General features: G+C 35.6%; 51 protein-coding genes and 1 riboswitch (1 of these 52 running past the window's edge). Of the genes, 8 read left to right on the top strand and 43 right to left on the bottom strand.

Features of this window, described 5'->3' with window-relative positions; all coding sequences use genetic code 11:
* On the top strand, positions 1-83 hold the final stretch of the coding sequence (locus HZF24_RS11680) for a response regulator transcription factor (protein WP_281372291.1). It extends 583 nt beyond the left edge of the window; 83 of the gene's 666 nt are visible here — the last part of the coding sequence; its start codon lies beyond the left edge, outside the window; the stop codon is at positions 81-83.
* Here HZF24_RS11680 and HZF24_RS11675 read toward each other — a convergent pair.
* The 9 genes from HZF24_RS11675 to HZF24_RS11635 form a co-directional block, all read right to left on the bottom strand.
* Positions 64-2,067: a sensor histidine kinase gene (locus tag HZF24_RS11675; RefSeq protein WP_322790739.1), complete on the bottom strand. Its 2,004-nt coding sequence runs from the start codon at positions 2,065-2,067 to the stop codon at positions 64-66. The two genes, HZF24_RS11680 and HZF24_RS11675, sit on opposite strands and share 20 nt — an antisense overlap.
* A 335-nt stretch (positions 2,068-2,402) precedes the next feature.
* Entirely contained in the window at positions 2,403-3,455 is a 1,053-nt protein-coding gene (locus tag HZF24_RS11670) for a GerMN domain-containing protein (protein ID WP_179238501.1), read from the bottom strand.
* 105 nt (positions 3,456-3,560) lie between these two features.
* Positions 3,561-4,508 carry a carbamate kinase gene (gene arcC / locus HZF24_RS11665; protein ID WP_179238500.1) on the bottom strand — a complete coding sequence of 316 codons (948 nt, stop codon included), beginning with the start codon at positions 4,506-4,508 and terminating at the stop codon, positions 3,561-3,563.
* 26 nt (positions 4,509-4,534) lie between these two features.
* Positions 4,535-5,533, bottom strand: coding sequence for an ornithine carbamoyltransferase (argF, locus tag HZF24_RS11660; RefSeq protein ID WP_179238499.1), 999 nt, complete (start codon positions 5,531-5,533; stop codon positions 4,535-4,537).
* Positions 5,534-5,720: 187 nt separating this feature from the next.
* Positions 5,721-6,707: an ABC transporter ATP-binding protein gene (locus tag HZF24_RS11655; protein WP_398442020.1), complete on the bottom strand. Its 987-nt coding sequence runs from the start codon at positions 6,705-6,707 to the stop codon at positions 5,721-5,723.
* A complete protein-coding gene (locus HZF24_RS11650; RefSeq protein ID WP_179238497.1) occupies positions 6,694-7,704 on the bottom strand; it encodes an ABC transporter ATP-binding protein in 1,011 nt (336 codons plus the stop codon). Before HZF24_RS11650 ends, HZF24_RS11655 begins: the two co-directional genes overlap by 14 nt.
* 26 nt (positions 7,705-7,730) lie before the next feature.
* Positions 7,731-8,630 carry an ABC transporter permease gene (locus HZF24_RS11645; protein WP_246346104.1) on the bottom strand — a complete coding sequence of 300 codons (900 nt, stop codon included), beginning with the start codon at positions 8,628-8,630 and terminating at the stop codon, positions 7,731-7,733.
* Between the two features lie 4 nt (positions 8,631-8,634).
* The gene (locus HZF24_RS11640) at positions 8,635-9,576 is read right to left on the bottom strand and encodes an ABC transporter permease (RefSeq protein WP_179238496.1); all 942 of its coding nucleotides are present in this window, start codon (positions 9,574-9,576) and stop codon (positions 8,635-8,637) included.
* Between the two features lie 119 nt (positions 9,577-9,695).
* Positions 9,696-11,264 (bottom strand): ABC transporter substrate-binding protein, encoded by a 1,569-nt coding sequence (locus tag HZF24_RS11635; RefSeq protein WP_179238495.1) that lies wholly within the window; start codon positions 11,262-11,264, stop codon positions 9,696-9,698.
* 298 nt (positions 11,265-11,562) lie between these two features.
* Between HZF24_RS11635 and HZF24_RS11630 the strand changes: the two genes are divergently transcribed.
* The 3 genes from HZF24_RS11630 (at position 11,563) to HZF24_RS11620 (ending at position 15,048) form a co-directional block, all read left to right on the top strand.
* Positions 11,563-12,939: a sigma-54 interaction domain-containing protein gene (locus HZF24_RS11630; protein ID WP_179238494.1), complete on the top strand. Its 1,377-nt coding sequence runs from the start codon at positions 11,563-11,565 to the stop codon at positions 12,937-12,939.
* A gap of 164 nt (positions 12,940-13,103) precedes the next feature.
* On the top strand, positions 13,104-14,060 hold the full coding sequence (locus HZF24_RS11625) for a dimethylarginine dimethylaminohydrolase family protein (protein WP_179238493.1): 957 nt from the start codon (positions 13,104-13,106) through the stop codon (positions 14,058-14,060).
* Positions 14,061-14,097: 37 nt separating this feature from the next.
* Entirely contained in the window at positions 14,098-15,048 is a 951-nt protein-coding gene (locus tag HZF24_RS11620; protein WP_179238492.1) for a dimethylarginine dimethylaminohydrolase family protein, read from the top strand.
* 38 nt (positions 15,049-15,086) lie between these two features.
* Here HZF24_RS11620 and pgeF read toward each other — a convergent pair whose 3' ends face one another.
* Complete coding sequence (gene pgeF / locus HZF24_RS11615) at positions 15,087-15,914, bottom strand: peptidoglycan editing factor PgeF (RefSeq protein ID WP_179238491.1); 828 nt, start codon at positions 15,912-15,914, stop codon at positions 15,087-15,089.
* A gap of 251 nt (positions 15,915-16,165) precedes the next feature.
* Here pgeF and pdxR point away from each other — a divergent pair, with 251 nt between their 5' ends.
* The gene (gene pdxR / locus HZF24_RS11610; RefSeq protein WP_179238490.1) at positions 16,166-17,539 is read left to right on the top strand and encodes a MocR-like pyridoxine biosynthesis transcription factor PdxR; all 1,374 of its coding nucleotides are present in this window, start codon (positions 16,166-16,168) and stop codon (positions 17,537-17,539) included.
* A 28-nt stretch (positions 17,540-17,567) separates the two neighbouring features.
* Here pdxR and HZF24_RS11605 read toward each other — a convergent pair whose 3' ends face one another.
* From HZF24_RS11605 to HZF24_RS11480, 26 genes are all read right to left on the bottom strand, one after another.
* Positions 17,568-20,264 (bottom strand): cation-translocating P-type ATPase, encoded by a 2,697-nt coding sequence (locus HZF24_RS11605; RefSeq protein WP_179238489.1) that lies wholly within the window; start codon positions 20,262-20,264, stop codon positions 17,568-17,570.
* 198 nt (positions 20,265-20,462) lie between these two features.
* Positions 20,463-21,881, bottom strand: a complete 1,419-nt coding sequence (locus HZF24_RS11600) for an NAD(P)/FAD-dependent oxidoreductase (RefSeq protein ID WP_179238488.1) — start codon at positions 21,879-21,881, stop codon at positions 20,463-20,465.
* Between the two features lie 49 nt (positions 21,882-21,930).
* Complete coding sequence (locus HZF24_RS11595; protein WP_179238487.1) at positions 21,931-23,124, bottom strand: efflux RND transporter periplasmic adaptor subunit; 1,194 nt, start codon at positions 23,122-23,124, stop codon at positions 21,931-21,933.
* Positions 23,125-23,144: 20 nt separating this feature from the next.
* Entirely contained in the window at positions 23,145-25,487 is a 2,343-nt protein-coding gene (locus tag HZF24_RS11590) for an ABC transporter permease (protein ID WP_179238486.1), read from the bottom strand.
* Positions 25,487-26,194: an ABC transporter ATP-binding protein gene (locus tag HZF24_RS11585; protein WP_281372289.1), complete on the bottom strand. Its 708-nt coding sequence runs from the start codon at positions 26,192-26,194 to the stop codon at positions 25,487-25,489. The genes HZF24_RS11590 and HZF24_RS11585 overlap by 1 nt, the downstream gene beginning before the upstream one ends.
* 11 nt (positions 26,195-26,205) lie before the next feature.
* Positions 26,206-26,817 carry a TetR/AcrR family transcriptional regulator gene (locus HZF24_RS11580; protein WP_179238485.1) on the bottom strand — a complete coding sequence of 204 codons (612 nt, stop codon included), beginning with the start codon at positions 26,815-26,817 and terminating at the stop codon, positions 26,206-26,208.
* A gap of 298 nt (positions 26,818-27,115) precedes the next feature.
* Positions 27,116-28,615, bottom strand: a complete 1,500-nt coding sequence (locus HZF24_RS11575; protein WP_179238484.1) for a 4Fe-4S dicluster domain-containing protein — start codon at positions 28,613-28,615, stop codon at positions 27,116-27,118.
* Positions 28,616-28,639: 24 nt separating this feature from the next.
* Complete coding sequence (locus tag HZF24_RS11570) at positions 28,640-28,909, bottom strand: NAD(P)H-dependent oxidoreductase subunit E (protein WP_179238483.1); 270 nt, start codon at positions 28,907-28,909, stop codon at positions 28,640-28,642.
* Positions 28,910-29,200: 291 nt separating this feature from the next.
* Positions 29,201-30,223, bottom strand: coding sequence for a sugar kinase (locus HZF24_RS11565; protein ID WP_179238482.1), 1,023 nt, complete (start codon positions 30,221-30,223; stop codon positions 29,201-29,203).
* 12 nt (positions 30,224-30,235) lie between these two features.
* Positions 30,236-31,204 carry a bifunctional 4-hydroxy-2-oxoglutarate aldolase/2-dehydro-3-deoxy-phosphogluconate aldolase gene (locus tag HZF24_RS11560; protein WP_179238481.1) on the bottom strand — a complete coding sequence of 323 codons (969 nt, stop codon included), beginning with the start codon at positions 31,202-31,204 and terminating at the stop codon, positions 30,236-30,238.
* Positions 31,205-31,223: 19 nt separating this feature from the next.
* Positions 31,224-31,982, bottom strand: coding sequence for an HpcH/HpaI aldolase family protein (locus tag HZF24_RS11555; protein WP_179238480.1), 759 nt, complete (start codon positions 31,980-31,982; stop codon positions 31,224-31,226).
* A gap of 13 nt (positions 31,983-31,995) precedes the next feature.
* On the bottom strand, positions 31,996-32,847 hold the full coding sequence (locus HZF24_RS11550; RefSeq protein WP_179238479.1) for a HesA/MoeB/ThiF family protein: 852 nt from the start codon (positions 32,845-32,847) through the stop codon (positions 31,996-31,998).
* Positions 32,838-33,107, bottom strand: coding sequence for a ubiquitin family protein (locus HZF24_RS11545; protein WP_179238478.1), 270 nt, complete (start codon positions 33,105-33,107; stop codon positions 32,838-32,840). Before HZF24_RS11545 ends, HZF24_RS11550 begins: the two co-directional genes overlap by 10 nt.
* 14 nt (positions 33,108-33,121) lie before the next feature.
* Positions 33,122-33,532 (bottom strand): 4Fe-4S dicluster domain-containing protein, encoded by a 411-nt coding sequence (locus HZF24_RS11540; RefSeq protein WP_179238477.1) that lies wholly within the window; start codon positions 33,530-33,532, stop codon positions 33,122-33,124.
* Position 33,533: 1 nt separating this feature from the next.
* Positions 33,534-35,462, bottom strand: a complete 1,929-nt coding sequence (locus tag HZF24_RS11535) for an aldehyde ferredoxin oxidoreductase family protein (protein WP_179238476.1) — start codon at positions 35,460-35,462, stop codon at positions 33,534-33,536.
* 76 nt (positions 35,463-35,538) lie between these two features.
* Positions 35,539-36,504 (bottom strand): sugar ABC transporter substrate-binding protein, encoded by a 966-nt coding sequence (locus tag HZF24_RS11530; protein WP_179238475.1) that lies wholly within the window; start codon positions 36,502-36,504, stop codon positions 35,539-35,541.
* 63 nt (positions 36,505-36,567) lie between these two features.
* On the bottom strand, positions 36,568-37,299 hold the full coding sequence (locus HZF24_RS11525) for a flavodoxin family protein (protein ID WP_179238474.1): 732 nt from the start codon (positions 37,297-37,299) through the stop codon (positions 36,568-36,570).
* Between the two features lie 41 nt (positions 37,300-37,340).
* Complete coding sequence (locus HZF24_RS11520; protein WP_179238473.1) at positions 37,341-38,318, bottom strand: ABC transporter permease; 978 nt, start codon at positions 38,316-38,318, stop codon at positions 37,341-37,343.
* A gap of 1 nt (position 38,319) precedes the next feature.
* Positions 38,320-39,828, bottom strand: coding sequence for a sugar ABC transporter ATP-binding protein (locus tag HZF24_RS19370; protein ID WP_179238472.1), 1,509 nt, complete (start codon positions 39,826-39,828; stop codon positions 38,320-38,322).
* Between the two features lie 32 nt (positions 39,829-39,860).
* The gene (locus HZF24_RS11510; RefSeq protein ID WP_179238471.1) at positions 39,861-40,982 is read right to left on the bottom strand and encodes a DUF917 domain-containing protein; all 1,122 of its coding nucleotides are present in this window, start codon (positions 40,980-40,982) and stop codon (positions 39,861-39,863) included.
* A gap of 41 nt (positions 40,983-41,023) precedes the next feature.
* Positions 41,024-42,187, bottom strand: coding sequence for a pyridoxal phosphate-dependent aminotransferase (locus tag HZF24_RS11505; protein ID WP_179238470.1), 1,164 nt, complete (start codon positions 42,185-42,187; stop codon positions 41,024-41,026).
* 18 nt (positions 42,188-42,205) lie between these two features.
* The gene (locus tag HZF24_RS11500; protein ID WP_179238469.1) at positions 42,206-42,829 is read right to left on the bottom strand and encodes a flavin reductase family protein; all 624 of its coding nucleotides are present in this window, start codon (positions 42,827-42,829) and stop codon (positions 42,206-42,208) included.
* Between the two features lie 38 nt (positions 42,830-42,867).
* Complete coding sequence (locus HZF24_RS11495; RefSeq protein WP_179238468.1) at positions 42,868-43,668, bottom strand: IclR family transcriptional regulator; 801 nt, start codon at positions 43,666-43,668, stop codon at positions 42,868-42,870.
* 265 nt (positions 43,669-43,933) lie between these two features.
* Positions 43,934-44,563: a hypothetical protein gene (locus HZF24_RS11490; RefSeq protein ID WP_179238467.1), complete on the bottom strand. Its 630-nt coding sequence runs from the start codon at positions 44,561-44,563 to the stop codon at positions 43,934-43,936.
* Positions 44,564-44,580: 17 nt separating this feature from the next.
* Entirely contained in the window at positions 44,581-45,519 is a 939-nt protein-coding gene (locus HZF24_RS11485; protein ID WP_179238466.1) for a sugar ABC transporter substrate-binding protein, read from the bottom strand.
* Positions 45,520-46,101: 582 nt separating this feature from the next.
* Complete coding sequence (locus HZF24_RS11480) at positions 46,102-47,340, bottom strand: glycerate kinase type-2 family protein (RefSeq protein WP_179238465.1); 1,239 nt, start codon at positions 47,338-47,340, stop codon at positions 46,102-46,104.
* Positions 47,341-47,576: 236 nt separating this feature from the next.
* A riboswitch (SAM riboswitch) is annotated at positions 47,577-47,677 on the top strand.
* Between the two features lie 64 nt (positions 47,678-47,741).
* Between HZF24_RS11480 and metF the strand changes: the two genes are divergently transcribed.
* Genes metF through HZF24_RS11465 form a run of 3 tightly spaced genes read left to right on the top strand, consistent with a single transcriptional unit; the run spans position 47,742 to position 51,676 of the window.
* Positions 47,742-48,638, top strand: a complete 897-nt coding sequence (gene metF / locus HZF24_RS11475) for a methylenetetrahydrofolate reductase [NAD(P)H] (protein WP_179238464.1) — start codon at positions 47,742-47,744, stop codon at positions 48,636-48,638.
* Positions 48,619-49,311 carry a vitamin B12 dependent-methionine synthase activation domain-containing protein gene (locus tag HZF24_RS11470; RefSeq protein WP_179238463.1) on the top strand — a complete coding sequence of 231 codons (693 nt, stop codon included), beginning with the start codon at positions 48,619-48,621 and terminating at the stop codon, positions 49,309-49,311. Before metF ends, HZF24_RS11470 begins: the two co-directional genes overlap by 20 nt.
* Positions 49,295-51,676, top strand: a complete 2,382-nt coding sequence (locus tag HZF24_RS11465; RefSeq protein WP_322790741.1) for a homocysteine S-methyltransferase family protein — start codon at positions 49,295-49,297, stop codon at positions 51,674-51,676. Before HZF24_RS11470 ends, HZF24_RS11465 begins: the two co-directional genes overlap by 17 nt.
* Here HZF24_RS11465 and HZF24_RS11460 read toward each other — a convergent pair.
* The 7 genes from HZF24_RS11460 to HZF24_RS19055 all read right to left on the bottom strand — a co-directional run bounded on the left by HZF24_RS11460 (position 51,673) and on the right by HZF24_RS19055 (position 57,588).
* Positions 51,673-52,614, bottom strand: coding sequence for a DMT family transporter (locus HZF24_RS11460; RefSeq protein ID WP_179238462.1), 942 nt, complete (start codon positions 52,612-52,614; stop codon positions 51,673-51,675). The two genes, HZF24_RS11465 and HZF24_RS11460, sit on opposite strands and share 4 nt — an antisense overlap.
* Before the next feature lie 191 nt (positions 52,615-52,805).
* The gene (locus tag HZF24_RS11455; RefSeq protein ID WP_179238461.1) at positions 52,806-54,248 is read right to left on the bottom strand and encodes a stalk domain-containing protein; all 1,443 of its coding nucleotides are present in this window, start codon (positions 54,246-54,248) and stop codon (positions 52,806-52,808) included.
* A gap of 138 nt (positions 54,249-54,386) precedes the next feature.
* On the bottom strand, positions 54,387-54,854 hold the full coding sequence (locus HZF24_RS11450) for a methylated-DNA--[protein]-cysteine S-methyltransferase (protein WP_179238460.1): 468 nt from the start codon (positions 54,852-54,854) through the stop codon (positions 54,387-54,389).
* Positions 54,851-55,528: a DNA-3-methyladenine glycosylase family protein gene (locus tag HZF24_RS11445; RefSeq protein ID WP_179238459.1), complete on the bottom strand. Its 678-nt coding sequence runs from the start codon at positions 55,526-55,528 to the stop codon at positions 54,851-54,853. Before HZF24_RS11445 ends, HZF24_RS11450 begins: the two co-directional genes overlap by 4 nt.
* Positions 55,529-55,658: 130 nt before the next feature.
* Positions 55,659-56,558 (bottom strand): MBL fold metallo-hydrolase, encoded by a 900-nt coding sequence (locus tag HZF24_RS11440; protein WP_179238458.1) that lies wholly within the window; start codon positions 56,556-56,558, stop codon positions 55,659-55,661.
* 376 nt (positions 56,559-56,934) lie between these two features.
* On the bottom strand, positions 56,935-57,297 hold the full coding sequence (locus tag HZF24_RS19060; RefSeq protein WP_246346103.1) for a group II intron maturase-specific domain-containing protein: 363 nt from the start codon (positions 57,295-57,297) through the stop codon (positions 56,935-56,937).
* Between the two features lie 135 nt (positions 57,298-57,432).
* The gene (locus HZF24_RS19055) at positions 57,433-57,588 is read right to left on the bottom strand and encodes a reverse transcriptase domain-containing protein (protein ID WP_322790740.1); all 156 of its coding nucleotides are present in this window, start codon (positions 57,586-57,588) and stop codon (positions 57,433-57,435) included.
* Between the last annotated feature and the right edge of the window lie 83 nt (positions 57,589-57,671).

Raw genomic sequence — 57,671 nt, 5'->3', positions numbered from 1 at the left:
AGCTGAAGCTGGATGAGGTTGGCTGGTTTGAGCTGTCAAGCTCCGGCAGAAATGAATATACTTTCAGCAAGATACGGTATTAGTTTCACATGCAGGCAGCGTAAAAAATACGGAGGTTCCTCTTCCCTTTTCACTTTCTATCCGGATTTCGCCGCAGTGCTGCTCCACAATATGCTTACATATATATAATCCAAGTCCGGTGCCGGTATCCTGTCCGCCGGATTTTTGTTTTTTGTTGTAGCGTTCAAATACGTGGGAAAGTTGCTCTTCTGCTATCCCTGCACCCGTATCCGAGACAGAAACAAGAATTTTGTCATTTTCATTCTTTGCGGATATGGTAATTACACCGTCTGAAGTGAAACGCACCGCATTGGAAATAAGATTGACCACAACCTGTGAAATCCTTGCGGGATCGGCATAGACGGCAGGCAGACCGCTTTCTATACGAATATCAAGACGGTTGCGATTTTTGTTGAGTATTGGATAATGGGTTTCAACGGCTGTATGTATAATTTCATCCACATAGCAGCGCACAGGCTCCATGACCATACGCCCTTCCTCCATACGTGTAACGTCCAGAATCTGTCCCACCATCAGGGAAAGCCTCTCCGCTTCGGATGAAATGAGGGTCATACGACGGGATACCTCGCCGCATTCAGGTACGTTTGAATTTTGGGCAAGCTGCCTTGTTGTCTGAGCATAGCCGGACATAACCGTCAGGGGTGTTTTCAGCTCATGAGAAACATTGCCCAAAAATTCCGTTTTCAGTCTGTTTAAGCTTTCTAATGCTATTTTTTCTGCTTCTAACTTCTGCTCAGCTTCCTTTGCCTCCGCCAGCACCCTGCTGTTCATCTGGAACAGGGATACTGCCTGTGCCACAACAAATATCAGCATTGCAATTTCAGAAATAGGCACATTTGGTCCATCACCGAAAATATCACTGTACATTAAAATGTCATACAAGGCAGAAATATAAAATACCGCTATTCCGTATATTGCAGTCATTTGTTCCTTTATGGGTTTACGCATTTTCAGAAACAGAACCGTAATTCCCGGAATAATACAGGCAACAAGGAGGAACTGATAATATTTCAGCACCGACGTATAAAATAAAGAATCTCCAAACAGTACACAGACTCCATAAATACATGAACCGATGATGGCTGTATATTGAACGACCTGAAGAAATTTGCCGGATGTATACTGTGTAAGATACAGTGTAAGGAAAATAGTCAACAGTACCACACTGAGGTATTCAAGCATGAATGACAGTCTGCCGGATATGGGAAAATAAATCCATGCCTGACTTTGCAGACATTCTCTCAATGCCATAACTATACAGGCAGCAGCAAAATACAGTGTTGCCCGGGTATGTGAAAGCATCAGATAAACTCCAAGCAGCAACACAGCCGCGCATAAAAACGCACCCATAATTGCTATTCCTTTTATACGACCGAAAAAAAACGGATCCGTTTCATTCTTGCTCAGGCTCAGCTCCGCAAGTGATGCCCCTCGCTTAGCATGGTAAAATTGTGCACTGTTAAGGAGAATATCTATTTCACCGTTTACTGCAGACCCATGAAATGTAATGTTGTTTTCCCAAACCTCCGTTTCCTGCTTTGTAGTACCGGCTTGTCCTGTCTGTGCCGCGAGCTTGCCGTTTGCATAAACTCTCATAGCATGGCGTCCGGAAAGCTTAAGGGTTATTGAATATACATCTTTATTTTCGGGAACCTTCAGAACAAATCTCTGTGACAGATAGTCCGCCCTGATTTCTTCAAAATATTCCGTGCTTTCGGAAATAGCAGTATCAAAGTTTTCCGGCGTCAGGTATATGTTGGGATAATAAGCGGCTCCGGGAGCCAATTTAATAACTGTTTGCTCCAAGCTGTCTATATCAGTCAAGTCATAAATGCCGCCTTGCTCTGTGACATTGATACTCTTTTGCGGTTCGTCCTTTAAAAAATCATAATTCACAAAGACTGTCAGTACTGCAACCGTTGAAAGTGCCGCTAATATAACAGACAGCAGCTTATGATTATAAATAAATTTTTTGATATGCGGCACCTCCCTTATATGTTTGATATGTTTAATCTCTTTAATTCATTTTCTTCTATTGTATTTCCTTATGGAAAAATAAGCAAGAAAAAAAGGGACATAGCGTCCCCATAGGCTATTGACAAACTTCGTTTGCGTCATCCAGAGCGATAGCGAAATTTGCCCTGCCACTATTTCTCAGAGTCTTTTTCTGAGAAATGGCGGTAAGTAATTCACAACGAATTCTCAATGTTTGCGACCAAAGGAAGCTAAAACATTGATGAATGAGACTGAGGATCTCAGAACTTCAAAATCTGAGATTCTTCACTGCGTTCAGGATGACAAAGAACTTAGGATGACAAGAACTAATATTGATTAAATGCTGGCATTACCCCATCATCGAAATGCAAGCCCGCTTCTTCAAACGAAACTCCTTCGATATTGAATTCTACATCGGAAATTCCATACTGCTCTAAACAAAGTACAACAATCGCATTCATATCTCTGTATTCTTCTTCCGACAAATTAACAGCCCCGACACCTAAGTTAACTACAGCCGTATCACTTACAATATCTACTCCTCGTAAATTGATTCCGACAGGAATATTATTGCTCAGAACTGTTTCTTCCGGTGCCCCGCTGAACAATTTTTCCAATACGTTTTTAACAGGATTATTGAGTGATGAAGCTGAGAATGTTATAGGAACATAGTGACCCATAACCTCTGTGTCAGGTGCCTTATAGTATACTGTAAAATTAACACCGTCCCTGGAGCCGTGCAAATTAATATTTCCTCTTTCGAATGCAGTATTAATAGCGTATCCCTTTGATAATGAAGCTAAAACTTGACCTTCAACCAACAATTCGACTTTATCTATAGTGGGGAATTCAGTTAGTGTATATGTAATTGCAGAAATCATATTTTCTTCCTGCTCATAGGAAGAAGTATTTAATATGTTCTTAGTAAAATCCACTCTGCAAAGACCATCCTTTATAGCCATCCCTCTGATTTCTGTTCCTTCAGGCAGCACACCGTGAAGTCCCGAGCCTGCCAGTTTTTTTTCAGTTTCACTTCCAGCTACCATACTTCTAAGGGTAGCTTTTGCAATTCCTTCTTCCCAGTCAATTTTTGTATTAACAGGAACTACAAATCCGTTTTCATCCTCAAAATAAGCCAAAATATCTGTCACTTTAGCTTGCTCCGGATCTACGGTAACGGTTTCTATAACAGGTTCTTCGACTATTTCTTCTCCGATTGTATCTTCCACTATTTCAAAGTCAGTTAAGTTTGCAAAATCAGTTGTATCCGGATTATTTTCCTGTTTCAGCCCTACCATCATATCTAAAGTGCCACATGCGGTAATACTTAAGCTTAAGCAAACAATCATAATCAGAGATATTATCCTCTTATATGCCAATTTTCATAACCTCCTCACAGCTTTATATATATTATTATATTTAGCATGTACGAAGGTTATGATAATAATTTAATTATAATTTAAATATAAAGTTTCCCGTACATTCTACTTACATTCAATAACTGTACCGTTTTTTCCTTCTAAAGCATCTGCAACCTTATACAAAGAAGTTATTATTGCTTTCCTTCCGGGAGAAGATTTTGCAAAATTTACAGAAGCAATTACTTTTGGGAGCATACTACCCGGTGCAAAATGGCCTTCTTCAATATATTTTTTTGCATCATCTACAGTCAGATAAGATAGATCTATTTGATTTGCTTTTTTAAAGTTTATTGATATTTTTTCTACCTCAGTAAGAATCAAAAGTATATCGGCACCTATATCTTCTGCTAACCTTTCAGCAACTAAATCCTTATCTATTACTGCCGCTACTCCTTTTAGTGAACCATTCTCGCTTTCTATTACAGGAATTCCACCACCGCCACACGCTATAGGAATAGTTGTATTCAGCAATGTTTTAATAGTATCTATTTCAACTATTTGTGTTGGCATTGGTGATGGCACTACCCTCCTATAACCTCTTCCGGCATCTTCTTTAACTGTATATCCTCTTTCATGAGCTAACTTCTTTGATTCTTCTTCTGTATAAAATGGTCCAATTGGTTTCATTGGATTTTGAAAGGCCTCATCATTTTTATCCACAATAACCTGCGTTATTATACTTACAACAGGCATTGTTATATTTCGTTTTGCCATGACTTGTTTTAAGCTCTGTTGTATATGGTATCCTATATAACCCTGGCTCATAGCCCCGCATACATCAAAAGGCATTACAGGCGTTACGTCTTTGGCAGCTTCAGATGCCAGCATTATTCTTCCTACTTGTGGTCCATTTCCATGTACTATAGCGATTTCATAACCTAAATATATGATTTCTGCTATAAATTCGCATGTTTTTTTTACTACTTCTAACTGAGACTCCGCAGTAGAAGGCATATTTTTATCTTCTAAAGCATTTCCGCCTAGTGCGATAACTAATCTTTTTGGTTTCATTGCACACTCCGTATATTATAGTTACTTTAGTATCCTATAGTTGACACTATAACAGCTTTGATAGAATGCATTCTATTTTCTGCTTCATCAAATACTATAGAATGTCTGCTTCTAAATACTTCATCAGTAACTTCTCTTATATCAAATCCCAAATCTTTTTGATCATTAGCCATTTTAGTTTCAAAATCGTGAAATGCCGGTAGACAATGCATAAATTTTACATCAGTATTCTCTGTTGCTTTCAGCATTTTCATTGTAACTTTAAAAGGTGTCATAATTCTTACCTTTTCCGGTATCTGTGATTCTTCTCCCATTGATGCCCATACATCTGTATAAATAACATCCGCTCCCTTTAGAGCTCCTGCATCATCAGTTATTTCTATGATGGCACCGGTATAGCTGGCAACCTCTTCGACTTTTTTAATCATTTCTGAATCTATTTCATTAAACAGTTCCTTTGGCCCATATGCAACATAGTGCATTCCCATTTTAGCACAGCCGTACATCCAAGCAAACGACATATTATTTCTTATATCACCCGTAAATACTAATTTCACTTTATTAAGCGGTTTTGCAACATGCTCTTCTATAGTCATCATATCAGCCAGTATTTGTGTGGGATGATCTACATCAGTCAGTCCATTCCATACAGGCACTCCAGAACATTTTGCTAGTTTTTCTACAACCTGCTGCTCATATCCCCTATATTCTATTCCATCATAAAATCTTCCCAGTACTTTTGCCGTATCCTCCAATGATTCTTTTTTGCCCATTTGCGAACTTCCTGAATCCAAGAATGTAACATGAGCTCCTTCCTCTAACGCTGCAACTTCAAATGCACATCTTGTTCTTGTTGATGTTTTTTCAAACAGCAATACAATATTTTTCCCTTTTAACAGGTAATTGCTGATACCAGCTCTTTTTTTTGCTTTTAAGTCATGAGCAAGATCCAAAATATACCTTATTTCTTCAGGTGTTAAATCCATTAGTGTTAAAAGACTTCTTCCTTTTAAGTTAACTGACATTTTACCTTCCTCCTAAAAAATATATATAATACCAAACATCTATAAAAATAATAAACAATTGAAATTAGCAATATGAAACCTCATAAAGAGATTCTAATTCTTAAAATACGATTATTTTCAATATCATAATTGCAAGTTTTCCGGTAACTTATAACGCCATAACAGACAATAAATAGTATTTTTTCATTTACTTTTCTACTTTATTTTTTTCTACCAAAAAACATGAAACAAAATGTTCATAGGAAACTTCCGTAAGATTTGGATCCTCCTGGATACACCTGTCAAAACAAAAATCACATCGTTTTGCAAACCTACATCCAGGCTTTACGTTAATAGGACTACTTACTTCTCCTTTAATAAGAGCAAATTCTTCATCCCTCTTTGAAATATCCGGCTCTGGTATTGCCTTTAGCAATGCCTTTGTATATGGATGCATCGGATTTTGGAACAATTCGTCCGAAGATGCCATTTCCACACATTTACCAAGATACATAACCATTATTTTAGTTGAAATATGCTTAACTACACTTAGGTTATGAGTAACAAACATATATGTAAGACCCAGCTCCTCCTCCAAATCCATCAAAAGATTCAGAATTTGAGCCTGAATTGAAACATCCAATGCAGAAACCGGCTCGTCGCATACAATAAATTTGGGATTTAACGATAATGCTCTGGCAATTCCTATACGCTGGCGGCGCCCGCCATCAAGTTCGTGAGCATATGAGCTTGAATATCTTCTTGCCAAACCTACTAAATCCATAAGCTCCGCTGCACGGTTATAAGTATCAATTTTATTTTTATATACCTTATGTATAAACATATATTCAGCTATTATATCTATAACCGATTTACGTGGATCAATGCTTGAATACGGATCCTGAAAAATTATCTGAAGATCTTTTCTCATCTCGCGCATTTTTCCCGCACTTATCTTAGTTATATCACTTCCATTATATAAAATTTGACCTGATGTTGGCTCAATCAGTCTAAGTATAGTTCTTCCAAGAGTACTTTTGCCACATCCGGACTCTCCTACCACCCCTACAGTTTCTCCGGGATATATTTTAAGATTAATACCATCTACAGCATGAAGCCTTGCACCGCCATTTAATTTAAACAGTTTTCTTAACCCTATGGTTTCTATTAACGGAGTTGATTTATTGTTTTTCACTTTTTCCCTCCTGCTTGTCCCTACGTAATTTGCCATCAAACAAATGGCATTTCAGGGAATGAGTTTCGTCAAATACGGTATTTGGATGTACTCTAATACATATGTCCATACAATATTTGCACCTTGGAGCAAAAATACAGCCTTCCGGCAGATTTGTTGGGTCAGGCATCAATCCTGGAATAGAGTTCAGCCTTTTTGTTCTGGAAGAAAGGTTGGGAATAGAGCCAAATAGACCTTCAGTATACGGATGATGATCCTCTCCAAGAAATATATCATGAACAGTACCCGCCTCAACAATTTCTCCTGCATACATAACTGCCACGTCGTCACATATTTTTGCCACAACTCCCAAGTCATGGGTTATCATTAGCATTGATGTTCCCAAACGATTTCTAAGTTCCTTAATCATCATCAACACCTGTGCCTGTATTGTAACATCAAGTGCGGTAGTTGGTTCATCAGCAATAAGAAGCTTAGGCTCGCATGCAAGTGCCATGGCTATTACAACCCTTTGCTTCATACCTCCAGAAAACTGGTGAGGATATTCAGTCTTTCTTGATGGAAGTATTCCTACCATTGTAAGTTTTTCATCAATGCGTTTTTCTATCTCCCCTTTACTCAGTCCTTCATTATGCATTATAATAGCCTCTGCAATCTGGTCCCCTACGGTCATAACCGGATTAAGACTTGTCATAGGGTCCTGAAAAACCATAGCAATCTGTCCCCCTCTTATTTCACGTATTTCATGCTCATTCATCTCAAGGAGGTTAGTGCCTTCAAATTTAACATTTCCACTTGTTACCTTTCCCGTATTTTCCGGCAGCAATTTCAATATTGACAAAGCAGTTGTAGTTTTGCCTGCTCCGGTTTCTCCTACCAAACCTAGAGTTTTTCCCTTCCCTATTTTAAGGTTGATACCATTAACAGCCTTAACAGTTTCTAGGTCCGTTTTATAAATAACCGACAAATCATCTATATCTAAAATCAATTCGTTCATAATCATATCCTTTCTACTTAAGTAAGCTAAGATTTTAAATGTGGGTCAAGTGCATCTCTCAGTCCGTCACCTATGAGGTTCACGGAACACGCAGTCAAAACGATTGCCATAGCCGGGAAAAACAGCAAGTGAGGAGAAGTACGCATAAACTCCCTTGCCTCTGAAAGCATCAATCCCCATTCAGGAGCCGGAGGTGGCATCCCCAAACCTAAAAAACTTAATGTAGACTCGTACAATATAATCTTAGAAACGTTAAGTGTAGTATTTACGATTATAACTCCCATAGCATTAGGCAGAATGTGAGATGCTATAATTCTTGCACTGCTTGCACCACCGGCCCTTGCAGCTTCAACATAGTCAAGTTCTGCAAGATTAAGAACCTGTGAACGAACCAGCCTCACATAATTTGTAAAATATGCTAATGTAAGTGCAACCAGCAAATTGACAAAATTAGCACCAAGGGCAAATACCACAGCCATGGTAAAAAGAATATCAGGTACGGACATAAAAATATCCAATGATCTCATAATAATACTATCTATTTTACCTCCGAAATAACCGGCAATAGCTCCTAGTGCACTGCCTATTATACATGAAGAAATAGTAGATAGGATAGCTATAAGTATAGATGTTCTGCCTCCATGCACTATACGGGCAAACACATCACGACCATAAGAATCTGTCCCGAACAAGTGTGCTAAAGAAGGACCTTGAAGCTTGTTAGCAAGATTTTGCTTTGTAGCCGCTGTATAGGGCGCAATAAAATCTGCAAATAACAGAATCATTAAAATAATCACAAGCATAACCAACCCGATAACGGCACCTTTGCTTTTTTTAAACCTTCTCCATATTTCTTTTGTTTGACTTTGTTTTTTAAATGATATACCGCTATTTCTCATAACGTTGTCCATTGTAGTATCCTTCATATCTTTATCCCTTCATTCTTGCATACTTAGCCTTTATTCTCGGATCTATATATGCATATATTACATCAACCATTAGCATAACAATTGTAAAACAAACTGCAATTAATATTGTTCCGGCGATAATAACAGGTTCATCCTTATATGTTATCCTATCTACAATCAAACTTCCGATACCAGGAATAGAAAACAGCTTTTCCGCAACAACTGCTCCTGCTATAAGCATTCCAAGATTTAACCCTATATTAGTTATAATTGGTAACATGGCATTCTTTAGAGCATGCTTCCATATAACTATTTTTTCAGGCGCTCCTTTAGCTCTTGCTGTGCGAACAAAATCCTGTCTAATTGATTCCAGCATAGAAGACTTGGTAAATCTTAAGTTCATTGCAGCTGGCGGTATAGAAATGGTAAGTGCAGGCATTATATAATTACTGAAGGATGTAATTCCGTATGATGGAAGTAAATTAAGCTTAAGAGAAAATACAAAAAGTAGAATCATTCCTAGTACGAATGAAGGTACTGCGGCTATTAAAAATGCAAAAATGGATGGAACTGTATCCCATAAAGAATACTGCTTTACTGCAGCATATATTCCCAAAGGTATTCCTATTACAGAGGATAACACAACACCCATTAAGGCCAAATTTATGGTTACGATGTACCTTGGCCATATTTCTGCGAAAACAGATTGCCTAGTAAAATAAGATATTCCAAAGTCTTGTTTTACTACCATATTGTAAATATAATTAAAATATTTCTGAAGAAACGGTAGGTCATATCCTAACTCATGATTAAGCTTGTCTATATCTGCTTGGGGAGCTGATGAACCAAGCATTGCACGGGCAGGATCTCCCGGTGTTATATTCATTACGAAATAAATAATAAACACAACTCCCAAAACCGTAGGTATAAGAAATAGTATCCTTTTTATAATATATCTATACATTTTTGTCTCCTAACTTTTCTTATATATTCATCAGCATCTCCTCAGCTATTCTTAGGAGATGCTATGAATATCCTAATACATTCCGCAAATACCCTTATTAGTACATAGTATGCTTTTAATTATTTCCAGCTGAATGTACGTATCTTATAGAATGAAGGAACAGGAGTTCCGATTTCCAGATTAGATGCCCACACAGTAGGTACAGGCTTTGACAGGCAAGGCAGCAGAGTCGCAGAATCCATAGTAATCGACCATAACTCCCTGTAATATCCGACGCGTTCATCTACATTAGATGTAGAAACACCTAGATCCACAAGTTCTTCAAGACGTTTCCAGTTAAACGGACCATCCTTGTACTTAACAATATACATACCTACCGATTCACTGTGAACCATTTGTCTTATATTATTGAAATCAAAATTATTGGAATCAGCATATATACAAATATCATAATCCTGATCATACAACCTAGGTAATACCACGGCAGATTCCATTACAGATACAGCAGAGGTTATTCCCACATCAGCAAGATTTGCCTGCAGAACCTGTGCCATCTTTGCCTTGTCACCTGTACTTGCTCCATAAGTAAGAATAGTTCCCACATCTACTCCGTCAGGATAACCTGCTTCTGCTAAAAGTAGTTTCGCCTTCTCAGGATTGTACTCATATGTTTCAAATCCGTCCTTAGGTGAAGTAGCAACATATTCCGGAGGCATATAGTAAGGTGTCTCTACACCGTAACCGTTACATGCAGCGGAATTCATATCCTTTTTATTTACAGCATAGAATATTGCTTGTCTTACCTTGTCATTAACAAGAATATTATTGTTCGTAGGGGACAAATAGTTTACGCCTAAAAACAATACGTCATTACCCTTAGTTAATGAGTGATTTTCACCAGAAGCCTTAACCAGCGATTCCCAGTCTGTCAGAGGAGCATCCTCTAAATAATCAAGCTCATGGTTTTCAAAAGCTATTACTGCGGCAGCATCATCAGATATAACTCTATACTCAATTTTTTTAATAGCCGGTGAACCTCTCCAATAATCTTCAAATGCATTAAGCTTTATGTCCGTTGCTACATTATATTCAGTTACATAATATGGACCTGTACCAGCTTTGTGCGGTATAGTACCAAACTTGTCTCCCTGTTCCAATACTTCTTTCTCGCTGGAAATCTTTATGCTGAAAAAAGTATGATCAATTGCAGAAAAAGGAGTTTTTAAAGTTATTTTTACAGTATTATCATTGATTTCAACAACATCTTCAATCATAGACGTTACATAATTAAATCTTGGATTTTTCATTGCTCTCTCATAACTGAACACGACATCAGAAGCTTTCATAACTTCCCCGTTCTGGAACTTTACTCCATCCTGCAGAGTAATAGTATATTCCTTCTGATTGTCACTAAGGCTTACTTCCTTAGCCAGTTCCTTATAATAGCCGCCCTTTGCCTCATCCATTCCATATAGTCCTTCAAACATTTGATGCCATACCTTAACAGCACGTAGACTTGTAGATTGCTCCCAATCGAGTGATGGTATAGAATCATTTACTCTGAGTCTAATTGTTCTTTCCTCAGGAGACAGGTTGTCGTTCTGTGATACAGAATTTCCTGCACAGCCTGAAATTAATCCCGCAACCATTAAAACTGTTAAAACGATTGCCACAAATCTTTTATTCATACAATTTCCTCCATATTATTTAAGTTTTTGTTATGGTGTTAAGTCTAACTTTCCTCCTTTTGTTATGTAAATAATTTTCACTACTAACTAATCATATGCAATTTCCGTACCAACAATCAAACTATAAAATATAGTTATTTATATTAATTCCGACAGAACACAGACAAAAAATATACTTTATTATTATAATACTTGTTATTCATAAATAACAATGTTAAAAAATTGACATATCATAATATACCTTGACAAATCAACGTTTTTGATATAGTATTAACATTAATAATCAAGGAGAAAAGTCATGCTGAGAAGATATGTGGAACAGATTTTAAGTATATATAATTATATAGATGGTGTTCTTGTTACTAATAACAAAGGGATAATCGAGTATTACACAAACTTTAGGCAGGATATAAATAATTTAGAGGAAAAAGATGCTATAGGAAAACATGTATTAACTGTATATCCCACATTGACGGAAGAAACAAGCAGTGTTATGAGGGCACTTAAAACCGGAAAATCTATATTTAACGAATTTCAATCTTTAGTTTCTTATAAGGGACAAACGATAAATGCTATAAATTCGACACTTTTAGTAAAGCATAACGAAGATATAATAGGAGTAGTAGATGTCTCCAGATATGTGGATGACTGCTACCAACGTCAGGATATAGTGCTGTCAATTAAAAACAATGAGCAGAAAAAATCCTTGTATACTGTTGATGATATTATTACAAATTCCCCTACATTAGATAATATTAAGGAAAAAATCAAGAAAGTCGCCCAGACGGACTCCACAGTTTTAATTTATGGAGAAACCGGAACGGGAAAGGAGTTAGTGGCCCAATCTATACACACAAGCAGCAATCGTAAAAACAAACGATTTGTGTCTCAAAACTGTGCATCTATACCATCAACTCTCTTGGAAAGCATTCTGTTCGGTACAACAAAAGGAAGTTACACCGGAGCCGAAAACAGACCCGGATTATTTGAAATAGCTAATGGAGGAACCCTATTTCTGGATGAGATAAATTCAATGGAAATAAGTGTACAAGCCAAAATACTTAAAGCAATTGAAGAAAAAAAAATTACCAGAATAGGTGGAATTGAAGCCATAAACACGGATGTAAAAATTATTTCCGCTATAAATGAGGACCCTTCAGTATGTCTTAAGGAAAAAAAACTGCGAGAGGATTTATTTTACAGACTCAGCGTTGTTCAATTGGATTTGCCTTCTTTAAGGGAAAGAAGACAAGATGTAAATTACCTTACAAAGTATTTTATCGACTATTTTAACAACAAAATGAACAGAAATATAATTGATATATCTGAAGAAGTGGAAGATATTTTTCAAAAATACAACTGGCCGGGAAATGTCAGAGAGCTTAGGAATATTATAGAAGGCGCCTTTAATTTAACATCATCTCGGATAATTCAAAAAAAGGATCTGCCGGAATACATCTATAAAATTCCAGTTAATAACTGCAATTTTGAGATAGACAATGATATTTCGCTGAATGAAGCAGTTCATAATTATGAAAAAAAATTAATTATAAATGCAATAAAAAAATCAGATAAATTTACAGATGCAGCAAAAAAACTTAAGATAACAAAGCAAAACCTATACTATAAAATGGAAAAATATGAATTAGATAAAGATAATTTATGTTTTAAGTAAAGTATTACTTTACAAATTAGTAAAAAATTTTTTACTAATTTTTTTTTGCCCCTTAAAATATTAGCAGACCATACTAAAACAAAAATTTCAGGTTGTGTTTTACATATGGCACAGAAATTGCATGATATGAAATTAAGAAAAAGAAAATATAAGGAGCAATTACAATGAATAAAGAAGCGGTAAAAAAAGATATAGACGCTATTGCCGGAGAGCGCTGGTTCCCAAAAGAATCGTATTTTGGAGATGATATTGAGATTTATTGGGGAAAATGGGGAGTATGCTCGGAAGTAGATGACTTAAAATCCGTACTAATGTACAGACCCGGAAAGGAAGTAGAAAAATTCAACGCAAATGAAGTAAGATTTTCAGATGAACCTATTGATGTGGAGCTAATGAGAAATCAGCATGACAACCTTGCCCAAATATACAGAAATCACAATATTGAAGTATATTACGTGGAGCAACAGAGAGAAGACAGACCTAACGCTGTTTTCTGCAGAGATTTAATGTTTATGACCCCAGAAGGAGCAATAATTACAAGACCGGGTATGTCTGCCAGAAGGGGAGAAGAAAGATATATCGCGGAGGCTCTCGCTAAACTGGGAGTCCCTATATTAAGAACAATTAACGGTGACGGCATATTTGAAGGTGCAAATGCTATGTGGGTTAATAGAAAAACCGTAGTTTTATCAACCAGCAGCAGAACTAATAAAAGCGGATATGAACAAGTAAAATACGAGCTTGAAAAAATGGGAGTAGATAATATTATACCTATGCAGATTCCCTATAGTAATATACATATAGACGGCATTATGAACATGGCCAGTGAAGAAATAGTAATGATTCATGCTTCGCAGGTACCATATGATGTATGCGATGCCCTGAAAAAATGTGGATGCAAAATATTGGAAGCTCCTTCTACCACTGAAGTACGTAGTACATTTGGCTGTAATTTTGTAGCATTGAAGCCGGGTTTGATAGTTATGCCGGAAGGTAATCCCAGAAGCCAGGAGCTTCTCGAAAACAACGGTATAAAAGTTATAACCGTTGACGTATCTGAAATTATGAAGGGTAAGGGAGCAATACACTGTGTCACGGCATTTTTAAAAAGAGGACAATAGCTGCTATACAACTTAAATTTAAGAAGGAGTCATTACGATGAATAAAGACATAGTTAAAATAGATACTGATGCTATTCCCGGTGAACGCTGGTTCCCAAATGAAAACAGCTTTAAGGACGAAATAGATCTTTACTGGGGTGATTGGGGAGTAGCTTCCGAAGTTGAAGATTTAAAAGCTGTTCTAATGAGAAGACCCGGAAAGGAAATAGAGAATTTCGATTATAAGGAAGTGCGATTTAAAGAGCCCATAAACGTGGATTTATTTAGAAAACAGCATGATGATTTAGCTGAAATTTACAGTAACCACGGTGTTAAAGTTTATTATGTTAAAGAACAAAGAGGGGACCGTCCTAATGCTTTGTTCATGAGAGACCTGGTTTTTATGACTCCTGAGGGAGCAATAGTAACAAGACCCGCAATTGCTGCCAGGAGAGGCGAGGAAAGATATGCAGCCAAAGCTCTTTCTGATTTAGGAGTTCCTATACTTAAAACCGTTACAGGAAACGGAACCTTTGACGGAGCAATGGGTCTATGGATTGACAAGCACACTGTTGTACTGGCTTCAGGTGTAAGATGCAACAAAGACGGATACCAACAGGTTGAGTACGAATTGAAAAGAATCGGCGTAGATAATATTATACATATGCAAATACCTTACGGTCATGCACATATAGATGGGCTGCTAAACATCGCCAGCAATGACACTGCTATGATTCACGCCTCACAAGTTCCATACGATGTTTGTGAGGCTTTAAAAAGGAAAGGCTTCAAACTGTTAGAAGCCCCATCACAAACTGAAGCAAAAGAAACCTTAGGAATCAATTTTGTAGCTATAAAACCTGGATTAGTTGTCCAGCCCGAAGGAAATCCAAGGTGTAAGGAACTACTTGAAAACAACGGCATAAAAGTTATCTCCACAGACTTCTTCGAAATACTAAAGGGCTGGGGTGCTATTCACTGTGTAACCGCATTCTTAAAAAGAGGTTAGAATAATTAAGTTTCTATTGAATGTAAACTACCACACTTCTATAAGGGTGGTAGTTTTTTCATCATTAGCAAGCCCGTCATTAAACCTCTTTTTCCACCCTGTCCTCTGTGTGAAAAAAGCAAATCATTTCGGCACTTAGTGCAAATGCCTGATATTTCGATGTTTTCTCCCCTTAGTCCTTCTTTTAATAATAAATATTTATTGATTTCCCACAGATTGAAGTAATATTTAATTCCCTTCGTATCCATGAAATCCATAAAGCTTTCATCTGTTGCAACGAATAAATCCTTCACATCCTCATCAACCTCAAAACATTCTTTGCAAAGAGACGGTCCTATGGCTGCTTTAATATCCTTCGGATCTGAATTAAAGTCGTTAATAAATGCTTTAACCATAACCCCTCCGATATTTTGAACGGTGCCTCTCCATCCTGCATGAGCTAAACCGATAACCTTCTTTATGGGATCATATAAAAAGACAGGTGTGCAATCCGCATGGAAGGACATCAACGTTAAATTTGTTTTGTCCGTATAAATACCGTCTATATTCTTTATGTTATTTTCGATTCCCTCTGTAAAAATTCTTCCCTTATGCTCCTCCGTTACATACATAATATTATTTGTATGCGTCTGATGAGTTTCAACTATGTCGTCAACGTTCAGGTTAAGCCTTTCAGCCATTATTTCAATGTTCCTTTTAACATTTTCATCATTATCCCCGGTGCTGAATCCTATGTTCATAGAAGCAAAAGAACCTTCGCTTACTCCTCCCGCTCTTGTAGTAAAGCAGTGGAAAATATCATCATATTCTTCAAAAGACGGAAATGTTATATATTTAAAATCCTGAATTTCATTTATATTGTACATAGCAGCTCCTTTTCACGATTGATAATCAATTGATATGCAGTTGTTAAACAATTGATTAGCTATTGATTATTACTATCCACAGTAATTTCTTAAAACCATCGGTTTATGTCACTCCGAACGTCAAAGAAGTATATTAATAAGTATATCATATGATTTTTTTATTGTATATGTGTAAAAATATGATAAAATATGTGTAACCTCAATTTGTGTTAATTTTATAAAATTTGAACAAGTCAGTTTAAGGAGTATTTATGATTATATCGCCTATATTTAACAGAGAAAGCAGCATTCCCATATACATGCAGCTCTATGAATTTATAAAATCAGAAATAACATCGGGAGTTTTAAAGCCTGATGTTAAGCTTCCTTCTATCAGAGAGGCTTCAGCGACCTTGAATTTAAGCAAGACAACCGTTGAAAATGCATACAGCCAGCTTGTGGCAGAGGGTTATATCGAAAACTCCCCTAAGAGAGGGTATTTTGTATGTGACTTAAGTGAATATAATTTTGAAATCATCAGGGAAACTCATAAGAATGTAATGAATCATCAGCTTGATAATGATTATATAAATGATGGTGTAGACAAGGAAAGCTTTGATATATCTACGTGGAAGAGGCTGTACAATAAAGTAATTTCAGACAAGGAAACTAAAATTTATAACAGCTGCTCAATACAGGGTGAGCAATTTTTGAGAGAAGAAATATCCGATTTTGTAAATACAATGCGGGGAGGACATACGAACCCGGAACAGGTTATTGTGGGCGCGGGTGTTCAATATTTGCTGGGCATATTAATAGGAGTAATCAAAGAAAGACACAATACAATTGCATTTGAAAAGCCGGGATTTAACAAGGCGGAATATATTTTTGAAGATTATAATTTCAATATTAATCACATTGAAATTAACGACAGCGGCTTTGATATTTCAATGTTAAGAAAAAGCGAATCCAAATTGATTTATATAAGTCCTTCTCATCAATACCCCTTGGGAACTGTTATGCCCGTAAATAAGCGTATGGAGCTGTTGGAATGGGCATATAAAAATGACGGACTCATAATTGAGGATGATTATGATGCCATGATACGATACGGAGGTATGCCCATACCATGTCTTCAGGGGATGGATAAAAATGATTGCGTAATTTATTTAGGGTCATTTTCTAAAATGCTTTTGCCTTCCCTAAGAATCAGCTTCATGGTTATACCAAAAAAGCTTTTGCCGAAATATAATGATATCAAAAACCGTCATACTCAATCTACTTCAAAAATAGACCAAATTGTACTTGCTCATTTTATGAAGGACGGATATATGCAAAAGCATCTGAGAAAAGTAAAAAGAATTTACAGAAAGAAAAATTTAAATTTGGCAGGCAGCTTAAAAAGTAATTATAAAGATAAAATAGAAATTATTAATTCTGATTCAGGTCTTCATATAGTGTGTCAGGCAACCACCTCCAAAAGCATTGAAAAAATAAAGGAAGATGCAAAGGCCGACGATATTTTGTTAAACATTATAAACTTAAGCAACAACAAGCTGTTGTTCTCATTGAACTACAGCGGAATTAACATGAATGAAATCAACACTTTCACCAACACATTGGGGACGGTCCTTTTTGGATTGTAACCCAAAAAGGACCGTCCCTCATATGTGTTTATTTTACCTTGTTTTTGAATAAATCCTTGTACAGCTCGCCTGTAATCATCGGTATGAATGAAAAAGTCGTTACTATTAACCAATCATGTGATGTTAAAGGAATTACGTCAAATATATTGTTAAGCACCGGTACGTACAACACAGCCACAGTCAGTAAAAATGATACCAGCACCGCCTGAATCATCCTCACATTGGAGAAAAAACCGATTTTAAACAATGTGTATGTTTGTGACCTAGATGAGAATGCTCTTAATAATTCAGCCGTTATCAATGTGGCAAATACGACACTGCGAGCGTGAATGAGACCTTCTCCTACGCCATACATACGCATTGCCCACAAATACGAAAATAGTGAAGCCGCGCTTATAGCTACAGCCTGGAACATAATCCCGCCAAGCATGCTTTTATCCAAAATCGGCTCCTTCGTATCTCTCGGAGGTAAACGCATTATTCCCGGTTCAGCATTTTCAACTCCCAATGCCATAGCGGGAAAGCTGTCTGTTACAAGATTAAGCCAAAGAAGCTGGATCGGCAAAAGAGGTACTTCCCATCCCAGCAGTATACTTATGAACACAAGCAGTATTTCACCTATATTGCAGCTTAAAAGGAAAAATACGAACTTCTTAATATTGCTGAATATTATTCTGCCTTCTTCTACAGCATTGACAATGGTTGCAAAATTATCATCAGTAAGTATTACTTCGGCCGTATTTTTAGCCACATCAGTACCGGTTATACCCATTGCTACCCCTATATCAGCTTTTTTTAGAGCCAAGGCATCATTTACCCCGTCACCTGTCATGGAAGTTATATAGCCGTTGTCTTTCAATGCCGTAACGATTTTTACCTTGTGTTCCGGGGAAACTCTTGCATAGACCTTTGTATTTTTTACTGCCTCTCTAAGCTCTTTATCCGACAGCTTATCAAGTTCTTCACCCATCATTGCCTGATTTTCATGTTCAACCATCCCTAAATCTTTGGCGATAGCATAGGCAGTATCTTTATAATCACCGGTAATCATTATTGTTTCAATTCCGGCTTGCTTACATAATTTTATTGATTCCTTAACTTCAGATCTTGCCGGGTCAATCATGCCAACAAGCCCGACAAAAATCATATCATTTTCCACATCATCAAACTTAATGGACTTTGGAACCTCGTTCCATACTTTATAGCTTGCAGATAAAACTCTCAATGCTGAACGGGCAAAATCTTTGTTAACCTTAAGAACTCTGTCTTTTAATTCCTTGGTGAAATCTACTATCATTCCGTTTATGGCAATTTTACTGCACTTGCTTATTACGATATCGGGAGCTCCTTTGGTAAAGGATACAATCTTTCCGTTAATATAATCGGAATGAAACGTAGTCATCATCTTCCTTGTTGAATCAAACGGAAGTTCTGCGATTCTAGGATATGATTTATTAAGCCCATATGTAGTTTGTCCTAATTTTCCCGCAAAAGTAATGATCGCACCCTCGGTGGGATCTCCCATTATTTTATACATACCTGAGGAATTATCAAGCAATGCATCATTGGCAAGAGCACCGATGCATACAAGATTTTTCAGATTCGGAAGTGACGATATATCTACATTTTTGCCCAATAGCTTAATATTTCCTGTCGGATCATAGCCGATACCTTCCACATCCAATATTTTGTCGTCAACGTATGCTTTTACAACCGTCATTTCATTTTGGGTCAGCGTACCTGTTTTATCGGAACAAATTACCGAGGTTGCCCCCAGAGTTTCAACTGCCAAAAGCTTTTTTACTATGGCATTCTTTCCTGCCATTCTGTTCATTCCTATTGATAAAACAATTGTAACAATTGCCGGAAGTCCTTCGGGTATTGCAGCCACTGCCAGGCTTATGGATGTTAAAAGCATTTTAAGTATTGGTCTTCCTTGAAAAAGTCCCAAAACAAAGACCATTATGCAGATTCCGATGGTCAAGGTTCCCAGAACCTTGCCAAGCTGATTCAGCTTAGACTGCAACGGTGTTTCTTCGTCGTCATAGGATTGAATCTTAATAGCTATATTACCGATTTCGGTATTATGTCCGGTTCCTATAGCTATACCCTTACCTCTGCCATAAGTTACAATTGTGCTGGAAAAGGCCATGTTATGCCTGTCCCCGATTCCGACACGACCTGCAATTTTGGTATTGGCGTCCTTTTCAACCGGAACGGATTCACCTGTTAAAGAAGCTTCTTCAACCTTTAAATTAGAGCTTTCAATTAATCTTATATCAGCGGGGATAATATCCCCTGCATCTAAAGCTATCAAATCTCCGGGCACAATATCTGCCGCAGGAACAACTATCTGATTTCCGTCTCTGATTACCTTAGCATTTGGAGCACTTAATTTTTGAAGTGCTTCAACGGACTTTTCTGCCTTGCCTTCCTGATATATTCCAAGAACAGCATTAATGACTACAATGGCTAAAATAACAATTGCATCGTCCTTTTCACCTACAAAGCCTGAAATACCTGCAGCAACCATTAAAATAATAATTAAGAAATCTGTAAACTGAGCAATTAATTTAGTCAAAAAGCTTTTCTTTCCTGTAGCCTCTAATTCATTTTTACCGTAATCCTCTAATCTTTTCTCCGCTTCTCTACGGCTCAATCCGCGATTTAAATCCGTCTTTAGTTCCTTTACTAATTCACTTTTACCGATATTATACCATTCCAATGTTCTTCCCCCTTAATAATCTGATGTAGTTTAATCAGTTCTTCAGACATGTAATAGTATAATATATTTGGATTTTTATTTTTTATTCCTAAAATTAGGGACATACCTCTAACGACCTTCCCATCCGCTAAGATATGTCCCATATTCCTACTTATTTATAATTGGGGGACATTACTTGACGTCCGCCCCAACGACTTTCTATCCGTTAAGGTGTGTCCCCTTTCCTAATATCTGACCCATTCTTACTCCCATGAGGGATGCCATCATTAACCCCCTGGTCCAACCGCTCGAATCGCCTAAGCAATATAAATTTTTGATGCTTGTTTCAAAATCTTCAGATATTTCAACCTTATTGCTGTAGAATTTTACCTCCGGTCCGTAAAGAAGAGTTTCGGTTCCCGCAAATCCAGGCACTACCGTATTCAATGCTTCTATAAAATTCAATATATTAGTCATTGTTCTGTACGGCATTGCAGATGTTAAATCTCCTGCAACCGCATCAGGCAGTGTGGGAATTACGTTTGATCTTGACAATTCATTTTGCCATGTTCTTTTTCCGTCTAATATATCTCCGTATCTTTGAACAATAATGCTGCCGTCTCCAAGCATATTTAACAATTCAGCAACCTTAGCGCCATACTTGATAGGCTCGTTGAACGGATGCTTGAAATTATGCGAACTTAATATAGCTAAATTAGTATTGTTTGATTTTCTGTCCTTATATGAATGGCCATTGACAACTGCAAGATTATTATCGTAATTTTCCTGACTTACAAAGCCACCCGGATTTTGGCAAAAAGTTCTTACTTTATCTCTGAATGGTCGAGGATATCCGATGAGCTTTGACTCATAAAGAATATTATTAACCTTTTCCATTACTTCATTTCTTACTTCAACCCTTACGCCTATATCGACAGTTCCGGCTCTGTGAGCTATATTATGTTTAACACACAACGACTTCAACCAATCGGCACCTTTTCTGCCTGCAGAAATAACAACGGTATCGCCATAAACCTCTTCCATTTTTGCCTTTCTTACCGCATCTGTCAATATAACTCCCTTTAAAGCACCGTCTTCAATTATTACATCAACAGCTTGAGTGCTGAACCTTATTTCAATCCCGTTGTCAACTAAATGCTGCTCTATTTTACCGTATATATCCTGTGCTTTTTCAGTTCCTAAGTGCCTGATAGGACAATCTACCAGCTTAAGTCCCGCTTCAATGGCTTTTCGTCTTACTTCCTTTATTTCTTCCTTGCTTTCAACGCCTTCCACTTTTGTATCGGCACCAAAATCAAGATATATTTCATCTGTGTAATTTATTAATTCCTGAACATATTCATAGCCTATTAATTCAGGCAAATCTCCTCCCACTTCGGGACTGAGTGACAGCTTTCCGTCAGAAAACGCTCCTGCTCCCGAGAAACCTGTAGTTATACTGCAATATGGCTGACAATTTATACATTCCTTGGTTTTATCCTTTGGACAATGGCGTTTTCTTATAGATTTACCCTGTTCTATTAATAATATTTTTTTGTCCGGGCACATTCTGTTCAGCTCAAATGCCGTAAATATACCGGATGGTCCTGCTCCGACTATTATTAAATCGTATTTCATTTTATTCTCCTTCGTTAAAGTATCAACATTAACCTTCAGTATTATACATTTAATAGTTCAATAATACAACATCATTTTCTTTTAAACCGGAAATTATTTCTATAAAGTCATCATTCTTTAAACCTGTTGTGACTTCAGTTTCTATTTGCTTGTCTCCGGCTATGACTGTAACATATTCTTTATATGATTTTTCATAGACAGCGTCTCTGTCTACTATCAGAACATTGTCTTTTTCTTCAAGCACGATTACCACATCAACCTCTGTACCGATTTTCATTTTGTTATCGGCCTCTAAATCAGCCTCAATTCTTACTCTTTTTTGTTCAACACCAAGCTCTGAAACCGATGATGTTGCCTTTGGATATACTCTGTTTATCGTGAGCTCTTTCACATCACCATTCAAATCTATTATAAACGGCATATCCTTTGATGTTTTAATCGCATCTTCAGCCAACACTTCCACATAGACACCCAGATTTTTCTCATCCTGAATTTCAACAACAATTACTCCCGGCTGAGTCATGCCTCCCTGATGGACGTTTAATTCAGTAATAATTCCGTCAAATTCTGCCTTAATTGATGATTGCTCAATATTCTTTTCAAGAATTTTTATCTGTACCATTATTTCTTCAATTTGTGATTCATATTGCTTCTTCACATTGGATGAAACACCTCTTAGCAGCAAATCATAATTATTATTAGCTTCCTGCAGCTGATTTTCCAGAGTTGTAACATTGTTCTTTGCCTCATCATATTCAACCTGACTGACAGCATTATTTTCGTATAAGTCCTTTATTTTTTCAAAATTATTTCTTGCAAGATTTAAACTGCCTTCAATTGTGCTGATGTTTAACTTCATATTAGAAATCTCTTTGAAATCAGCACCCTTAATCGTTTCATTATATGTGGCTGTTACTGCCTCTATTTGTTTATTGGCCCTTTCTATTTCCAGATCGTAATTATTATCATATGTTAATATAATATCCCCTTTTTCAACCTTATCTCCGACAGATACGTTTAAAACCTTTACCTTTTGGCTAAAATCCGAATAAAAGGTATTGACTCTTTTAGAATAAACCGTTCCCGTTTCCTCTAAGGTACTTTGAATAACACCTGATTTAACAGTTGTTGTTTTGTCCGCACCTACTTCCTGACCTCCTGCAAACAGCGAGTAGACAACAGCTACGGACAAAACCAATAACAGAGATAATACTACGTATTTTTTCTTGTATTTTATTTTCATTTTACCCTCCAAATCAGAAATTATGAAACTCTATTTTTCAATGCCTGCATAAAATCAAGCCTATGAATTTTAGCATAAGTCATTAACTGAGCTAACGTTATAAAAACTATCGTTAATGCTATGGATGTTGCAATACCGCTTATGGTGACCGGCTCCTTCATGGTGTAAAGATCCGTTGTAAAAGAAACACCCATATAATGTACAAGCCATAGCCCTATTGGTATTCCGAATATAATTCCTATTACGGACATTATCATATTCTCTCTGATAAGCATATTGAAGATTTCCTTTTTAGTGAATCCCATAACTCTGAGGGACGAAAACTCCAATGCCCTTTCATTTATACTCATCAGGGTCATACTGTACGTTATAATAAATCCCAAAAGTCCCGAGAAAATAACCATAGTTCCCATAGCGGCCGCAGTCATAGCCGTAAATTCCGAAAATGCGTCCTTCATATCAAATTGTGACAATACGGTTATATCCTTAATATCCTTCAATTTATCTGTTACGTTATCATCCGAGTTTATGTATACCCCATTTATAATTCCTTTATCTAAAAACTTACCCCTCAGAAAATCAATATTTGTATAACCGTTTATACCAAGTGCCTGATTTACTATACCCTTAACATAAACATAGCTATGATCATCATCCTTTACTAAGCTTTTTAAAATCACTTCGTCTCCGACATCCACATTCAATTCTGTTGCTAGGTTAGATGATAATAATATTCCATCCTGAGGAAGTTCAAGCGCATTGTTGTTTATATCTCTGAATGCATAAAATTTCGTACTGTCATTCAAGCCAATGACGCTTACTATTTTTGAATCCTTGCCGTTTTTTATTTCAAAAGGCATCTCAACCCTTTGTTCCATTTCTTTAACATTAATAAGCTTAGAAAATTCCTTCATAGTATTTTCACTTTTAAACTCATTAAAGCTTATATTGTACTGGACATTAATGAATTCTCCGTAATGCCTGTTAAACATCAAATCCATTATATCTGTCATCCACATTGTCATAATCATCATACCACAGGTTATTGCCACTGCGGCACCAATGAATACAAACTTCTTTTTTTCTCTGAATATATTCCTTAGAACAAGCTTCCATGAAAAAGAAACATGATTCCATATAATCTTTATTTTCTCGATGAATATTCTTTTACCCTTCTTTGGCGACTCGGGCTTCATAGCTTCGGCGGGATTGATTCTAAGAATATCTTTAACTCCCCAAAAGCCTGCCAGAACACAAAAAACAAAGGATAAAATAATTGATATAATAATTTTTCTGTAATACACCTGTACAACAAGCATGGGTATGCTGAAAAACATTAAATAAAGATTAGTCATCATTCCCGACAATGCAGTTCCAATTATTGACCCTGCTGTTCCTCCGATTAGTCCCACAGAACCGGCATATTTCAGATAATGCATTACAATCTCATCGTTTGTAAAGCCCATAGCCTTTAATACACCAATTGATATTCTGTCCTTTTTTACAATTCTTGAAAGCATTACCGAAAGCATAACGCCCGCAAACAATAAAAATATAAAGGGTATGGACTGTGACATCATTTCAAGTCCCGATATTTCCTGATTCATTACATTATTACTCAGCTGGTCGGCTCTTTTTATAACCCTTGCACTATATTTATCAAGCTTATCTTCTAAATATTTCGCTGTCCTATCCGTATTATCAGGTGTATTTAATTTTATAACAATATCATTAAATCCGCCTTTATTTCCATTTATTTTTTGCAGATAGCTTTCTTCAACGTAGACAACACCAAATTTTTCAGGTGCCGGAAGTAATGATTGCTCGTTTTCCATTATATAAATGTATTCGGCACTGGTAGCAATACCGGAAACATTAAATTTATGCTCCCTGCCGTTAATTCTAAGCTTAATTTCATCCCCGAGCTTGATACTTCTTGCTTCTGCAAATTTTTCTATAACAATTATATCTCTGCCTGTCAATATTCTTTTTCCGTTCTTCATAAACAGTTTGTTTATTTTATTTTCGTATTGGTGAACAGAAACTACACGTACATTAACATTATCATCATCATTACCTGTTAAAAACTTCGTATCGAACACTAATCTTGCCTCAGCTTCTTTTATACCATTTGAACCGATCAGCTGATTTTCCAAGCTTTCAGGCATATTGCTTCCTTGAATGAAAATATCAGCAAAGTTGGTGGCATCATAATAATCATTTATGGAATCCTTTAAATTTACGGCAGAGTTATTAACGGCCGTGAATACAAAAATTCCGGTAATAATTATTGAAAGAACCGCAATATATTGACCCTTGGTATTTTTAATCATCCTGAACAATCTCAGATCAAGCTTTTTCATTACCATTCAATCCTTTCGGGAGAAATCGGATTTTCATTTATTATAATATCGGCTATTTTTCCGCTCCTCATTTTTATGATCTTGTCTGCCATATCAGCTATGGAAGCATTATGAGTTATAACCATAACCGTATTTCCAAATTTCTCGTTTACATCCTTTAATACCTTCAATATCTGTATGCCGGTTTCAAAATCAAGTGCTCCGGTAGGCTCATCACACAATAGAATCTGCGGATTCTTAGCAACGGCTCTGGCTATTGCAACTCTTTGCTGTTCTCCTCCGCTCATTTGAGACGGAAAATGGTCGGCGCGGTCCCCAAGACCTACAGATTCCATAACCTCGTCTATATCAGCGGCATTTTCGCAAAGCTCCGCAGCAAGCTCCACATTTTCTCTTGCTGTCAGTGTAGCCATTAAATTATAAAATTGAAATACAAATCCGATTTTATTTCTTCTGTAATAGGTAAGCTCCTTATCCTTCATTTTCGTTATTAATTCATTATTAAAATAAACCTCGCCGTCACTGGGATTATCCATACCGCCGACTATATTTAGCAATGTGCTTTTTCCGGAACCACTGGGTCCTAAGATAACTATAAATTCCCCTTTTTCCACTTCAAAGGTCACATCCTCCAATGCTTTAACCGTAACTTCACCCATTTGATAATTCTTACTGAGATTTTTAACTTTTAATACTGTGTCACTCAAATTATCACCCCTTAATTTTGGTCTAAAATACCGTATAAAATAATATTTATAAGCTTAATATATTCATCGATAATAACATCGTATATTTCTTCAAAATTATCTATATCCTCTGTAAAATGAGGCAAGTATCTGCTTTCCATTAAGCCGGTAAAGGATTCAAATACTATTAATATATCATCTGCCGAAATATTTTCCTTGATGGGTAAACCTTTAATCATATCTACTATTATATTTAATCCGATTTGCTTAAGTTCAGAATACCTAAGTTCAAGCTTTTTTTGTAATTTTTTCGGAGCATTATAAAATCCGCTTGTCAGTATTCTGTAATGCATGGGATTGCTAATAAAAAAATTATATTTCATTTTAGTAATTTGAATAAATTTTTGTATGAATTCAGAATCGTCGAATTTCATTTTATTAAATTTATCAAAAAAATCATCTATGCACTTGTTTATGATAATCATGTACAAATTATCCTTAGAACCAAAATAATGAAAAATCAACCCCTTGGAAACTCCTGCTTTTTCACTTATCCTGTCGGTGCTTGCTTTATCATAACCGTATTCCGCAAACTCACATAAGCTTGCTTCTAAAATTTTATCTCTTTTTGAATTGTCAATCATGCATAACCTCCTTACCCATTGACTATTCAGTCAATATAATTATACATGAAATTGACCAGATGGTCAATGATTTCTGTACAACAAAAAAATGCTCTTTATTTTAAAGAGCATCAGATTGATGACAAAGTCATCAAGATGGTAGGCTGTTGAAAAAGTTCATCCTGCAAGGCGCCGGAAGGCGGGCAACCGCAGCGTATTAGACATACGTGAGGATTGACCGACTGAACGGCAACGACGCAGGGGGACTTTTTCAGCAGCCTGATGCTCTTTATTTTAAAGAGCATTTTCATTTAATTTATCAAGATAAATTTTCATCTATAATTTTATTTTCTAATGGAGACTTAATATCTGCTTGATTTTTAAAATCTATTACGGCCTTTCTTACCCTGTTAAGTGACGCTAATGTTCCGGGACCCGCAATACACCCACCCGAACATGCCATGCCTTCAAGCAAGTATCCGTTCCTTTTTCCGGACTTTGCAACTCTCATAAGCTTCACACATTCATGCAAGGTAGAAGCGCCTTCGACATTTATCTCCTTTGACGGGTCCATGGACAAAGCTACCTGCTTTACTGCTTCGGCTACTCCGCCTGCTATAGCATAACCGCGACCTAATGAAGACGCATCCTGTATTTTTTCAGATACCTCAATTTCCGACAATTCTATCCCTTTAGCAACAAACATACCCATAAGTTCTTCAAAAGTAATTACAAAATGCACATAATCCTTGACATCTTCTCTTAATGCTTCTAATTTCTTGGAAATGCAAGGTCCTATAAAGGCTATTTTTGCATCAGGATCATTTTTCTTAATATATTTTGCAGTTTCAACCATCGGCGAAGAAGAATCTGATATATATTCAAATTGATCCGGAAATAATTTTTCAACCATTATTGTCCATGAATTGCAGCAGCTTGTTCCCATATATGGAATTTCGTTTGGCACTCTTTCAAGAAATTCATTTGCTTCTCTTAAAGTTGTAATATCTGCCCCTAAGCTTACCTCTATAGCATCTTCAAATCCAAGCTGCTTTATCCCTTCAAATATTTGAACAGGAGAAGCCAAAGGTCCAAACTGTCCTAAAAATGACGGTGCCACTATAGCATACATGTGATCATTTGACTTTAAAGCCTTAATAAGCTGGTATATTTGAGATTTATCTGATATAGCTCCGTAAGGACACTGGATAATGCAATTTCCGCATGATACACATCTGTCCATATTTATCTCTGCCCTGCCCAGATAATCACTTTCTATTGCATTAACACCGCATGCAGCAGCACAAGGTCTGTCATATTGTACAATTGCACTGTATGGACATGTATCCTTGCATCTGCCGCATTTGATACATTTATCCAAATCAATTATCGCTCTTTTTCGTCCTATTGAAACGGCATTTGTGGGGCATACGTTGGTACATGGATGAGCTAAGCACTTTCTGCAATTGTCGGTTACATAAAATTGCTTAGTAGGACAAGCTTCACATGCAAATGTGATAACATTGATTAACGGCTCTATAAATTGGATTTTATCGACATCTACATCGTTAATTCCGTCGGTTACGCGATGGTGCTCAGTAGGTTTTCTCGCATTCAATCCCAATGTTAACCTAAGCCGCTCATCAACTATAGCTCTTTCTCTGAATATACTATCCCTGTATGTAGCTACTTCTCCCGGTAAAATTTCAAAAGATGCCTTCTCCAGTTCTGATAAATCAGCACCATCATAAGCTAATTTTGCAACCTTTGCAAATACCTGTCTCCTAATGCGAACAAGATCGACATAACTTTCTTTCATTATTATTCCTCCAAGTCTCTTCTGTCATTTCCTGATTTTGTTAACAATCTTCTCCATCACTGTCTGGCTTGTAGCATTATACATTGTCTCACCATCAATCACTACTATCGGCGCAACCTTTTCATCAGTGTTCTTGCAGAATCCCAAACACCTGATAGCTTCAACTTCCAGTTCTTCATCATTATAATTATCTGAATCCTCGCTGATAATAATTTTCAAATCATCAATCTGATCTAATATACTCATCGCTCCCAATAAAGTACAGTTTGAACCTACGCAGACTTTTACCTTCATTAATATGCCTCCAAACATTTTATATTCTTTGTTATTTTTTTATTATATAATATCAATAGCTAAATTTCTATATAAAAATCAATTATACTGATAATAATTGCATCGTATAATTGGTAATTAAATTATTATTTGTTAATAAAAGAACAAGAAATCCCAAAATACCTTTAAGTATATTTTTAGATTTCTTGTTACTTGTGTTTTTAAATTATTGCTTTATCCGTCATTCAACGGTTCCAGCGAGACCCGGTAACAACCTGAAAGGAATAGACCATGGTTAATCATTAATTAAATTTATCTTTGTACTCTTCCTGAACCGTCTCCACTTGCTAACTTTTTCACTTCGTCTACAGTAACGAAATTAAAGTCACCCTCAATCGTTTGTTTTAAACAGCTTGCAGCAACTGCAAACTCAATTGCATCTTCTGGAGCAAATCCATTTATGAAAGAATAAATCAAACCGGCTCCAAAGCTGTCTCCGCCTCCAACACGGTCAACAATATGTATCAAATAATTTTTTGATAAGAAAAATTCGTTATCTGTATATAAGATACCTGCCCAATTATTATCACTTGCAGATATAGAACCACGTAAAGTTATTGCAACTTTTTTTAATTCAAATTTATCAGCTAATTTCTTAGCTACTTCTTTATAACCTTCGTGATTAACTTTACCTGTAATTATATCTGAACCTTGTGCCTTTATTCCAAATACATCCGCTGCATCCTCTTCATTTGCGATGCAAACATCAACATAAGGCATCAATTTTGACATAACCTCACAAGCCTTTTTCTTGCTCCATAAATTCTTTCGATAGTTTAAATCACAACTAATAGTGATGTTTTTTTCCTTAGCAATTTTACATGCTTCTAAACAAATATCGGCTACATTATCACCTAAGGCAGGTGTAATACCAGTAAAATGAAACCATTCTACACCTTCAAATATGACGTTCCAATTAAATTCTTCCTTTAAAGCTGTGGCTATGGCAGAACCTGCACGATCGTAAACGACCTTAGACGGTCTCTGAGATGCACCTTTTTCTAGAAAATATATGCCAACACGATTTCCACCACGTACAATAGAGGAAGTGTTAACTCCATATTGTCTTAATGAATTGACAGCTGACTGGCCTATTTCATTATTCGGTAATTTTGTAACATAGCCTACATCGACACCAAGTGTAGCTAATGAAACAGCCACATTTGCTTCCCCACCACCATAAGTAGCCTCAAATCTGTTAGCTTGTACAAAGCGATAGTAATTAAAAGGTGCTAATCTTAACATTATTTCACCAAAAGTAATAACCTTGCTCATTGTCTTATTCTCCTATTTCTTTTTTTGAACTAGATGAACAGCAAAACCTGCTATCTCATCTTTAAAATAAATTGATACGTATTTACCCGAAGGATCCTTTTTACATGCATTATAGTTAAATTCAAATCCTTCTAACTCTAAATAATATATCGCACGTTCTATACTGTTCGTGCTAATTGCAATATGTCCATTTTTACCTAAGTATGGAGTTTTTGTAAACTCAAAAAACTCACTGGAAAATACTGAACTATTGCCATTTCTAACATTGAAATTAAACATTTTTTGCAATAAGCTTGCACTTTGCAAAGCATCTTTTTCATTCTCCATATTAATGCCAACATGAGCAAATTCAAAGCCTAGCATAGTAGCAATTGCTTGTTTTACTAAGTTTGTTATTTCATTAAAGCTACCTTCATTAATTAACTCTGATTTTACCATCCATGAGCCACCACAGGCGATTACTTTATTAAAGGATAAGTAGTTATTGATATTAGAAATGTTTATGCCACCTGTCGGCATAAATTTAATATTTGTATAGGGCGCTGAAATAGCCTTAATATAATTTAAACCTCCTGCTTGCTCTGCCGGAAAAAATTTAACTACTTCAAGACCTAATTCTAATGCCATTTCTATATCAGTAGGATTTGAGCATCCAGGTATAATTAGAATATTATTATTTATACAATGCTCAACTACTTTTTTATTAATACCAGGACTAACAATAAATTTGGCACCTGCATCAATTGCACGATCAACCTGTTCTACTGTAAGGACTGTACCTGCCCCAACTAACATTTGTGAAAACTCTTTTGAAATTCTTCGTATTGCTTCTTCTCCTTGTGATGTACGAAAAGTGATTTCTGCACATGATAGATTTCCATCTATAAGTGATTTTGCTAATGGTACTGCTTTTTCAACATCATCTATTTTTATTACCGGAATAATACCTAATTTGTAAATTTGTTCTAAAAGATTATTCATAAAAGATCTCCAATTATATTTATTCTTCCTTTATCATCAATAATATATTTTTACAGGTTTCATAAAATATTCCTACATCCACGGAATAAGATATATAAGAAACCCCTATATTTTTCCACTTAGTTGCATCATCAACAGCGTCAACAAATGTACCTGTTAAAATTCCTTTCTCAGATGCCCTTTTAATTATGTATTTCATTTTTTCTTCAACTAGGGGATGATTAATATTACCTGGTACTCCAATTGATTGAGATAAATCATATGGTCCAACAAATATTACATCTATTCCGCTAACATCTAATATCTCGTCCAAATTATTAATAGCTTCTTGACCTTCTAGCTGTAATATAACTAAATTATCATTTGCTTCTGATAAATATTTAAATCTATCTGTTGAACTGTAGTTAGATGCTCTAACAAAACGGCAAACTCCACGCTCACCTAAAGGCGCGAATTTTGAAGCTTTAACAGCAATTGCAGCTTCTTTAGAATTTGTAATTTGAGGTACCTGAACTCCTTGAGCACCAACATCTAACGCTCTACCAATTAAAACTTCATCAAGCTTTGAAACTCTGACTATTGGGCACAGGTTTACTATTTGTGCCCCTCGAATTAGATTTTGCAAAGCTAATTCATTTGAAGGTCCATGTTCTAAGTCTAATATGGCAAAATCGAAACCTGAATGTCCCACAATCTCAACAAAAGCAGGGTCACCAGTTTTCATAAAAGGACCATAAACACAATTACCCTCATTCATCTTCTTAAGTAATTTATTCATACAAGTCACCTTATTATTTATTTGTTATATCAAATGTTACTAAATCATTGGATAGCCAGTTATAATGCAGTAAACTACCGCTTAAAACATCTCCAATCCCACAAATAATTTTTACTAATTCACATACCTGAAGTGCCGCACATAGTATGGCAGTGGGTGCCGGATTTCCCAACAACATATTATTTGTATGTTTATGACTGTAAATTTCTTCTAGAAAATTATTATCAGGTGTTGCTACTCCCACATGGACTGAACTATTACCTATACTTCCGTGAATAAAAGGAATCATTAATTCCATGCAAGCTTTGGCAATATCTAAGCGGTCCTGGATATTATCAACAGCATCAATTACTATATCACTGTTAGAAAACTCTTCAATAAATTGATCATTATGCAGGAATATATTTTTATAAGAAACTTCAGTAGCACTGTTGATATCCTTTATTCTATCAGCTATTATTTCGGCCTTATGCTTTCCAATATTTTTTTCGAGGCATCCTATTTGCCTGTTTATGTTACTTTCTTCAAACACATCTCCATCAAAAAGCAGTATTTCACCAACACCTAATCTAGCACATAATTCACCAATATATCCACCTACGCCACCACATCCAATTATTGCAACACGGGATTTAAGTAACTTTTCTATGCCGGAGAGTCCAATAAATCTTGCTGTACCAATATATCTGTATGGTAGTATGTTTTGCTCTAATAAATATAATTCCGTTTGCCGAATGCTTTTGTTCAGCATTTCAGAAAGCTCATGAACATTTTTTATCCGCAAAACATACTTACCCTCTATTATTATTTTAGATTTATTTATATAGTTTTCTTCCATATTGCTATTGTCTACGATTATGCCCATCCTAAATACTCCATAATTATTACCTCTGTATCTTCTTTTACGGGGGTACTAAATCCATCTAAAGTTAGAGCACCTCTTCTATCAACTAGTATTACTACCTCTTTAGAAAGATCTCCATTTTTATCTAACAAAAATGCTAATTCCTCACCGTATTTTTTAATTATATTTTGGCACACTTCGCCTATTGTATTTCCGCCTATCTCGTCCCATGTAGTACCGGTTATTTTATTATAGGGTGAAACAAATCTAACTTTAGCCATAAATCATCCATCCATTACTCATATTTTAATGCACCGAGTCTGCAGAATTTAACACAGTGGGGATCACCATTACATAAATCACATATGGCAATATACTCGTTATTATTGGTATCGTTAGTATTACGAATTGCATTATGTTCACATGCATCAATACACATCTCACATAAAATACACTTATCTTTATTTACAATAACTGCACCAGTTTCTTCGTTAATAGATATAGCTTCTACAGGGCACACTTTAACGCAGTTTCTTTCCTCACATTGAATACAAAGTGTTGGTTTGAAACTTGCTCTTTCTTCCTTACCAATAATTCTAATGTTTGATAATTTATGTGAAAATGCTTTATGATGCATAAAGGAGCAGTTTAATACACAAGTATTACAGCCTGAGCACAACTTAGGATTAACAATTATTTTTTTCATATTAATACTCCTCCTTAATATGAACATATTTTGAATACTTTTCCACAAATTCTTCGAGGTTAGAATCTTTAATAATTTCTTTTGTTGGAAGTCCGCTTGTTACATCCCATTGATGCAATTCATAGTACCTATCTTTCATCATTTCAATATCTTCATGAGAATTTATTGCATTATCATGTTTAGCACCTTTAAGTTTTTCATTCATTAATCTCCATGGCAGCTTATCATCATTTCTGTCAAAGCCCATCATTCCAACACATATACGCTCCATAAGTATGGTACGTCTTCCGCCTTCCAATATATCCTCTTCTGTTACATCAATTCCTGTTGATGCGCTAAATAGCTCAGCTAAATCACTTTCATCCATCCAAAACTGTGCAGTAGTAGGAAATGCGCATATTCCTAATGAATCACCTGCTGCATAAATGTCCTCATGCCAACGTATTATTTCAGGTCTCTTTTCGGTAGTATGTGGATATGCATACTTCTCACTACCAGTTATTTTTTTAATCACTTCAACTCCAACAGCATCGCCACCAAACTCTGCTAAAGGCTCTGTGTTTAAATGGTCAGGACCACGGGAATTTATAGCAAACGCTAAAGCATATCCAAAAGCTGCTCTTGTTTCTACTCTTGATTGCTCTAATCCTTTTGCTTGTATTGCCCACTTGTATGAATCTTTTCCAATAATTTCAGATGCGACCTTAACCCCATTAGCTAGCAGGTCACCTACACCTTCTCTATACGCCATTCTTCTAGTTAATTCAACTATAGTATCTCCATTTCCCCAGCTCAAATCCAGTCCATCTGCTATCTCATCTGTAACCACACCTCTTTGTTTACATTCCATCAGCCATTGAATCATAGCCCCTGCAGATATAACATCCATTCCCAAAATATTACAATACTCGTTAGCCTTTAATACAGTATAAGTATCTGTGGTTCCACATCCTCCGCCAAAGGAAGATAATGTTTCGTACTCAGGTCCCCCTGTAAATGTGCCCTTATACTTACCCTCATCGATTGTACAGAATCTATGACATGATACAGGACATGTATAGCATCCAATCCTATTTTTTAACAATCCACTATCTACTATGTATTGTCCAGTTAAAGTTTCAACACCTTCAATTTGGTTTTCTTGAAAGTTCTTTACCGGAAATGCACCTATAGCATTTGTTGACTCTATCCCTATACTTGTCCCATACATTGTAAGACCCTTAACTCCCGGAACCTGATCCATCTTAGCACTTATTCTTGTAACTGCATTATAAAATTCCTCAGGTCTGGCTATTTCTACACATTTAGTGCCGTGAACAGCTATACATTTAAGGTTTTTAGATCCCATAACCGCACCACCACCACCTCTTGCCGCGGCATTATATATTGATGCATGTATGGATGCAAAAGCAACTTGGTTTTCTCCTGCCGGACCAATATTAGCAAGCTGAAGCTCTTCATCATTATATCTAGAACGCAATTCTGCATTTATTTCTCTGTTATCCATGCCCCACAAATCGCTGGCATCCAAAATCTCTACCTTATCATCTCTAATGTAAATATAACAAGGAGTTTCAGACTTTCCTTCTACTATTAAAATATCATATCCTGCATATTTTAATCCACCGCCAAAGTGCCCACCAACATTTGTTTTAAAGAAAGATTTTGTAACAGGACTTTTAAATATTATTGATGTTCTTCCGGAACAAGGAACCATAGTGCTAGTTAGCAAACCGGTTGCGAACATAATTGGAGAGCTTTCATCTTCCGGCGGTAATGTTTGGTCATATTCATTAATATAAATATAAGTTGCCAAACCTCTTCCACCTAAGGTTTTTTTAAGTACTTCCTGATCTGTAATTTCTCTTTTTTCAATTTCTTTAGTGCTTAAATTAACTCTTAAAATTGTTGCGCCATTTTTAGGTAACATTGCTGCTTACCTCCTTACTTTTATTTTCATGCCATTACCTGCAAACACAACAGATAATGGCATTATCATTTTTATATTACTCTGCAGGTATATTGTCCTTTGTAATTAAGATACCCGGGATAAATATCGATTGCTCCGGAATAGTTTTTCCATTTAATAAATCAATAACTGATTGCACACATGTTCTTGCTATTGTATCTGGATCCTGCGCTAAAGTTGCTATAAATGGACTATCAGCCTTTCTCATTTCTTTGTATGCCTCCGGGTCACCGTCAATACCTACTACAACTATGCTATCTTGTAAACCAGCTTCACGTATTGCATCAGCCGCTGCTACTCCGACACCATCAAATGTAGCATAAACAGCTGCTATGTCACCTGGATTAGAGTTTGCTTGCAAGAGAGATTCCATCTTATTTTTAGTATCTGGATAAAAATCAGGCCAAGCATATACAAAGCTGTATTTTACTTCTGCTTCTGGATACTTATCAACAACTGCATGCATTGCATCCTTTCTCATTCTTATCATACTACCGGCATCATTAACAATTTCTACAATGGTACCTTTCCCTCCAATAGCTGCCATCATTTGTTCTGCTGCCTCGGTACCAAGCTTAGTGTTATCGGAGGATACATAAACATCAACAAAATCTGCATTACCCGCATCCATTGAGCCTATTATTATGCCTTTTTCTTTAGCTTCTCGCAACACCGGAGCTACTTCATTTATATCGCCTTCTTCAATAATTATAGCATCACAACCCTGACTAATCATGTTTTCAATTGCCGTACTTCTAGCAGCAACATCACCAGTAACAGTTGCAAGTACTTCACAACCTAATTTCTGCAGTTCATCCTCTAATGCTGCTTTTCCTGCACGAGCGAAAAAGTTTGCCAGACCAAAATTATTTATACCTACTTTAAATGTCTTTTCTGATGAGTTTTGATCAGTGTTTTCTTGTGGAGCATTAGAACTTTGACAACCAGCCATGCTAAAAACTAACATAATACATAATGCAATACTTAAAATTCTTTTTAACATAATATTCTCCTTTTTTTACTTTATTTTAACGGTTAATAATCATCTGCTTTCTGTTATCCAGTTCTATTGTAAATTATCTCTAAAAGCTATATACACTGGATCATCAATCACTTTTCGACTATTAATTCCACCGTTTTTTAACAATATAGCTATATCTAATGCTCTTCTTGCTAAAGATTGGCTCGATGTAACCACTATACGCGAATCCTCTGTGCCGTCTTCATATTGCTCTTCTAAAGCATTTCTGTTTTCATCATTAGATGTCCACCCACCGGCACCTATATAAGATTCCCATAAATCTCCTGCCACAGGTACACAACCACAAATCATAGCATGATTTATAACCTGCGTAATGGTGTGTTCTTGACCCGAAAAGGCATGTACACCTTGTGCTATACAACCAACTACTTTAAGCGGTTTAGGTGCTGTAGTCATATTTGGAAATATTTCCTTATATCTACCAAACATACTGTTACCTAATCTATCAATGAATGCTTTCATTTGAGCCGGCATTCCCATATGATAAACGGGCACTGAATATATAATTACATCAGCATTTAACCACATGTCCTGCATTTCCTTAAAGTCATCCTTAATAATACAAATGCCATCCTTCATACAACCTTGACACATTACACAACCACTTAACTTTTTCCCACGTACTGAACAAATTTCTACTGAAACCTCTTCACCCAAATTACCTGCATGTATTTTAATTTCATCCATTGCTTTATTTAGTAAATATAAGCTGTTTCCCATACGCGGGCTTGCACAAAAACCTAATACTTTTATCATAACCGCCACCTACTTTTAATTAATTTATTTTTCTATGTTAATTAAGATTTCTTAAGTTTTCCACCTAAGTAAACCGAAGTTAAAACAGATAGAATTACTACCAGCCCCTTTGTTATATATTGGAAGTAATATTCAATATTAAGCATTGTTAATCCATTAGTAAGCATACATATAATAAATGCACCAATAAATGTACCTATAGCCTTTGGTTCTCCCTCTCCAAACATAGTAGTACTTAAAAATACTGCGGCGATAGTATCTAACATAAAGTCTTCACCTGCTAATGGCTGAGCAGATCCTAATCTAGATGTCAACATAACCGATGCGATTGCTAAAAATACTCCTGAAAATATAAATGTATAAAGTCTATATTTTTTTACATTAATTCCACCATATTGACTTGCTACTTTGTTACCTCCAATTGCATATATACGTCTTCCTAAACGAGTTTTCTCTAATACAAATGCAACTAAAACAACCAATATCAGCATTAAAATTACAGGGAACGGAATGCTGCCTATTTTACCTTGTCCAACAAATAAAGCTGCTTTACTCACATCTTGAGGAAACGACATGGGATTGCCTTTAGTTATAAGCATCTTTAATCCAACCGTAATAGTACCCACTGCAAATGTAGCAATAAAATCAGGTAATCCAATAATAGCTACTAACAAACCATTAGTTAAGCCTAATAAAACTCCTACTGTTAATGCACCTATAAGCGATAGCATAAAATTATTTGTAGCAATCAGTATGGCACCGAATGTTATATTGATTAATCCCGCCGCATTTCCTAAAGACATATCAAAGCCTCCGGCTGCCATAACAAAAGTAAAACCAAGAGCAACAACTGTCAGCATACTCATTTGTCTGAGTAACATTAGCTGATTATTTATTGTAAAAAAATTATTAGCAAATACTGAAAAAAACACAAATACAACAAGCCCAAACAAGGCTGTACCATACTTCTTTGAAAAGTGTAACCAATCACGCGACTGTATTTTATCACCTTTAATCATCCTAGCATCCTCCCAACATTACCTTGCAGATTTTTTCTTCAAGGTTATCTTGATTTGTTGTAAATTCACCAACTATTTCGCCATCTTTCAATACAATGATACGATCACAATTGTAAATCAATTCAGGCAAATATGATGACATTATAATTATAGATTTTCCCTGTTGGGAAAGCTCGTCCATTAATATATAAATATCTTCTTTAGCTTTTATATCTATTCCTTTTGTTGGTTCATCAAAAACGCCGATTTCAAAATCGCCAACTAACCATCTTGATAAAATTACCTTCTGCTGGTTACCCCCACTTAAGTACTTTATCATTTGTTCGGGACCTTGAGTTTTTATTGATAGCTTGTCTATATATTTTACAGCAGAATTATATTCACTTTTTGAATTAAGCACTCCGTTATTTGACCATTTTTCTAAATAGGTTAAAGTAACATTTTTTGATACTGAAAAGTTGGGAATAATCCCCTGCAGCTGTCTTTCTTCAGGTACTAAAGCAATTTTATTTTTGATTGCATTATCCGGAGTTGGCGTTATTTTATTACCATTCACTACTATTGAACCGGATTTAACTTTATCCAGACCAAATATTGCTTTTGCTATTTCTGTTTTGCCGGCACCAACAACACCTGCTATGCCTAGCATTTCGCCCTTTTTTACACTGAAGTTTACATGCTTTAGTAAGTCAGTAGAAACATCTTCAAACCTCAGTATTTCTTCTTCTTGTGCACAAGACTTTTCTCTTATATAACTGTTATATGTTTTTTCTCCCAACATATTTGAAATAATACTATCAATAGTTATTTCTTCCTTTTCTAAAAGTGCCACCTTTTTTCCATCACGGAAAACTGTAACTCTATCTGCAATTTCTTTTATTTCTTCGAGATTGTGAGAAACATAAATTATAGAAATCCCTTGTTCCTTTAACGTTGTAATTGTGTTTAACAAGCTTTTTCTTTCTTCCTGACCCAAAGCTGTAGTAGGCTCGTCAAATATGATAATATCAGGCTTATAAACTAAGACCTTGCATATTTCAACAATTTTCTTCATTGCTGTATTTATTTCTGATGTTGTTTTATCAATATCAAGTTCTACACCCAGACGATTTAAAACCTCAACAGCACATTTCTTCATTTCTTTACTATCAATTATCTTTAAACCCCCAACAGACTTTTCAAGTTCTGATCCAACAAACATATTTTCATAAACCTTGAAATAAGGGACTAAGTTTATTTCTTGATGAACTGTACGTATTCCACTACTTTCACTATGTTCAACACAAGTAAATTTTATTGGTTTTCCATTTATAAAAATATTTCCCGAGGATTGACAATGGACTCCTGATAAAATCTTAATAAAGGTCGATTTACCTGCTCCGTTTTCCCCAACTAATGCATGTATTTCTCCGCGTTTTAAATCGAAATCAATATTATTTAAAACCCATACACCATTAAATTCTTTGCCAATGTCCTTTACCTCAATAACATTTTGATTAATGTTGACCACATCCTTTCTATTAAGTCTAGCATTTTTAGTTGTTATAGATTTTCAAAAGGAATGTATTCTAATTCGCTATATCCATATCTTGCAGCACCATATGCAATTTTACCTATTTCAGTTTCCATACATTCTCGAATTCTTTCATGGCATGGTGTACATACTATTGACATAGCAAGTCCTACTTTATGGTCTATACTGGGAATACCATATCCCGTTTCTGTGTCTAACATAAATGCACAATCAGGGAACATAATGGCTAACTTATCATCAATCCAAACTGCCATAGATTCATTCTTTACAACCATTTTTAATTTTTTCCCGGAAAATTGACCCTTTCCATCCATTGTAAGGTTTGTAAGGTAGAAACCACCTCTGTCCTCTCCTTCTAAATGGCTAATTACGCCTTCAAATAGTAATTTGCCATCTACGGTCTTTCTAAATGCCTCTACCGGGTTTTCACCTTTTATATTAGCGTTTTCAATAACCTTACCAAATTCAATTGCTCTAGTTACTGTATATGGTACACAAGAACGTTTTAACTCTGCACCTGACATTGGATAATGTGCATTTGCACCAAATCCGCCACCCTTTACAACAATAAATCTTCCTACTTCATCTGCATATGTAGGAGTGTTTCCTTTCATTACAATGGTTGTATTTCCATAGCTATCTAACAAAGGCATTGGGTAAAGATCTATTCCATGCCCTATAAAAGATGCCATCTGCGTCTCAGGACAACTTCTACCACATGCATCCCCATTAATCATAGGTATCCCAAGTCTTGCAGCTGCTGACATAATAACCGGAGTATTTAATGCTCCAACCTCAAATGGAATAAGATAATCTACTTTTCTTCCCTTAATTTTTTCCATAGCCCTAATAGCATTTACTAACGGGAAGTCCTTTTCCCAACCTAATGTTGTATCTACAAATGACAAATCATCAAGGGACTTTACAGATCCCATTATTCCTCCACTACAAATAAATGCGTCATCTTCAATATCTTCCGGATTAACGATTTCATATACTCTTCCGCGATCCAAATCATTTTCAAGAATTACTTTACCCCACTCCGGTTCTCCACCGCCACCGGTACCATAAATTGTAAGACCCTCTAAAAAAGGTTTGATATCCTCTCTTTTAAATATTATTTTAGACATAAAACTTCCTCCCAATTATTTTGTAATCTTTTTCATTAATATTAGTTTTTTAATTTACTTACATAATTTCTGATTTTTTCTAAAGCAATTATTAGGTTTTCTTCTGAATTTGAGTATGCTACTCTTACAAAACCTTCACCGCTAGGTCCAAATGCAGAGCCTGGTATTACTACAACTTGTTCTTGCTCTAATAATCCTTCAGCAAATTCTAGTGATGTCTTGCCTAATCCTTTTATATTTACAAATGCATAAAATGCACCTAATGGCTTTAAGCAAGAAATGCCTTCAATACTATTTAACCCATCTACTATAATATTACGCCTTTTTTCATACATGTTTACCATACTTTTAACTTCACACATAGTGCTAAGAGCATATTTAGCGGCTCTTTGAGCAGGTGCCGGTGCACAAGCAACCAAATTTTCCTGCAGAACTATAAGCTTTGCAATAATTTCCTTCGGTCCTATTGCAAATCCGATTCTCCAACCAGTCATAGCAAAGGTTTTTGATAAACTGTTTACAATCAATGTCCTTTCCTTCATACCCGGTAACGATGCAATAGATTTATGTTTATTACCATCATATAGCAATTCACAATACACTTCATCTGAAATAACAAATAAATTGTGTTTTACGGCTAATTTGGAGATCTTCTCCATATCATCTTTAGACATTACTGCACCAGTTGGATTATTAGGAGAATTAATCATAAGCACTTTAGTCTTGTCAGTGATATATTTCTCTAAATTTTCTGCTTCAAAAATAAAATTGTCTTCTTCTCTAACGGGCACCTGAACAGGCACTCCTCCAGCAAATCTAACTTGAGAACAATAATTAAGCCATTGCGGATCTTGAATAATTACTTCATCACCCTCACTTACTATAGCCAGAATTGCCATAGCAACAGCCCCCATTCCACCACATGTTAATATTATTTCATTACTTGGGTTTGATTCAATTCCATAGCTTCTAACGTAGTCTGCAACAGCCTCACGAACGTCTAAATCACCCGCATTTTGTGTATAATGGGTCTTTCCCTCCAGCATTGCATTATAGGCACAATCAATTATTTCCTTAGGTGTATCAATATCCGGTTCCCCTATACCTAAGTTAATTACATTCGAATAATTCTTTGCCTTATCAAAGAATCCCCTTATACCACCTTGTTTTAATGCAATAGCTCTACTGTTTAAAAAAGATTCCATATTTCCTCCTACATACATTTATTCTATTTTTTCTGGGTACATTACCTCATTAATTATTTGACCTTGTGGATTTAGGAACACATGAATTTGAGAATTCTTATTCTTTAACATATAATTATGTACATGAATAACAGGTTTGAAATTTTGCAAATTAATTAACATGTTATCTGAAAAAGCATTATCATCATATACGGCATTAACAATATTGGCTATTATCAAAGCATGGTCACCAGGATATATAATACTCTCTACCTTGCACTCTAAATGTGAACGGCATTCCTTTATATAAACAGATTCTACAAATTTCGACTTTATTTTTGTGAATTCAGACCTATCAAATTTATTCTCACCATTTTTTGTATGATAAGACGCCAATACAATATCATCAATTAAGTTCATATCCGGAAGATTAATAACAAACTCTCCGGTTCTTTCTATATTACATAAGCTATGGCTTTTTCTTGGTGCATTTAATAATGATAATGTTAACATAGGAGGATCTGTTGATAAAGGTACACACCAGCTAAATGGTGCTACATGATCGGACAAATCCTCATTTTTAGTAGTGCAAAGAATCGGTCTGCTCGGTTGTAAACAAAAAACAGAATTGCATAAATTATCTTTACTTATTTCCTTTTTCATAGCATAGCTCCTTTAATTGTAATAACAGTCACGTATAATTAAACTCCTTGATATCCCATATTATGGGAGATACGATTTGCCGTTGTTTTGACTATTGAAGCTAAGTCTTTTATATTATCTTCTGAAAAATGAACCACTAATCCCGAAGCACTTATAGCGGCAATAATGTTACCGCTTATGTCATATATAGGCGCCGCTACACATTTAATATATTTTTCATTTTCCTCATTATCAATTGAAACACCCAGTTCTCTAATTTTATGAAGCTCCATAAAAAAGTCGTCTATATTAGTTATTGTATTTTTTGTTTGTTGTGGCATGCCCATAATCTTTAAATGATTCACTACTTCCTCTTCCGGCAAATATGCACATATTGCTTTTCCTAATCCTGTACTGTGTAAATATGAACGTTGTCCTATTCTTGAAGCTGTTTGAATACTTAAATTACTATTAGCTTTATCAACATATACAATTTGATGATCTAATATAACAGCTAAGTGAACTGTCATATTTGTAGCATCAGCCAAATTTATTAAGTCATTCTTTGCCACTTCAATAAGTTTTACTCTGCCTAAAGCAGCACTACCTAAATAAGATAATCTTAGTCCTAAACAATACTTATCACTTGATATTTCTTTCTGAACATATTCTGCTTTGCACAATGTACTAATAATTCTATGAACAGTTGTTTTTGATAGCTTTGTAATATTTGATAACTCTGTGATTCCTTTTGCTTCACCACCATTTGTAGCTAAAGCTTCCATTATTATAAATGCTCTCTCAATGGATCTTATACTAGATTTATCATCAGTATTTTCTATAATTGAATTTTTAATCAAATAGACACCTTCTTTCAAATTTATTATTCCGTACAACGGAACGTCGTTCCGCTTTTTATTATTTTAACATAATAACTTATTTATTGCAAGCGATTTCTATGATAAATTTTTGCATCAATATTAAATTGTTATCTTATATATTTAGCAATGCATATAATCCTCAACCTATTAATCAAATTAAACAAGTCTGGGATGTGAATTTATATCGCTTTCCAGACTTGTTCTTCACAACTGCTTTAAAAACATAAGCAAAGCAATTTCTTGATTATATAATACATCTAATTACTTTAGCTCTTGGTATATCGACATAGGAAACTAACTTATCCATTATATACTTACCTTCTTTATCAGATGAAGTCCTATTTTCCCAATTATCTATATCTCCTAATTTCTCTACTTCAGTTATGAATAAATATTCCGATATGCTTTTACCAAAAATAGGTCTTAATACTTTTATGCAGAATCCTTTATCTCTTAAATGCCCAAATGCTTCATCTAAAAAGAACTTTTCAAATTTTCCTCTATCTACCAATAAATTAAAACATTCCATATGATAGAACTTATCATTTTTTATATGCCACTTATCATTTTCAATATCCTCAAAGACAAAAGCAGAAGAATCTCTTGTAAATTTGTCTGTGAAGTTTAACAAACGTTCACAATCATCATTTTTGGATAACTTATAAAATGTTTCCAAGGATTTTATATCTTCCATTTCAACAATCAAAGAATATTCTTCATTGCTAAGTCCAAAAAATGATTTACATAAACTTATATTATATCCATTAGATTTAATGTAAGGTATAATATAATCAATAAAATATCTTTCAATAACGTTTCTATCTCCATTTGGATTAAAATGTTTAATATAATAATACATTACCTCACCTTTCATTGAATGATTAATTAATACTAATCTAAATCCTTTGCTCTTACAACTTTTCCAGGAATAAAAATATGACTATCTGAAATTTTTTCCCCTTCTAATATCTTAAATAGACTATTAATTGTTTCTGTTGCCAGAAATTCCGGGTCAGATTCAACTGTACTTTTATAAGGGCTATTTTCTTTTTTCATTTCTTCATAAGTTTCAGGATCAGAATCTATACCCACCACTACAATCTCATCTTGTCTTCCAGCTTCAGTAATCGCCTGAGAGGCGGCAATCCCAACACCATAGAATGTAGCATAAACTCCAGAAATATCTCCAGGATTAGGATTTGCCTGCAGAATTGATTCTATTTTCGCTTTTGCATCTGGGAAATAATCAGGCCATGCATATACAAATCCAGCTGTTACTTTAACATCCGGATGCTTATCAAGAACAGCATGTGCAGCCTCTTTTCTAGCTCTGATCATCGCTCCGGCATCATTATATATTTCTATTATGTTTCCTTTTCCACCCATCAGTTCCACTAACTCTTCTCCGGCCTTTGTACCTAAATATTCATTATCAGGTTCTACTGATAAATCTAATATATCCGTATGACCAGAATTCATAGCAACAACCAATATGCCTTGTTTCTGTGCTTCTTCAAGTGAAGGTATTACTTGAGTAACATCACCTTCATGAACTATTATTGCATCAACACCTTGGTTTATCATGTTTTCTATTGATGAAATTCTACCTTGAAGATTATCATCTACATTAGCTAATGCTATACCTCCAAGCTTTTCAATTTCTTCAATTGCAGTATCTCTACCTACCCTTATAAAATTGTTTGCTAAGCTAAAGGTTGTTATCCCTACTTTGTATTGTTCCTCTGGGGCTTTGCTTACACTATCACTCGACTTACACCCAACAAGTACTAAACACAAAATAACGATAACCATAAATACTTTGTCTTTCATAAAATATTACCTCCGATTTTTTATAATTTATAAGCGTTTAAAAACTCCACAACCCAGAAATTAAGGGATGTTTTTTGTAAAAGGTGTAACTTCTAACTTCTTATAAGCCTTTATCCCCAGTATATCCCATCAATTTATTAAGTAAATTCCTACTGCTGCACTAAATTAAAAAAATATTCTATAAGTCGACAAACGTATTCCCGTCACATACTAAGATTCTGTATCTTGGTTTTGTAAAATAATATGAATTTAAAGAAATCCTTTACTTAAGAATGTATAAAAATCGTTGTTCCGTATCATGGAACGTTGTTCTGTTTTTTTGTATAATATCATTTTTCTTATTTATTGTCAATATTAATTACATTTCTTCGAGAAAATATTTATAGCATCAATATCTGAATCTCTAATAATAATGATTACCGTAAAAACAACTCTTATATATGAAAAAAGACTGCCTAATTTGAGACAGCCATCCTTATATTATTATTGCAAAACAACAAGGTTCAGGGAGACGGTTCCGGAAGAGTTCAAAGATAAATAAGCAAAAGCTAAGTCCTCACATGTGCATGTGAGGACTTATATTTATTTGCAAAGCAATACGGTCAAATCATTAACATTGGTTCCGGTTGAACCTGTTATAACTAAATCTCCGCTCACTTTAAGAGCATTATACGAATCGTTATTATCGAGGTATACTTCAGGTTGAATATCAGCAGATCTTATCTTGCTTGCTGTTTCACCATCCACAATACCGCCCGCCGCATCTGTCGGACCGTCAGTACCGTCTGAACCTACAGAAAATATAACCGTATCATTGAGTCCTTCAATACCTATGGCTGCCGACAGGCATAATTCCTGATTTCTGCCGCCTTTACCTTTACCCCTGATATGAACAACTGTTTCTCCGCCCGCAATTACAGCTATAGGAGTTGCTAAGCCATTACCACTTCTGATTTCTCTGCCTACGGACGCCATAAATCTTCCTGCTTCCTTTGCTTCGCAATCCAACGTAGATGTCAATAAAAGAGGTTGATATCCCAAACTTTTTGCAATGCTTGAAGCAGCACTGCACAATTCGCTTACACTGCCTGTTATTACAGTTTCACAATTGTTAATTTCCTTCGGTGTTTCTGTCTTTAAAGCTTCAAGAACCTTCTCGTTCACCTTAAGCTTATATTTTTCTACGATTTCCAATGCCTGCTGTGATGTTGAACTGTCAGGATATGCCGGTCCTGATGCAATCGAATCTAATCTGTCTCCTAAAACATCTGATAAAACTACAGAAAATATATTTGCTTTACAATGAAGTGCAAATCTCCCGCCCTTTACGTCCGACAGGTGTTTCCTGATAGTATTTATCTCAACAATATCTGCACCTGAACTCAACAGCTGATTAGTGATATCCATAATATCTTCAAGCTCAATTCCCTCCATCGGCTTTTCAAAAATGGCAGAACCGCCTCCCGATACCAAAAATATAACATCATCGTTTTCGTCAAGGTTTTTTACCAACTCTAAAGCTTTCGCAGCACCTATTACAGAATTTTCGTCAGGCACCGGATGTCCGGCTTCTATAATTTCAAATCCTTCTATCGGACCTTTTGAATGGGCGTACTTAGTAACTATAATTCCCCTCAAGACCTTATCCCCGAGCTTTTCCTTAGCGGCAAAAGCCATGGTCCAAGCTGCCTTACCTACTGCCACAACTGTAACATCACCCGAGAAATTTTTCTTTTCAAGTGCTTTAATTACTGCCGCCTGGGGTAAGACTGCTTTAATTGATTCCTGAATAATCACAAAAGCATCTTCTCTAATAGTCATTTAACATTCACCTGCCCTAAAAACCAACTATTTTATCAATTTTAATTATATCATATTTATATATAAATAGTTAGAAAAAACTTTTGAGGCCCCATTAACCAATATTTTTGCTATCACTAGGATGGCAAAACGGTAATCTGCAAATAATAATTATGAAAATGTTTGCATAAAAATATTTTTTCTAGCTATTGACATAAGATGCTATTAATTGTATACTGTCACTTAATAATTTAATAAATTCATCAAGAGCGACGGAGGGATCTGGCCCTATGAAGTCCGGCAACCAATATCATATATATGGTGCTAATTCCAGCGGTTAGAAGCCGGCAGATGAGGATGCATAAAGATAATATCTTTCCCAATGTCGGGAAAGATTTTTTGTTTTATATAAGGAGGATTTAATGAAAATAAAAGATAAATTTAAAATAAAAAACCCTTTAATATCATTTGAAATTTTTCCGCCTAAGGCAAATTACCCTGTAGACACAATATATGATTCAATCGATGAATTGTATAGCTTATATCCGGATTTTATGAGTGTTACCTACGGAGCAGGAGGAAGTACAAAGGACAGAACAATTGAAATATCATCGCATATACAAAATAAATGCAATTTAACATCTATAGCCCATGTCACTTGCATATCATCTTCAAGAAATGAAATAAATAATATAATAAATTCGCTGAAAAAAAATAATATTCATAATGTTTTAGCTTTAAGGGGTGATTATCCAAAGGATGCAGCATATACTCCGCCAAATGACGGCTTTAAGAATTCAGTGGAGCTCATAGAATATTTGAGAAAAAATACAAATTTATGCATCGGAGCTGCATGCTACCCGGAAAAGCATCCTGAAGCTTATGATCTGAATGCTGATATTGATTTTCTTAAAAGAAAAGCAGATTCAGGTGCTGATTTCTTAATAACCCAAATGTTTTTCGACAATGAATTGTTTTATGATTTTTATGACAAGGTTCATAAAAAGGGTATTAATTTACCTATAATTACAGGAATTATGCCGATACTAAATAAAAATCAAATAAATACAATATTAAATCTTACCGGAAATATGATACCTGTGAAATTAAGAAGGATATTAGATAAGTATGAAAACAATCCGGTTGCTTTAACCGAGGCCGGCATATCCTATGCAATCAGCCAGACAATAGACCTGTTATCCTGGGGGGTTGACGGAATTCATATTTATACCATGAATAAGCCTTCTACCGCAAAGAAAATATTAGGCAGTATTTCTGCAATCAGGGGTGTGCTGACAAATGAGAGTAAATCATCTTAATAATAACCTTATCAAAATAGATAAGTCCGAGGTTTTGAGATATCTTGCATACAAAAGCAAAGATATTGATGAAGAAACCGATATATTACTCAATGAATCTATAGCTGAATTGAAAGAAATCACCGAATTGAAATATGTTTACAGAATCTTTGATATTGCTGAACACAATAATATTATTTCTTTTGAAAACCAGATAAATATAAAATCAAATGACCTTACAGAGCTTCTTAAAAACTGCAAAAGATCGGCTGTAATGGCGGCAACTCTCGGGTTTGAGGTGGAAAAAAGAATCAAGTATTACAGCATGGCTAATTTATCTAAAGCCGTTATATTTGATGCATGCGCAGCTTCCTGTATTGAGTATCTTTGTGATTTGGCAGAAGCTGAAATAAAAGAGCTCGCAATAAAAGATGGCTGCAATATCACATTCAGATACAGTCCGGGCTATGGAGATGTACCAATTTCTCATCAAAATGATATATTAACCGCCTTAAACGCACAAAAGCTCATAGGCCTTTCTGTTACAGATTCATTCATATTGATTCCCAGAAAATCAGTAACGGCTTTTATAGGTTTTTCAATGAGCGATGAAACCACTAAAAAATCCTGTTTAAACTGCAATCTTTTTGGCAATTGTGATTTTCAGGGGAAGGAGAATAACTGTGTTAGATAAATTAAATAAAAAATTCCTGTTCTTTGATGGAGCGATGGGTACCATGCTGCAAAAGTCCGGATTGAAAACAGGTGAATTACCTGAAATATTAAATATATCAGAACCTGAAGTTATCTACGATATCCATAAGGAATATTTAAATGCCGGTGCAAATATTGTAACCACAAATACGTTCGGCGCAAACAGGCTGAAATTGAAAAATTCATCATATACTACAGAAGAAGTTATTGCTGCTGCAGTTAAGATAGCAAGACAAGCCACAGAGGGTCTCAAAGAAAAATATATTGCATTGGATATTGGTCCTATAGGGACCCTTCTGTCTCCGTTAGGTACGCTAAGCTTTAACGAAGCTTATGATATATTTAAAGAGCAAATAGTATCGGGAGTAAAAGCAGGTGCAAATATAATACTTATAGAAACCATGACTGACATTTACGAATTAAAGGCGGCAATACTTGCCGCCAAAGAAAACTATGCTCTTCCTGTATTTTGTACTATGTCATTTCAGAATAACGGACGTACATTTACGGGTACCGACACAGCAACATTCGTTGCGGTTGCAGAAGGTCTGGGAGTGGATGTGCTTGGAGTAAATTGCTCTTTAGGTCCTAAGGAATTGCAGGCAACAGTTGATGAATTGCTGAAATATAGCTCAATACCGGTAATGGTTCAGGCAAATGCAGGTCTTCCCAAGTATATAAATAATACTACATATTATGATATTGATCCGGAGGAGTACAGCCGTGAAATAAGAATAATGGCAGAAAAGGGTGTTGTAATATTCGGAGGCTGCTGCGGCACCACTCCTGAATATATTAAAAGCTTATCAAATGCATTGAATGGGTTAAATCCGTTAAAAATTATAAAAAAACACTTTACAACTGCAACCTCCTCTTCAAAAACAGTATTTTTTGGTGAAGAAGTCAAAATTATAGGCGAAAGAATAAATCCGACCGGTAAAAAAAGATTAAAGGAAGCTTTGAGAGAAAATAATCTTGATTATGTTATAAGAGAAGCTATATCACAACAGGACAGCGGTTCAGAAATATTGGATATAAATGTGGGACTTCCCGATATCAACGAAAAAGAAATGATGATAAGGGCAATAACCGAGGTACAAAGTGTAGTTTCTCTGCCATTGCAGATAGACAGCTCAAATATTGATGTCTTAAATGCTGCTGCGAGAATATATAACGGAAAGCCCATAATAAATTCTGTTAACGGCAAAAAGGAAAGCATGGAAAAAGTATTTCCTATCATTAAAAAATACGGTTGCTTGGTTGTAGCATTGACACTGGATGAGGACGGTATCCCCACAACCTCTGCAAAAAGACTGGAAATAGCCTCGACGATAATAGAATCAGCTAAATCATACGGTATACCAGAAGAAAATATACTCATAGACCCTCTCGTATTGACCGCTTCAGCTGATCAGGCAGCAGTAATGGAAACACTTAAAGCAATTCCTTTAATTAAGAGCAAATACAATGTAAAGATAGTATTGGGTACCAGCAACGTATCCTTTGGATTGCCTAACAGGAAACTGTTGAACACTACTTACTTAGCGATGGCTTTAGCTTACGGATTGGATGCACCTATTACAGATTCCACCAATGAAGCGTTAATGGATGTTATAAGGTCATTTAAGGTTTTAGCTAATCAGGATAAGGACAGCAGGAATTATATACACACTTATGGAAATATAGTTGCGGAAAGTACGGTATTAAGCTCAAATGATGACTTAAAGGATATTATTATAAAGGGATTGAAGGATGAAGCAAAAAAAGTTTCCCTGAAACTTTTAGAACAATACAATCCTATCGAAATAGTAAATGAATTTATGATACCTGCATTGGATATTGTCGGCGAAAAATATGAAAAGCAAGAAATATTTCTGCCTCAGCTCATAAGAAGTGCCGAAACCTCCAAAACAGCTTTTGAAGCTATAAAAGAAAAATCAATTACGGAAAACCGTGAAATAATAGCCGGAGATAAAATACTTTTGGCGACGGTAAAGGGTGATATACACGATATAGGAAAAAATATAGTTAAGCTCATCCTTGAGAATTACGGATATAAAATCATAGACTTAGGTAAGGATGTAAGTACAGAAAAAATCGTTGAAGCCGTACATAAGGAAAATATTGATTTAGTGGGCTTAAGCGCTTTAATGACTACCACAGTTAAAAATATGGAAGATACTATAAAGATCTTAAAAAATGATTTTCCTAACATAAAAATCATGGTCGGTGGTGCAGTCTTAACTCCTGATTATGCTTATAAAATCGGAGCAGATTTCTATTCAAAGGACGCTAAAGAAGCTATAAATATTGCAAAAACAGCATTTAAAGAGGACGGCATTTAATTGCCGTCCTTAATTTGGCTTTCCTTTAACTTCATATTCATAATAACGATAGAAGAAAGTAGTATAATAATTCCCAACACACTTATGAAATTAAGATTTTCTTTAAATACGAATACCCCTATCAATGTTGCAACAACCGTCTCAACCGACGCAATAACCGGTACCTTTGATATTTCCAGATTCTTTCTCAAGCCGCCCATGTAGAGTAAATATGACCCTACCGTCGGTATCAGACCATACCCTGATGCATATATCCAGAATTTAAGACCGGAGACATCGGCAATAGCTTGCCAGGGTGCAGAAATTATGCCAAGAGTCAGCCATCCAAACAAAAAGCTGTAGAAAACAATAGTAAACGGATGAACGTTGCCCGATGCAATTTTTCCCACTATTGTTACCATACTGTATAAAAAGGCTGCCGCTAATCCAAAGAAAATTCCAAAAGCAGATATCTTAAAAGCCGATAAGTCCCCGCCTGTAACCATTAAAAAGCACCCTGCTAAGTTTATAGCCAAAGCAAAAACCTTGAGCTTTCCTATCAATTCCTTAAAAATTATTTTGGACATAATACATACAAACACAGGGGCAGTGTATAAAAGTATAGATGCAGTAGCAACTCCGACATTTCCTATGCTTATATTGTAGCAGTAATTAAAAAGTGCCTGTGCTAATATACCTAACAGCAGACATTGAATGAGACCTTTTTTATCAATTTTAAATATTTTCAGACCGCCCGTACAAAGCATAATAGGAATTAAAATGCAAAAGCCCATAAATAATCGCATAAAAGCTATAAGTGAAGTGCTTGCACCGACACTGCCCAATAATTTTACGAACAACCCTATTGTGCCCCAAAGCGTTCCTGCTCCAAAAATCATAATGTATCCGATAATATCACCGGAAAAAAGTTTTCTCACGTATTCCATAATCTTGTTCATAAGCTAATTCTCCCGCTTAATATTATAAAAAAACAGTTGCAAAGTCAAGGAATATGTTAAACAAAAACAGGCTGTTGAAAAAGTTTATCCTGCAAAGCGCCGGAAGTCGGACAACCGCGCGTATTTAGACATACGTGAGGATTGACCGACTGAATGGCAACGACGCAAGGGCTTTTTCAGCAGCCTGGATTTTATTTGGTTTTTATAGTTACTGTCTTAGTAGTACCATCCCAATCAACTTCGCAGTCAAAATTCTCAACGATGAATCTTAAAGGAAGCATTGTTCTGTTACTATCTGAAATATATGGTTCTACATCCGTCTCTTTATTTACTCCGTCAACCTTTGCAGTCTTATTTCCAATCCAGAGATGTATCTTATGCTTATTTAAATACAAACTTACTTTTCTTTCCCATTGGTCCCATTCCACTTCACCACCCATATTTTCTATGAGCGCTCTGATAGGGAGGAATGTCCTTCCATTTTTGATAACTACTTCCGTTCTTTTTCCGGGGTCTATTTCTATTTTCTTGCCATTAACATGCATATATTTACTTCCTACCTGCAAAACAATGGTTTTACCGAAATTTGATTTAACTGAAACTTCAGCGGTTGGTTCACCAAGAGTCTTATCCTTGTAAACTACCTTTAATATATAATAATATGTCTGATTATTTTCAATATTTTTATCGGTATATGATGTTCCCTCTATCGGGAAATCTGTTATAGGAGTATCTGACTGCTTTCCTGATCGAGTCGCTCTGTATATATTGTATCCAACTATTTCATTGGAATATTTCGGCTTATTCCATGATAATTCAACTCCGTTAGACACTGACTTTGCACTTAAAGTTATGGTTGATTTCATAGTAGCTTCCACTTCATTGGATGCAGGACCTAATGTTTTATCCTTATATACAGGCTTAACTACATAATAATACTTTGTATCTGCTTTAATATTTTTATCAGTATATGATATTTTTTCTATCGGAAAATCTGTTACAGGAGTTTTTGATTGTTTCCCGGATACTGTACTTCTATAAAGGTTATACCCAACTACTTTTTTTGTACTTTCTACCTTAGTCCATGTAAGTTTAACCTCTTTATCACTTACTTTTGCAGTCAGAGTGCTTTTTTCTTCATCCTTGATTTCCTGACTTTTAATAAGTTCAAAAGATTCCCATTCACCTATTTTTGTTCTGTCGGCAACTACCTTTCCACCGCCACCATTCTCCGCACAAACATATTTGTCATAATACGTTTTAAGAGCAAACTTTTTGTTATCCAGTTCAACTAGTGTAAATCTCTCTCTTTTTCCGATTTCCGCACTCTCAACGTGCAAACTTTCCTCATCGTCAGAAGCACTCAAATAATATCCTTCGTCGCTTTTTAACGCAACATATCCTTTTGAAAGACTGACAATTTCAAACTTTTCCCAAGGTCCTATTTCAGTTCTGTCTGCTGTTAATATATCTCCTCCGCCATCCTCGGCACAAAGATAATATCCTTCCTTTGTTTTAAATGAAAACTTTTCAACCTCAGTACTGCCGTAAGCATAGCTTGGAAAAACCATTAATGACGATAACGTCAGCAGCAATACTAATACATAAGTTGCAAATGCTTTGATTTTCTTCATTTTTTTTAAACCCCCTTTTAATTTTTATAAGCATAAATTAATACTTTATCCCTTATAAAATATAGACGGTTTTTAATATAGTATTGTTCCCATAATTTGGTGCTACACACAAATATATTTTCGGACTTTTTCGTCTTTTCAATAAATTTTATTAGCACCCTGCTCAAGGTTGAGGAGAGTTTTTTTTAATTCGATCCCTCCCGCATATCCGGTAAGTTTTCCATCAGTACCGATAACACGATGACACGGAATAACAATCATAATCGGATTCTTTCCGTTTGCTGCACCAGCTGCACGGCTTGCCTTCGAATTGCCTGCAGCCTCAGCAACCTGCTTGTACGTTCGGGTTTCACCGTAAGGAATCCGGCACAGTTCATTCCACACACGTTTCTGAAACTCCGTGCCGTGAAGCTCATACGGGAAATCAAATGTTTTTCGTCTTCCTTTTATATACTCGCAGATTTGCTCATATGCCATGTCTGAAAGCTGCGAATGTTCATCTTTGTCATCTATTTTACCAACTGTCCTAATGCTTATAATCGCTGACTCCGTATACCCTATTTTCAAAGTTCCAAATTCAAAATTATAAAATGCATGTTTTATCATTTCCTATGCTCCTTTCGCACCTCATTTCCTGACCCATTTTTCTTTTTCGGTGTACAATCACTGATTTCAGGTATCGCACCTCCGGCAATTGCCCACAAATACAGGCTTGCAACGGTCCCGTATGGCGAATACCTCTTTTTATATCTCTCAAACCTTTTTCTGTCTATATTTTTGTGACGGTAAAGCATCCTCATACCGCGTATAATTGCAAGATCTCCAAAGCTCACAATATCCGAACGCTGCATGCTGAATATCATTATCATTTCTGCCGTCCACACGCCTATGCCCTTTATAGACGAAAGCTCTCTCACAACCTCATCATCTGAAAGTCCGTCAAGCCGGTTCATGTCGAAATCCCCGTTTCTGACCCTCTCAGCAAAATCTTTTATATATCCTGCCTTTTTAAACGTCATCCCAAAGCCTTGCAGCTCATTTAGTTCAATAGAGCATATGGTTTTAGCATCTATATTTCCGAGACTATCACAAATCCTCCTCCACACGGTCTCCTGAGCCCTTGTGGAAATCTGCTGCCCTATAATATGATGTATAACCGAAGAGAACAAATTTGTATCAACCTGTCTGTATATGTGGCCAATCTTGTCTATAGCTTCGCCCAGCTTCTTATCTCTTCTCTTCAGTAACTCAATTTCTTTATCTCCATATTCAAAATACAAAAAATCACCGCCTGTTCTAAAATTATATCACCTGTTATGGTACTTTTCTTCTCAATTTAAGACAATCAATTTTCGATAAGATTATAATTTCTCCCTATAAACCGAACAGATGACATGCCTGACCGACATGTCATCTGTTGATTTCTATAATATCTCCCGCATTTATTTCCTTAAATTTATCTCCAAAAGCAAATGCAAATTTAGCTGTTGGAATTATGCCTGTGCAGTGAGTTGGAGCAACCCAATGAGGAGAAAATTGTTTTATTGATTCAACAGTTTTATCCACCCTATCTTGCTTTGCTTCCAAAAGATGAAAACCCCCGATAATTCCCTCAATTTGATTTATATTAGTAATCTTAATAGAATGATTAATAATGTTTACTATCCCAGCATGTCCGCATCCTGTTATAATTACAAGACCTTTTCCTGTAACATTCATTACTAACGACAAGTCATCCTGCAATAGGTCAGGAATTGTACGTCCTTCCTCATCTATAGTAAAGCAAGAAACACCTCCTGTTTTTTCAAAAGCTGTTACCTTGTCCACTTCGCCTGTTACAAGCACTCCGGGATATATTTCAATAGGAGTTTTGCTTAAAATAAAATTTCCTCCTAATTTCTCAATATTCCCCTTGCTGTTTTCATCTTTCATTGCATAGTTCATATATTCTGGTTCTAAAATAAAATTTGGTCTGAAGATATCCGGGTGAGCATAAACAGAAACCTTATGTCCAATTTCTTTTATAACACCGTGAAGTGCTTCTGTATGATCAAAATGACAATGTGAAAGTACAATCATATCAATATCTGATAAATTTAATCCCATTAACTTTGCATTATAAACTAATGGCTCAACAAGTGGTCCCACATCAAAAAGAATAATTTTTTTATTGTTATCCGAGCCTGCTTCAATCCAAAAAGAAACACCAAAGCAACCCTTTAAATAGGAGTCATATTTAGGCGAATTATTAATAAGTGAAATAATCTTTACATTATCAACAGAAGTTAATTTTTTAGATATTTTAACCACTCCTTTAATAGTACTTGTAAATATTTTTATTTATTGTATATGAATAATTGCCCTTTATCAATAGGTTGTTTTTCAATAATTGTTTATTGACATATTCTATTTTACTATAATTTACATTCTACTGTAGTTCTATTAAAACCTATTCGCTCAGCTTCAAAAACATCTGTAACGTAAGTGCATAATGCACTTACGTTCAATTTCTCATAGGTAATCTATAAACACAGAATTGTCATCAACATAAATCATAAGTACCTCCATTTCAATTCCTCATAGGTAATCTATAAACCCAGTCGAGTAGCAAAGAGGAATTTCACCTCAATGCTCTCACAGAACCGTACGTGAACCTCTCGATTCATACGGCTCTTATCATTTTACCTTATGGTTTAAAGCCAACAGCCCAATGTGGAAACATGTTGGGCTCTCGTTTTGCTACTTCTCTTAACCATGTTCTTGCTTTTTCTTGTCTGTTTCTAAAGTGCTTGTATTTGCACATTGCCCATTTTACAAGTCTTCTGTTTACACAATCTAATGTGTATTCCATGGCGGACTTGTTATACTTTCCGAAGTAGTTTATCCAACCACGTATCACGGGATTTAGAACTTCCGCTATTATGTCTATCTTGCTAACTGTCATAGAGTGTATCTTCTTGGCTTTTATTTTATCTCTAAAAGACTTCGCTGATTTCTTACTTACTGATAGAATGAAATTGAATTGCAGTCTTCCAGTTCTATCTTTCATGAATACCCTTTTGAAGGTATATCCAAGGAAATCAAATTCTGTCGTTGGATATTCGAATTTTCTATCCTTATCCTTACAATACACAATCTTGGTCTTTTGCGGATGAAGCTCTAATTTGCACTCTTGTAATCTCGTTCACAGTGAGTTTAATATTTCTTTTGCTTCTCTTTCACTTCTACAGTGGATAATCGCATCATCTGCGTATCTTTCAAATGGTGCGTTTGGATAATTCTTTGTTATCCACATATCAAACGCATAGTGCATAAATAGATTTGCCAGTATCGGACTGATTACTCCGCCTTATGCAAAGTTGACGATTATGCAAAGTAAATATAGCTAAGCATTGATTTATCTAAACTACTCTATGATTTACT

The sequence above is a fragment of the Sedimentibacter hydroxybenzoicus DSM 7310 genome (assembly GCF_013403245.1).
Lineage (GTDB): Bacteria > Bacillota > Clostridia > Tissierellales > Sedimentibacteraceae > Sedimentibacter > Sedimentibacter hydroxybenzoicus.
This window is presented reverse-complemented; position numbering and strand designations above follow the sequence as displayed.

Bases quoted from the DNA above. Each gene is read 5' to 3' on its own strand.
- arcC (WP_179238500.1), bottom strand. From the start codon at position 4,508: ATGAAACCAAAAAGATTAGTTATCGCACTAGGCGGAAATGCTTTAGAA.
- argF (WP_179238499.1), bottom strand. From the start codon at position 5,533: ATGTCAGTTAACTTAAAAGGAAGAAGTCTTTTAACACTAATGGATTTA.
- HZF24_RS11650 (WP_179238497.1), bottom strand. From the start codon at position 7,704: ATGAACGAATTGATTTTAGATATAGATGATTTGTCGGTTATTTATAAA.
- HZF24_RS11645 (WP_246346104.1), bottom strand. From the start codon at position 8,630: ATGAAGGATACTACAATGGACAACGTTATGAGAAATAGCGGTATATCA.
- HZF24_RS11640 (WP_179238496.1), bottom strand. From the start codon at position 9,576: ATGTATAGATATATTATAAAAAGGATACTATTTCTTATACCTACGGTT.
- HZF24_RS11635 (WP_179238495.1), bottom strand. From the start codon at position 11,264: ATGAATAAAAGATTTGTGGCAATCGTTTTAACAGTTTTAATGGTTGCG.
- HZF24_RS11630 (WP_179238494.1), top strand. From the start codon at position 11,563: ATGCTGAGAAGATATGTGGAACAGATTTTAAGTATATATAATTATATA.
- HZF24_RS11625 (WP_179238493.1), top strand. From the start codon at position 13,104: ATGAATAAAGAAGCGGTAAAAAAAGATATAGACGCTATTGCCGGAGAG.
- HZF24_RS11620 (WP_179238492.1), top strand. From the start codon at position 14,098: ATGAATAAAGACATAGTTAAAATAGATACTGATGCTATTCCCGGTGAA.
- pgeF (WP_179238491.1), bottom strand. From the start codon at position 15,914: ATGTACAATATAAATGAAATTCAGGATTTTAAATATATAACATTTCCG.
- pdxR (WP_179238490.1), top strand. From the start codon at position 16,166: ATGATTATATCGCCTATATTTAACAGAGAAAGCAGCATTCCCATATAC.
- HZF24_RS11600 (WP_179238488.1), bottom strand. From the start codon at position 21,881: ATGAAATACGATTTAATAATAGTCGGAGCAGGACCATCCGGTATATTT.
- HZF24_RS11595 (WP_179238487.1), bottom strand. From the start codon at position 23,124: ATGAAAATAAAATACAAGAAAAAATACGTAGTATTATCTCTGTTATTG.
- HZF24_RS11590 (WP_179238486.1), bottom strand. From the start codon at position 25,487: ATGAAAAAGCTTGATCTGAGATTGTTCAGGATGATTAAAAATACCAAG.
- HZF24_RS11580 (WP_179238485.1), bottom strand. From the start codon at position 26,817: ATGATTGACAATTCAAAAAGAGATAAAATTTTAGAAGCAAGCTTATGT.
- HZF24_RS11575 (WP_179238484.1), bottom strand. From the start codon at position 28,615: ATGAAAGAAAGTTATGTCGATCTTGTTCGCATTAGGAGACAGGTATTT.
- HZF24_RS11570 (WP_179238483.1), bottom strand. From the start codon at position 28,909: ATGAAGGTAAAAGTCTGCGTAGGTTCAAACTGTACTTTATTGGGAGCG.
- HZF24_RS11565 (WP_179238482.1), bottom strand. From the start codon at position 30,223: ATGAGCAAGGTTATTACTTTTGGTGAAATAATGTTAAGATTAGCACCT.
- HZF24_RS11560 (WP_179238481.1), bottom strand. From the start codon at position 31,204: ATGAATAATCTTTTAGAACAAATTTACAAATTAGGTATTATTCCGGTA.
- HZF24_RS11555 (WP_179238480.1), bottom strand. From the start codon at position 31,982: ATGAATAAATTACTTAAGAAGATGAATGAGGGTAATTGTGTTTATGGT.
- HZF24_RS11550 (WP_179238479.1), bottom strand. From the start codon at position 32,847: ATGGGCATAATCGTAGACAATAGCAATATGGAAGAAAACTATATAAAT.
- HZF24_RS11545 (WP_179238478.1), bottom strand. From the start codon at position 33,107: ATGGCTAAAGTTAGATTTGTTTCACCCTATAATAAAATAACCGGTACT.
- HZF24_RS11540 (WP_179238477.1), bottom strand. From the start codon at position 33,532: ATGAAAAAAATAATTGTTAATCCTAAGTTGTGCTCAGGCTGTAATACT.
- HZF24_RS11535 (WP_179238476.1), bottom strand. From the start codon at position 35,462: ATGTTACCTAAAAATGGCGCAACAATTTTAAGAGTTAATTTAAGCACT.
- HZF24_RS11530 (WP_179238475.1), bottom strand. From the start codon at position 36,504: ATGTTAAAAAGAATTTTAAGTATTGCATTATGTATTATGTTAGTTTTT.
- HZF24_RS11525 (WP_179238474.1), bottom strand. From the start codon at position 37,299: ATGATAAAAGTATTAGGTTTTTGTGCAAGCCCGCGTATGGGAAACAGC.
- HZF24_RS11520 (WP_179238473.1), bottom strand. From the start codon at position 38,318: ATGATTAAAGGTGATAAAATACAGTCGCGTGATTGGTTACACTTTTCA.
- HZF24_RS11510 (WP_179238471.1), bottom strand. From the start codon at position 40,982: ATGTCTAAAATAATATTTAAAAGAGAGGATATCAAACCTTTTTTAGAG.
- HZF24_RS11505 (WP_179238470.1), bottom strand. From the start codon at position 42,187: ATGGAATCTTTTTTAAACAGTAGAGCTATTGCATTAAAACAAGGTGGT.
- HZF24_RS11500 (WP_179238469.1), bottom strand. From the start codon at position 42,829: ATGAAAAAGGAAATAAGTAAAGATAATTTATGCAATTCTGTTTTTTGT.
- HZF24_RS11490 (WP_179238467.1), bottom strand. From the start codon at position 44,563: ATGAAAGGTGAGGTAATGTATTATTATATTAAACATTTTAATCCAAAT.
- HZF24_RS11485 (WP_179238466.1), bottom strand. From the start codon at position 45,519: ATGAAAGACAAAGTATTTATGGTTATCGTTATTTTGTGTTTAGTACTT.
- HZF24_RS11480 (WP_179238465.1), bottom strand. From the start codon at position 47,340: ATGACTATTAGAGAAGATGCTTTTGTGATTATTCAGGAATCAATTAAA.
- metF (WP_179238464.1), top strand. From the start codon at position 47,742: ATGAAAATAAAAGATAAATTTAAAATAAAAAACCCTTTAATATCATTT.
- HZF24_RS11470 (WP_179238463.1), top strand. From the start codon at position 48,619: ATGAGAGTAAATCATCTTAATAATAACCTTATCAAAATAGATAAGTCC.
- HZF24_RS11460 (WP_179238462.1), bottom strand. From the start codon at position 52,614: ATGAACAAGATTATGGAATACGTGAGAAAACTTTTTTCCGGTGATATT.
- HZF24_RS11455 (WP_179238461.1), bottom strand. From the start codon at position 54,248: ATGAAGAAAATCAAAGCATTTGCAACTTATGTATTAGTATTGCTGCTG.
- HZF24_RS11450 (WP_179238460.1), bottom strand. From the start codon at position 54,854: ATGATAAAACATGCATTTTATAATTTTGAATTTGGAACTTTGAAAATA.
- HZF24_RS19060 (WP_246346103.1), bottom strand. From the start codon at position 57,297: ATGAAAGATAGAACTGGAAGACTGCAATTCAATTTCATTCTATCAGTA.